The following is a 51,405-nucleotide window of genomic DNA, read 5'->3' as shown; positions in this document are numbered from 1 at the left end:
GGCCGATCGGCTGGTCAAGCCAAGCCTGTGTAGCCGATTCCAGCGGCCGTATGAGCTCCATCACCTTGGCATCCGCCTCCACGGCGGCATCGGGAACGAGCAGCTCGGCCGTTTTCTCGCGGATGCTCCAATGACCGTCAGTTCCGCGCTTGAAGCGAACGGTGATTTGGCCCAACGCTTGTCCGCCCGTTCCTGGCTGGATCACCGTGACTCCGCCGACCTCGCCCGTGAGCATGCGATGCTGATGGCCCGTGATCAAGACGTCGATGCCCGGCACCCCCAGGCACATGGCATAGCCTTGGTTTTCACCCGTTAACCGTTCCGTCGGTACGCCGGTCGCCAAATCCCGCTCGAACCCGCCGTGATAGCTGACCACCAGCAAATCCGGCTGCTCTATTTCTCGGATGCGGGGAACCCAGGTTTTCACCGTCTCAAGCGCATCCCGAAACGCCCAACCCTCGATATGCCGGGGATGCTCCCAATGCGGGATATAGTGAGTCGTAACACCCAAGATAGCGATCCGTACGCCTTCCGGGGTTGTTTTTACCACATAAGGCTTGCCAAACGCCGGCTCCCCCGACTCCTCAGCCAAAATCCCCGCCGACAGCCACGGAAAGCGGGCATCCTTCATCGCCTTACCCAGAAGTGCTTGCCCGTAATTAAACTCGTGGTTCCCCGGTACTGCGGCGTCATATTCCAATAGATTCATCACCGCGATGGACGGATGAACCCCGTGGGGGTGATTTTTGACGTGATAGGTGCACAGTGGTGTCCCCTGAATCGCATCTCCGTTATCAATCAGCAGCAAGTCGGGTGTATGCGTGCGTTCTCGTCGAATAAGCGTAGCCAGCTTGGCCAGCCCCAGCGAACGTTCCGCCGTCGAACGATAATCTGTTGGATAAATAAAGCCGTGGATGTCGCTGGTGACCAGGATTTTGCAGAGAACTTCCTCCTGTCCCGATGGGATCGCCCCGGTTCCACGTTCCATATGTTGCTCCATCACCTTCACCTCGGATTCCTATTTATTCCCCTCCTCATTCTAGCAACGAAGATCGCAAAGTTTGTAAACTCCTGAAAGAAAAGGAATTTTACATACTTCCGCTTTTCCTCTGACGGCGTGTTAATAAATCTCTTTTATAGTAGTCTCGAACCTAAAAAAATGAGAATAGTGGAGGTCATACGCTTGAAGAAGATTAGTAAGTTGGTTTTACCTTTATTATTAACATTCTCCGTGATCCTGAGCGCCTGTGGTAACAACGCTCCGGCGAACACCAGCGGGAATGCATCGGCCGAGTCCAGTCAATCGAATGCCGCGTCTTCCGGTGCCGGATCCAACGCATCCGCAAATGCGGCTGACACGTCTGCAGATACCGGCTACGTTCCAGAAACGTTAACCGTCCAATTCGTACCTTCGCAAAACGCCGACACGCTGGAAGCCAAAGCAAAACCGCTGGAGCAGCTGCTGTCCGATCGCCTGGGCATTCCGGTTAAAGTCAGCGTGTCGACTGACTACAATACGATTATTGAAGCGATGGCTTCCAAGCAAGTGGATGTCGGCTTCTTGCCTCCAACCGCTTACGTGCTGGCCAAAGATAAAGGCGCGGCCGAGGTGATTTTACAAGCACAACGTTACGGAGTACAAGATGAGACCGGTGCGCCTACGGATAAACTGGTAGATTTCTACAAGGCGATGATTATCGTCAAAACAGATTCCGACATCCAGTCCGTGGCAGACCTGAAAGGCAAAAAAATCGCCTACCAAAACGTCACATCTTCTGCCGGTTATGTCTGGCCGGCTGCCAAGCTTCAAGAAGCTGGTTTGGATCCGCTGTCTGACGTCGAGCCGATCACGGTAAAAGGTCACGACCAAGGCGTAATCGCAGTCCTGAACGGTGATGTCGATGCCGCCGCGATCTTCCAGGATGCACGGAACACTGTGGTGAAGGATTATCCTACCGTATTCGAAGACACCCGCGTCCTGACGTACACGGAACCGATTCCAAACGACACGATCTCCGTTCGTTCCGATATGAACGCCGAATGGGTGCAGAAGCTAAAGGATGCCTTCATCGAAATCGGCAAAGATCCGGAAGGACATCAAATCATCGCGGATATCTACACGCATGAAGGCTATGTCGAATCCAACGACAGCGTGTTCGACATCGTCCGCGAGTATAACGAGAAAGTGAAGACAGAATAGGCGATGATGCGAAATTTGACGAATCCTCCTTCAAGCCAGTCGGAGCGCGGTGTGCTCCCGGCTGGCTGTGCACTTTTCCTGATTATTTTTTGTGAAAAAGGAGCCTAAACGTGATAGAACTGCGCAATGTTACCAAAACGTATCCGAACGGCACCAAAGGTCTGGATCAAATTAACCTAAAGATTGATCCCGGTGAATTTGTGGCGATCGTGGGCTTGTCCGGTGCGGGCAAATCGACGCTGCTACGGTCCATTAACCGGCTGCACGACATCTCGGAAGGCGACATTCTCATCGACGGCAAATCGATCACGCAAGCCGCTGGCAAATCGCTCCGGATGATTCGCCGCGACATCGGCATGATCTTTCAGAGCTTTAATCTCGTGAAACGCTCCTCCGTACTGCGCAACGTGCTGGCTGGCCGGGTCGGCTACCATTCCACGCTTCGTACGTTGTTTGGCCGTTTTCCGGAGGCCGATGTAGAGTTAGCCTTTCAAGCGCTGGAACGCGTAAACATCGTGGAAAAAGCCTACGCCCGGGCCGACCAGCTCTCCGGCGGGCAGCAGCAGCGGGTGGCCATCGCTCGCGTGTTGGCGCAGGAGGCTAAAATCATCCTCGCCGACGAGCCCGTGGCTTCCCTGGATCCTTTGACGACCAAGCAGGTTATGGATGATTTGAAGCGTATCAACGTCGAGCTGGGCATTACGACGATCGTTAACCTGCATTTTATCGACTTGGCGCGCAGCTATGCGACGCGCATCATCGGGCTCCGTGCCGGGCAAGTCGTCTTCGACGGTCCTGTGGGGGAAGCCACGGACGAGCGGTTTGCCGAAATTTACGGTCGCGCAATCGACCGCGAAGAGCTGTTGGCCAGTCGACTTCCGGGGCCGCAGGTGCTGGAGGCGCAGGCTTGATGAACATGAACCCTCGTCCTAGCTTCGATGCAGATGCTAAGGCTAATACCAATGCCAACGCCGTAACCGACGCCGACGCCAACGTGGGTGCTAACATTAACATCAACAGCAACGCCGATGCTAATTTTAACGCCAATCCAAGCACTAGCCCGTCCGGCCATGCTGGTCTAAAGCAGCATCGCCCTGCAGCCCCCAGCAAGCTGAAGCATTATTTAACCGCCGCGATCATCTTGCTCCTGCTGTGGGGCAGCGCCGTGGATACGGACACTTCGTGGGGCAAGCTGATCCAGGGCTCGCCAAACATGCTCGATCTGCTGCGGGAGATGTTCCCGCCGAAGTGGAGCTACTTCGACAATATCGTTCCGGCGATGCTGGAGACGATCCGCATGGCGCTGATCGGCACGACGTTTGGCGCAATCCTTGCTGTACCAGTAGCGCTGCTCTGCGCCTCCAATCTCAGCCGCAGCGCCTGGATCTATCAGCCTGTCCGCTTCTTGCTGAACCTGGTGCGGACGATTCCGGACCTGCTGCTGGCGGCCATTTTCGTCGCCATCTTTGGACTCGGCCCGCTGCCCGGCATCATGGCGCTAAGCGTCTTCTCGTTTGGTCTAATCGCCAAACTGACGTACGAAGCGTTGGAGACGATTGACCGCGGGCCGCTGGAAGCGATGACGGCCGTCGGGGCTGCGCCCGTGCAACGGATCGCCTTTGGCGTTGTGCCTCAGATTCAGGCCCATTTTATCTCGTACGTGTTGTACACGTTCGAAATTAACGTTCGCGCCGCGGCGGTATTAGGTCTCGTCGGGGCCGGGGGGATCGGCCATTATTACGAAGTGACCTTAGGCTTCCTAGAGTATGACAAGACGTGCATGATTATCTTGTTCACGCTCGTGGTCGTCCTGTTGATCGATTATGTAAGCACCAAATTGCGGGAGAAATGGTTATGACAACAAACACAACGACTTGGCGGCACAAAGTGCCAAAGCCCAAAAAGAACCGTTACCGCTTGCTGATCTATATCTTGCTCCTGCTTCTCTATGTATGGGCTTTTGCCGGGATTCCTTTTGACGGAATAAAGGAAACGGCGGGGCAAATCACGAAGTCGATCCTCTCGGGCTTGTTCTCGCCGGATTGGGATTACGTGTATTTGCCAGACGGGGAGGATTTGCTGCGCGGTTTGCTGGAGACTCTGACTATCTCGATCCTGGGCACGTTCGTTTCTACGCTCGTCTGCCTGCCGTTCACCTTCTGGGCGGCGGGCAATCGGGGCAAGTCTCGTTTCGTCTCTGGATCCGGCAAAATCCTGCTCAGCTTCGTCCGCACCTTCCCGGAAATCGTGATGGCGTTGCTGTTCATCAAAGCGGTGGGGCCGAACGCTTTTGCCGGAGTACTGGCGCTGGGGCTGCACTCGGTCGGTATGCTTGGCAAGCTGTTCGCCGACGAGATCGAGAACATGGACCACGGTCCCACCGAAGCGCTGATCGCTGCTGGAGCGAACCGCCTGCAAATTCTGTGGTACGCCGTGCTGCCCCAAGTGCTGCCGGGCTTCCTGTCGTACACGCTGTACCGGTTCGAGATCAACCTGCGCTCCGCAACAATCCTCGGCGTCATCGGCGCCGGCGGCATCGGTACCCCGCTGATCTTCGCTCTCAGCTCGCGGGATTGGGACCGCGTGGGCATCATTCTGCTCGGCATCATCGTGATGATCACGCTCGTAGACTGGATGTCCGGTTATCTGCGGAAGAAATTGGTTTGAGGCCGTGCATCTCGGAACCGATTCCCGCCTATATTGACCGGTTTCACGAGTCGAGGCCCAAATGTACACGATTTTTCGTGTACATTTCCCCCAAACCCTCGCCACACGGCGCATTCTATATGAAATTTCGTGTACATTCTGCCACTTCGCCATCAATTCGGCCCATTCTATATGATTTTTCATATATATCGGGCCGTTTTCCCCTCCCGAGGACCAAATGTACACGATTTTTCATGTACGTTCCCCTAAGTCCGCCGCGCTCACACCAAATCCGGGCTCAGCAGCGAACCCACATACTCATATGAAGTGATGCGTCCGGAGCTCCCTTTGGCGATGGCGCGGAATTTCCCTTTTGCCGTGAGAATCCGGCAGTACTTTATGACTGTCATCGGGTGCAGCTCCAACTCCCTCGCCACCTCGGTCGGGCGAATGACCCGATCATGGCGAACCGCGGCACGCATCAGATCCCTCTCAATCTTCGAAAAGGCCCGCAGGGCTCCCCCCTCAACCACAGACAAATACGGCGCCAGAATACTCCGCAAGGAGGAGAGGATAAACGAAGGGCTCTCCTTTATTTCGTCCAGTGCAATATAGTAGATTAGAAAGCCTTGGGACTGCAAAAACAATCCCCTGTTCAAATCCATCCGATATTTCGTCCGGTCTGTGCCATGTGAACCGTAATCCATAATCTCAAACACGATCCGTACCGTCCCCACCTCCCACATGAAATCAGCATAATAAGACCTCCCCCGCCAATCCTTCACTTCGTATTCGGGATGCAATCCGTCAAAGTGTCCCACCAACGGCCACCAAATGCGCTCGACAAACAACCGATTCCCATAACCATGCCCTCGCCGAAGTGCATCCAGACGCTCCCCCGTTCTTCGTTTCATATGCTCCTGCAGCCAAATCTCATGTTCCGCTTCGAATCCCATAAGAAAGCCCCTCACATCCTTAGTAAAAAAACAAAAAGCCCCGCTCCTCTCCATTCAGGATAGGAAACGGGGCAGGCTTTGCCTCACGTCAGTTACTTGTATTAATACTAGTGTGACATAGCAGAGAAAGTTACGCAATAGGATCTGAGGCGTTTCCGCACTTCGCGCGACAGTCGTTGCCCTAAACCCCAAGCAGCTTGCGAATCTCCCCTTCAATGCTCGCAGGTTCATCGGTTGGTGCGAAACGCTTAACCACCTTGCCGTCCCGATCCACAAGGAACTTCGTAAAGTTCCATTTAATCGACTTGGAGCCCAGCAATCCCGGAGCTTCCTTGGTCAAGTGCTTGAACAGCGGATGAGCATTCTTTCCATTCACATCGATCTTCGAAAATAACGGGAACGACACGCCAAAATTCAGCTCGCAAGCCTGCGCCACTTCTTCATCCGTCCCGAGCTCCTGGTTGGCGAACTGGCCTGAAGGAAAACCTAATACCGTGAAGCCTTGGTCCTTGTAGGTGTCATGCAGCTTCTGCAGCCCTTTAAATTGCGGAGCAAACCCGCATTTGGTCGCCGTATTCACAATCAGCATGACTTGGCCCCGATAAGGCTCCAGCGTTTGCACTTGGCCTTGAATGGTTTTGACTTCAATATCGAATAATGACATCTATGGCACCTCCGCCAACAAATTAATTAAGTGTAATTTAATTGTATACAATCTATATAATCGTGTCAATTTGTAGATCTAAACAGAGCGCCCCCCTCAACTTTACCGGCAATCCCGAATCTCCGTCTCCTCAAGTGTTTGTGATTACGTCCCAGTCCCGCTCCAGCCCCTTTACGCCAAAGAACAAGCAATGCTATAATGGCTCAACAGCAATTACATTGCATGCAATTAAATGGCAGGTGAATATAGATGAATACTGATGAAATGTTGAAGCTGGAGAATCAGCTTTGCTTTGCTTTTTATACTTGCTCCCGGGAGATTATGAAGCTGTACCGGCCTTTGCTGTCGGAACTAGGCTTAACCTATACGCAATACATTACGTTGCTCGCATTGTGGGAGCGGGACGGGATCACGGTGAAGGAGCTGGGTTCGATGCTGTTCCTTGACTCAGGCACATTAACGCCGCTGCTCAAAAAGCTGGAGCAGATGAACCTGGTTACCCGAACGCGGGACAAAGCCGATGAACGCAACGTCATCATCGCATTAACCGAGGAGGGGAAAGCGCTGAAGAACAAAGCCTGCACCGTCCCGATGCGGCTGTTTGAAGGTACGCATGCCGAGGTGGAGGACATCATTTCCATGCATCAACACATCAACGAGTTTCTTCGCAAAATCGGCGGCGACTCCGTTCAACCGGAGCAATCTGAATAAGCCCAACCTTAATCCTCCATAATAGGAAAGAATCACGGAGTAACCAATGGAGGAGATCAGCATGCTGGAAAATCTCGAAAGCGATTATAACTGCGCCAACGCAGGTGAGGACCTGCACCGATTGAAGCAAGAACTCGCCGAGATGCGAGGCTTGGGTCACGCTGACCCGGAAACGCAGGAGAAAATCAACCGGCTCGAAAATCAAATCAGATTTATCATGAACAAATGCGATATTAACCATTAAGAGGGTGAAGCACCCGTTTACGCCGCTGAACAAGCGTGTGGTAGGCGGGTGTTTTTTTGCCCGGGGATAGATTGAAGCCCAAAAGTGTGTTACGATTTGCCTGTTCGACCTTTTTTACATTTACGATTGATGGACATCAGGAGGGCTTCCCTTGAAAGCGCAAACACAACTTGATGCGGAGAAGACGACGGCGGCTTCCGTCGACGCCACCCCCCGCGCCGCTTCTTCCAAACGAAATTATGTATTCCAACTGCTAACGGTCTTTATCGGTTTCTTAGTCTTTGGCTTCTCGGAAAATATTAAAGGCCCCGCGATCCCGCGTATTCAAACGGACTTCGGCCTGGACGAGATGCAAATCGGTACGCTCCTGTCGCTCAACTCGTTGGGGTATCTGCTGGCCTGTTCCTTTACGGCCTACCTAACCCGCAAATGGGGCGCAAAAACGGTGACAATGCTCGCCTTTGGTTCCATGGTTGCTTCCGGGGTCTTTATCTTTACATCACGCACCTACCCGGCATTATCAGGCTCCTATTTCCTGATGTACATCGGCAACGGGATGCTGGAAATCGCGCTGGCGATCTTGGCCGCCCGGATTTTTGTCGGCAACACCGGTACGATGATGAACCTGTCTCACTTCTTCTACGGGCTGAGTTCTACGGTAGCACCATTAATCGCCTCGGGGCTGATGACCGTCTCAATTGGCGGGCATACGCTGGATTGGAGAGGCATGTATTTGGTCATGCTGTCCCTCTCGGTCATCCCGATGATCCCTACGCTGCTAAGCCGGTTCCCCGGCGAGGAAGAACAGGGCGGCGAGCGGGTTCCGTTCACCCAGCTAATGCGTGATCCCGCAATCTGGTTGATCGTGCTGGTGCTTTCGTTTGGCGTCGTGTCAGAGCTAGCGGTAGGCGGCTGGCTGGTGAACTTTCTGGAAAAAGCCTATCACTGGAACACCACCAGCGCATCCGGGATGCTGTCTGCCTTCTTCCTTTGCTTTACATTCGCACGGCTGGCACTCGGGCCGGTTACCGATAAAATAGGGTTTACGCTCTCCTTGATTTTGTTTTCGGCTTTCTCGGGAATCTGTACTTTGGTTGCCATCGGGGCAGGCGAACCCGGAGCTTTCCTGTTCGCAGCGGCCGGCATCGGCATCGCTCCGATCTATCCGACCGTCATGGCGCTGATCGCCAAGAAGTATCGCTCTTCCAGCGATTCAGCGATTACTTTCATCGTTACGCTGATGGGGGTGGGCAGTGTCATCGGCAACTATCTGATCGGTTGGATCACGGACGGGATCAAAGAGCTCTTCTCCGGCGGCACGGACACAGGACTTGGCCTCTTGCGCGGCCTGCAAGCTGGGTATGCTTTTATCGGCGTGTGCGCCTTGTTATGCGCAGTATGCAGCCTGATCTTATACGGCTATCTACGTAAACGGCAAGAGTTAATGTAACCGACCCTCCACACATACAAAAAAACACCCCCGCATTCCACCAGGCTCGAATTCATCGGCGGAATACGGGGGTTCTTGTTTATTTGCCCTGCGTTAGATAATGAGGCTGCTCACTGCAAACGCCATCCCGATAAACACCAAGCACAGCAAGGTGCCGACCGCAACATTTCCCTGCTTCAGTTGGTCGGAAATCTTAAATCCCGGGGTAACCAATTCAAAAATCCAATAAGATGCCACGAGACACACATAACCTACGGCAAACCACAGGACCATATGTAAGATGGAGGTGTTCGTGAAGGCGGACACCCCTAAGATGATTGCGGTGCCCAGGAATTTGCCGCCCAGCGCCAGGGCTACGGCGACATTACCTTTCTTCAACTCCTCCATATCGCGGTAAGGGGTCATCCAATTGAAGACCACCATCCCCAGCAACTGCAGCAAAATCATCACGATGACACTAACTACAATATTGATCACGATCGTCAATTCGCCCACCCCCGAAATTTCGCAAACGCCAAATCATAATCGGCAAAATCATGCACTTCCTCCAGCACAACCGGCACCGTCTTCGCTTTCTCCAGCGCAGCATACCGTTCCTCGTCGATAGGCTGCTTGATCCGGTTCCCAGTTGGCAGCTCTAGCACGGCAAAGCACCGTATTTTGCCTTGGTATTCCGTTTTATACACGCCAACTAGGTTGACGTCGGTCGTCACCGACACCTTCAGCTCGGCCAGATCTTTCTCGGCAGACGCCTGATCCGGATAGGATTTCAATGTCGTCCAGGAGGATAGGCGTACTTCGTTTTTCTGGTTCTCGTCCGTGGTCAGCTCGGCGTCCATAAACTGCAGGATCCAAATTTTATCCCCGGTGGCGTAATTGTTATCGTTCGGCAGCAGATCGTTATCGGGCAAAATCGTCATATCACTGCCCACCAGATCGCCAACCGTTGCTTCCACGATTTTATAGTCCCAAGGTACGCGGGCGGTTGTTAACTCCGCTTCCGAACCGCTCTCGGTCGAGAAGACGCTGGTCGTATCTCCGCAGGCTCCAAGGAAGCCCACCGACAACACCAGCATCAACGTAATGAGGAAACGCCGCGTCCAAGGCTGCTTCGAACTATGCATCTATTTCACTCCTAACGCGATAAAATGACTGGTATTGCCCGTAATCGGTCCGCCAGCTCGACCCAACAAGCCGCAAGGCGTCCCGTTCAGGACGAACAGGCCGGTCAACAAATGGCGCTCGCCGAAGACGGTATTGATTCGTGCCAGCTCGGCTCTTTTTTGATATACCGTGGGGAACAAGACGCTGCTGTCAAAGCCCTCTTGATCCTCCAGCTCCAGACGGCCCTCCTCATCAAACAAGCGGACCGAACCGCCTTCACGTCCAAACATCGACTTGGATACGAAGCCGCCGGCGAAGACCGGCTTGTTGTAGGTGGGCAGCATGTACTTCGCAATCGCCTGGCGTTCCTCGGTATCAAACAGCAAGCCCAGCTCGTAAAGCCCCCAGACAGCGGCAAGCAAGCCTTTGGATTGCAGCAAAATGCTGTGCGGCCCGTTGAAAATGGTCAGGCGACCGGTTTCGATCGCGTAACTTAACGCCTCGCCGGCATCGTCCACTGCCATCCATTCCTTCGGGTACAACGCGAAGAGGCGCTCAATGGTACGGCCGTCTTTATTTTTCAGGATGCCTTCGTCAATCCACAGCTCCAGGCAATCTTCATAGTGCAAATCCAGCCCGCTGTGCCGGCCCAGCGCTTCAATCGTTCCGGAATCCTCCAGATGCCAGCCGTAATCCACGCATGCGACGGTATCCGGCTGCTCAATGGCCCAAGCTTCCGCGACCAGGTCCTTCATCCGGGCATTTGGCGAATCGTATCCCGCCTGCTCCATCAACCACGGGGTGGCGATCGAAGCTTCCACGTAGCCGGTTGGCGTATCCGCATTGAGCTCCAGCAGCTTGATCGTGCCGTCATTCGCCACGGCAAAATCAAACCGCGCATAGCGGCTAATCAATCCCGGCTCCGGGATCGGCAGCTCATTGAGCATCGTCCACAGAATCGGTGGAATCCCAATCAGCTCATAAAGATCCGGCCGACGATGGACGTAGCGTGCGGCCTTGTCGAGAATGCGCCACAGCGCGGCCGCAGCTTGCTCGAGCTCCGCATAGGTTTCCTTCGGCATCAACACCAGCTGATCGATCCAATACTCCTCTTCCTCGAGATCCGCCCAGGTAAAGCCCAGCTCGGCCAGCTTCTCCACCCGCTCGCTCCGGTTGGGATGCGGCTGGCCCACAACTTCAAAAATATTGTTCTCGTCCGTCATCCGCCAAAGAACCCCTTACCGGTGCCGCTGGATCTCGAACCGGAAATCGAGCTCTTGGATGAGCCGGACGAGGAGCTCGACGACGAGCCCAGAGAGCTGGATTTCCCGCCGATGCCGCCCGCCTTCGAGGAGGTCGAACGCCGAACGATGGAGCCGGTTGACGAGGTCGAAGTCTTCGGACGAACGACGGAGCCGGCCATCTGTTTGTTTTGGAACGTTTCGCTGGAGTACGTTTTCGGCTTGTACGGCGTCGACGTTCCGGCATAATACCCGCGGTGATTGTCATACCAGCGGCTGGATGAATAGCTGGACCCGCTGTTGAACAGCAGGTGATACAGCAGCATATCGTCCCAACCGAATCCCCCGCCGTAATGGTTGATGACGGTGGTTCCTCCGGAGCCGTTCGAGGCGTCTATGCCGTTTGAGCTACCGGTCCCCGCGGCCTCCCCGGATGCTTCTTCTTCCTCCACCGGAACTGGGATGTTCCAGTCTACGTTTTTATCGAAATATTGCTTCACTTCCTCTGTCGACCAAGCCACCAGCTTCGGTTCGTCAGCCGACGTCCCGCTCCCTGTTGCCGTAGCCCCGGCCCCTGGAATCAGGAACGCATTCGCCAACAGCGCAATGCCCAGTGAGGTAGACAAGACGCGGATCGGCTTGCCTTCCGGGGTCAAAAATTTAGATACCAACGGCTCCTTCGCCGTTGTCTCTGATGCAGCAGTATTTTCCGTTCGTGTGGCTTCCTCTTCTTTGGCCAAGACCTATTCCCTCCTTACGAAAAAAACAGCTTACTCATGCACAACCGGTACGAGCAGCAGCTCCAGCTTCCCCTCGTCGACGTTCAGCCGGCCTTCTACCGTTTCAAACTCCCGGTTGCCCACGACTAGATAGTTGACATGCTCCAACGCAGCGACCATATTCGCGTTCCAGACACGCTCTTCCAGTTCCCGCAGCTCGCCATCCGGTAATTTTTCATACAACTTCACGTTCATGCCGTTCTCCAATGCCCCTCACCCTTTCGTTATACACACTAAATATTGTTACGCGCACATCCCCGCTTCGTTTCATCCTTTATGCAGGGAGAAGGTGGGAAATGAACCGGGAAGTGGACTTGTTAAGCGCTAAGGTTCGGCTCCAAGCGTCTGTCAGCAGCCTGCTAAAGCGACCGGTAGTGACTCCTAACTGGAAAACCCTTCCGTTAGCTTACGACCGTTGCTTAAGAAATGCAATGTAAAAATGGATGTGAGGTCAGATGAGTTTGCCTCCCTGCCCCCCAGCATATGCCCTCAACTAACACTCCCATGCTGGACGGAGCCCTCCGCCGGCACTATACTAAAAGCTAAGACGAAGCACGTTCCGTTTAGCTCAAGTTTGAACCATATTTAAGGGCTGGTACCATGACCTTTGGGTTGATGGCGCTCCTGGCGATTAAGGATCAAACTTCAAGAGCTAATGCGGGGCGTTTTTTATTTTGTTTAGAGGAGGCGATTGGCTGATGAGTTCTATGAGTTTTGAGGAAAATTACACAGCATTTCTCGAGCACCATTTAACCCGGAGATCCGGGGAACGCCGAGGCCGACTCGAACGTGGACATGCCCATGCGGAGTCATTGTTTCTGAGGAATGTGTGGTGGCCGTTGCGCGGCAACTTTGATGATCTTCATCCGGAGTACGAAGTCACCGATTGGCGGGGGCGCTCGTACTTCGCTGATTTTGCCTGGTTGCCTGGGAACGGAGAGTTGAAGCTGTTGTTTGAGATTAAGGGTTACGCTGCACATGTTCGCGACATGGACCGACAAAAGTACTGCCATGAGCTTAACCGCGAAACGTTTTTGCACGCCATGGGCTATCAGGTGATCTCCTTCGCTTACGACGACGTGGAGCAACGTCCAGAGCTCTGCATCAACCTGCTGCGTATGGTGCTCAGTCGATACCATCCGGAACAGGTGCCTATAACGCGCGGCCTGCTGGCGGAAAAGGAGCTCATCCGACTTGCCGTGCAACTCGCGCGCCCGATTCGCCCGGTGGATGTTGAACGTCATTTCGAGCTAAACCATAAAACGGCGGTCCAAATGCTGCATAAGGTGACAGCTAAAGGGTGGATGAGGCCCGTTTATCGTGGAAAGGGGGAACGCATCGTCAAATATGAACTGGTACGCGGAGTGGCGAACTATTTGTGATAGTGAATGCTGTAGCTGAACGGTGGGGGTGGTCGGAGTGTGAGACAGTGAGGGGGGGCGGAGTTTTAATGAGTAATTAGGGAGTCGTACGACGGGACAAAGCTGGTGTTGTGAAGAAGTCAGACGGTCTAACGGTAAATGCTACTGTTAATTTAGGCAGATCATGGGGTTTTGTTACGATTAACGGTAAATCCTACTGTAAATTTGGTCAAAAACCGCGATTCGGGGCAAATGTACCGAAAATAACGGTAGGTTTTACATGTAAATTGCGCTAAAAGCTCAAACTTGCGAAATTAACGGTAGGTTTTGGAGCTAATTAGTTCAAGGGATGCATTCGCGGCAAAAATCAAAGAAGGAGGCGGCCACACCGCCTCCTTCTTTGCAAGTGCAAGTACAACCCATTCCCTCCCTGGTGTTACACCAGGAACATCGCCACCACGGTGGTCACGGCAAGGCCGATGAGCACCGGCTTGAGGTTCCGGCGGGCAAGCTCGAACGGACTCACGCCGCAGATGGCGGCGGCAGGAATGAGCGCCCACGGGATCAGCGTACCGCCGCCGACCCAAATGGCGGCGACCTGCCCCAGCGCCGTCAACACGGCCGTGCCGGAGCCGATGGCGGTGCCAAACAGCTGGGCGATCGAGCCGGCCAGCGATATGCCCGAGAAGCCGGAGCCGTCCAGGCCGGTGATCGCTCCGGTCACGGCAAGGGTCACGGCGCCGATGATGCCGTTCAGCGGAACGACGTCGGCCAGCGCTACACCGAGGTCGTTCACGATCCCGTGCGATGTTTCGGGCAGCACCTGCCCGAACAGCTCCTGAAACGCCGCGTCGCCTAGATAGAAGAAGGCGGCGATCGGGATCACGGGGCCAAACACCTTAAAGCCAAAGGTCAACCCTTCGATCAAATACGAGGTGATCTTCTCCAGGCCCCGGTTCCGGTGCGCCAGCAGCGTCACGCCAATCAGGATCAGCACCGCTGTGCCGCCAACCAGAGCCGTCGCATCGCCGCCCTGCAAATTGAGCAGGAACATAGCGACAACGTCGGCGGCGAACAGCAGCGGGATCAGGATGGCCAACCATTTTTGGGCCAGAGGGGTAATGGCTGCGCGATCCTCTTTGCTCGTTGGACGATCCTCGCTAAGCACGCCTCCCGCGTCTTTTCCGGCGATCAGGCCATCGCGCCACGTGCCGTTCCGCTGATCACGGCGCATCAGCCAGAAAGCAGTCACCGTGCTCACCAGACCCATGACGAGAACCAGCGGCACGCTGGCCGACATGACGCTAGAGACGGGCAAGCCCGCGGCGTCTGCCGTCAGCTTTGGCGCCCCCTGAATGATATAGTCGCCGGACAAAGCGATGCCGTGCCCAAACAAGTTCATCGCCACCGCCGCCCCAAGCGCCGGCAGTCCCACGCGGACTGCCACGGGCAACAGAACAGCGCCGATCAGCGCCACCGCAGGTGAGGGCCAGAAGAACATCGAGGTTACCATCATAATAATCCCGATGCCCCAATATGCCATCGTTGGTGTGCGAATAAACCGCGTCAAGGGGGAGACCATCGTTTCGTTGATGCCCGTGCGAATCAGCACCCGACTCATCGCCACGATGATCGAGATGATCATAATCGTCCCCATTAGTTCTTTGGTTGCATAAATAAACGAATTAAAAATACCCGAAACCGAGCCGCTGAGTGTTTGCGTCGCAAGCAACCCCAGCGTAAAAATCCCCGCCACACAAATCATCGTCGTATCGCGCCGCTTGATCAACAACGCCATGATAAAGACGATGAACGCTAGATACACATAATGAATTGCCGACAACTCTATGCCTATCATGGAGTCACGCCCCTCTTCCTGCAAGTGTGCTATATGCTATGCAGGAGCCCAAGCAAGGGTTCGGCCCATGTCGAGGTTCAGAGCAGGCGATTCATTGCTACTTTACATTTTACTTTATTGTGATACTCAGTTTATTCGAATCATCCGATTTCAAGCTCGCCCCAAGCCCTTTAACAAGGCTTTGTAATGGTACATAAGTAACTCCTTTGACGACCAGGGGCGCCACATTCATCGATTCAGCTTCCCCGTTGTAGTACACTTTCTTGCTTCCTATTGTAAATGTGACCGTATTCGAATTTTTACTTACAGTAATGACACCACTTTTGGCATCATAACTAAAGGTTGCACCTAGTAAATCTGCAATTTCGCGGAGAGGAACCAGGTTTGTATTTTGATAAATGATTAAACCACTATCGAAACTTGCTTTCTGCCCATTAATGAATACAGTCAGTTTAGATTTCTTATAGGTTGGCTCTGTCGATTTTGGAGCAGAAGAACCTTTGGTTGATGGTTTGGTAGAACTTTTGGAAGATGAAGAAGAGGATTTCTTACTAGAACTAGAAGAAGAGCTTCCCCCATTATGGTAGTGATATTCGCCTTGTTCTAATCCCCATTTGGCGCAATTGGTCCGACACGTGTGGCCACCTTTCGCATCCGTTCGACCTGGATGGGCACTAGCCACAGTACTAGACAAGACAAACATCAGTAAAAAAGAACTGAGCAGCAATTTCTTTTTCATTGATCCAATCCCCCATTTAGTATAATATTCCTAGGTAATATTACCATGTACAGAGTATTGAGGGAATGTTTACTAAACGAGGAATACCTTTTTGGAGGAACATTAGTCACTAAAAGCAACAGGGTCTTTGTGATAAAACACAAAGGCCCCGCCTTTTCCTAAAAATGGACTATACTAAATTATAATCCCGAATCTTTTTATAAAGCGTACCCCGGGAAATACCCAGCAGCTTGGCGGCATTACTCTTGTTCCCCGCTGTCCGCTCCAGCGCTTCCTTCATCAGCTCCATTTCCTCTTCGGGGGTGATGCGTGGACGCAGCATTTTGTCCAGCCGATCGGACTGCTCCACAGAGGACAGCCTTGTTCCCCGCCCGAACTCAGAACCGGCAACGGCTCCGCTTCCAACCGCTATACCCGCCGCAGAATCCGCCGCTGCGAACTCCAGCTGAGCTTGCCGCTGCTGCAACGCCTCCGGCAAGTGCTCCAGCGTGATTTGCTCATTTTCGCTTAAAATTACACACCGCTCGATCACCGCCCGCAGTTCGCTAACGTTTCCCGGCCAGTCGTAATTTGCAAACGCCAGCATCACCTCCGGCGAAACGGTCGGCAGCGGCCTCTGATACTGCAACGAATACACGCGCAAATACATTTGCACCAACGGCCCCAGATCCTCCTGACGCTCACGCAGCGGCGGTACCTTCAGCGATACCACGTTCAGCGCGTAGTACAAATCCGCCCGGAATTTGCCTTCCCGCACGAGTTGGCCCAGATCCTGGGTGGTGCCGGCGAAAATGCGCACCGATACCGGCACGGCTTCCGAAGACCCCATTCGCGTGATCGTCCGGTGCTTGATGTAATGAGCTAGCTTCTCCTGTACGTCTAACGGCAAACACTCAATCTCATTCAAAAAAATCGAGCCGCCGTCCGCCGCCTCCAGCCGACCGGCCTGGCCCGACGGCTGTCCCGAGAAAGCGCCGCCTTGATAGCCAAACAGCTCCGCTTCCGCCAGTCCTGCCGGAACGGCCCCGCAACTCAGCGCCAAGAACGGGCCCTCCGACCGCGCACTGGCGCGATGGATCACTCTGGCCAACTGCTCCTTGCCCGCTCCGGTTTCCCCGATCAAGAGCACAGTGGAGTCGGTTTCGGCCAGTTTTTTGGCCAGCTTAATTACTTTGCCCATGCTCTCCCCGCGTCCGCTGATTAAGGCAAACGGATCCTCATCGCCAATCCGCTGGGTTAACAGACGGGATGTCGCTACGGTCAATTCATCATTCAGCTTCACGAGGTGCGTGATATCCTGCTCGGTCGCCACGCCGCCGATGATCCCTCCACCCGGCTCAACGATCGGTGATGCATTGATCAGCACATGCGTGCCTTCCCGCGGACGATGGTAGGCCCCGCGCAGCCGCCGGCCCTCATCCAAGATCCCCAGCACGACCAGCGCGTCTGGATCAAAATGCTCCCCGATCGTGCGGCCCACGATGTCCGCTTTCGCGATCTCGTACACTTCTTCCGCCACCGTGTTCCAGCCGATTACCGTACCGTTCCGGTCCACAACCGTTACCGCATCACTGACCGTCTCCAGCAGGGCGTCAAAATACGCCTCCGCCCGCTGCTGCCGATCCGCTGCTATTTTGAGCAGGTCGATCATCGGTAGATAACCAACAGGCTCCTGTCGATCATTAACCACCAACGCCAGCCGCCCGTTTGGATCTGCGCTGGACCAGCGGGTCGCCAGTTCGCTGACCGGAAGCGCCAGCTCCGACTCTTGGAACACGACCGAAACGATGAACCTCGTCCCGTCAAGCCGCAGTCCTCCCCCGATGCTCCCTTCGCCCCAAGCTTCAAGCCGCTCGGCACCATCCGGCGTCAACAGATACCAAGCCCCGTCGAACTCGACTGCCGCCGCTTGGCCATCCTGTAGTGCCGTAAGCAATGCCCTTATTTTTTCTTCCGGTTTCAACCGGGTCAAATCCTGCCGGAAGGATATCCGTTCATGATTGAACATAGGTACCTCACACGTAATGAAATTTTACTTGTAAATCTAACACGAATACAGGCGAGGTTCAATATTCCATCGCGAAGATTAGGCTTTCATCCAGTATAGATATGTTCAATATTGAACACTTTTGCTTTAATTTAAAATTTTTTTGTTTATTTTTTCAACTTATATTGTTCAAAAATCTAAAATATTGTATATTTTGTGTACAATGAGAAATGGAAAAGGATGGATGCCTATGGAAGCGTTGCTCCGCACCCTGTTTCAATCCTTCGCCAAAAGCCAATCCGTGGGACGAATGGCCCGCCGTTACGGGCTGCGCTTTGGTGCCAGCCGGTTTGTCGCCGGAGAAACGATTGATGGTGCAATTGAAGCTGTACGCGCATTAAATGCGACGGGTCGGGTAGCCACCCTCGATCACCTCGGTGAGTTTGTGTCCACAGAAGCCGAAGCTGAACTGTCCATGCGGATGTGCCTCAAGACCCTGGATGCCATCAATGAAGCTGGAGTCGAAGCCAATCTCTCGCTAAAGCTCACTTCACTGGGGCTGGGGATTAGCGACGAACTCTGCATGCGCAATCTGACCACGATCCTGAACCGAGCCCGTCTGTACGGGTTGTTTGTGCGCATCGATATGGAGGATTTTACTTATTGTGAAAAAACGATCTCGATCTACAAGCAACTGCGCGAACAAATCGACAACGTTGGCATCGTCATCCAAGCTTACTTGTATCGCTCCATAGACGACATCGAGAACTTGAAGGCCCTGAAGCCGAACCTTCGCCTTGTGAAGGGAGCCTACAAGGAATCACCGAAGGTCGCATACCCGTCCAAGTCGGACGTCGACGAAAATTTCAAACGCCTCATTTCTACCCACCTGATGAACGGCGGTTATGCCGCCATAGCAACCCATGACTCCCAGATGATCGACTACGCGAAGAAACTAATTCAGGATTTATCCATTCCACCGGATCGTTACGAATTTCAAATGCTATACGGCATTCGCGAAGATTTACAGCTTGCGCTCGTTCGCGAGGGTTACAAGGTTCGCGTGTACGTCCCGTTTGGCAGCGATTGGTTTGGCTACTTTATGCGCCGCCTCGCGGAACGTCCCGCCAACGTATGGTTTGTCTTAAAGAACTTATTTAAGTAATAACCAAAAATCTTATTCATAAAGGAGTACTCCCTATGAGCACAACAGCAAAACTGGAAGCATTCCGTAATGAACCGTTTACCGACTTTCGTCAAGAGCCGGCCCGCCAGGCCATGGAAGCCGCGATTGCCCAAGTAAAGTCAGAGCTGGGGCGAGAGATTCCGCTGCAGATCGGCGGCGAGAAGATTTTTACGGAGGCCAAAATCCGCTCGATCAACCCCGGCAATCTTAATGAAACGATTGGTCATGTCAGCAAAGCCGATCAGAAGCTGGCTGAGAAAGCGATGCAGACTGCCCTCACGGCGTTTGAATCGTGGAAAAAGGTACCGCCCTACGAACGCGCACAGTATCTGTTGAAGGCCGCCAAACTCATGACTGAACGGAAGCATGAGTTCTCTGCTCTGATGGTGCTCGAATCCGGCAAGAACTACGCGGAAGCGGACGCTGATACCGCGGAGGCGATCGACTTCCTGAATTTCTACGCACGGGAAATGATCCGCTTGAGCGAGATCAACGAAACGATGCCGCTGACACCGGTCCCCGGAGAGCAAAACCGGCTGACCTACATCCCGCTTGGCGTAGGCGTCATCATTCCGCCATGGAACTTCCCGCTGGCGATTTGCGTGGGCATGACCTCAGCAGCGATTGTGGCTGGCAACACCGTACTGCTCAAGCCCGCTTCCAACACACCGGTTATCGCCTATAAGTTCGCTGCACTGATGGAGGAGGTTGGCTTGCCGGCCGGAGTGTTGAACTTCATCCCCGGCAGCGGCTCCGAGGTTGGCGATTATCTGACTACCCATCCGAAAACCCGGTTTATCAGCTTCACCGGCTCGAAGGAGGTCGGACTGCGCATCAGCAAGCTGGCAGCCGATACGGCTCCCGGGCAAATCTGGATCAAGCGGGTCGTCGCCGAAATGGGCGGCAAGGACGGCATCGTCGTGGATGAAACGGCAGATCTGGATGCAGCCGCACAGGCCATCGTGACCTCGGCTTTTGGGTTCCAGGGACAGAAATGCTCCGCCGGCTCCCGTGCGTTCATTGTAGCGTCCGTCTACGACGAGGTGGTGGAGAAAGTCGTATCATTGACGAAACAGCTGGAAATTGGCCTCCCCGAGCACAATAAAGCGGTTGGACCGGTGATCGACGAGGCTTCTTACCGCAAAATCCTCGATTACATCGAGATCGGGAAGCAAGAGGGGCAGCTTCTCACCGGCGGAGGGAAAGCCGAAGGCAACGGCTACTATATTCAACCTACCGTGTTCGCTGGCGTGGACGGGAAGGCCCGGATTATGCAGGAGGAAATCTTTGGGCCGGTACTGGCGATCGGCAAAGCGAAGGATTGGCGCGAAGCGATTGCGTTGTACAACAATACCGAGTTTGGGCTGACGGGGTCGTTCTTTTCCCGGGATGAGGATCGCATCAGCGAAGCGTTAGAAACGATGCACTGTGGCAACCTGTACGTGAACCGCAAATGTACCGGAGCGTTGGTCGGGGCCCATCCTTTTGGCGGCTTTAATATGTCGGGAACCGATTCGAAAGCCGGCGGCTACGACTACCTGCTGCTGTTCACCCAAGCCAAGCTGACTTCCCGGAAGCTGTAGGCGATCGATCGCTTCCAGGATACTTCTTGATCTTGTGCGCTTTGCTCTATTAATCTGTTGCTCTTTTGCCTTTTAGCTCTTTTGCTTTACTGCTCTTTTTGCTCGTTTCGTCATTTGCTAGCTTACTCTTTGCTCGTTGTTCGCTAGGACGGCGCTCCCTGCTCTAACGCTGATACAGAGCGCTATTGCAGCAAAATTAGCTTCTCACAAATTCTAACGACGCTGAGACACGCTATTTGGATGGAAATCCCCCTTTATGCCCGAATTATGACGCAATAAGCTTCGTGGTAAGCGTTAGAATTGCAGAACAGCAATTTTGGCGGCAATAAGGTTTGTGACAAGCGTTAGAGCTGCGGGAAGCCAGTTGCAGACGCAACATTAGAGCTACTGAAGCGGCGTTAAAGTTACTTAAGTAACATTAGAGTTTCTAAAACAGCCCTAGAGTTACCGAACTAGCATGAGTGTCTCCAAAGCAACATTAGAGTTACTGAAGTAACATTAGCGTCTCCGAATGCAATACTAGAGCTGTCGAAGCAATGTTAAAGCAGCTGAAGCAACCTAGAGCTTTAACGACGACGAGCTTAGCAGGCTTCAAATCTATCTCCAATACGGACGGAAGAAGGGTAACCCATGATTATGAACGGGAAACGAACACTTTCGGAAAATATGGACGTTTTGACCAGCACCCAACAGGTCATTCGCATGGCGCTCCAGACGATGAACGAGCCGCCGGCGATGTTTGACCTGCTCAAGGAGCCGCTGCGGATGCTGACCGTGCGGATTCCGGCGAAGATGGACGACGGCTCGGTCCAGGTCTTTACCGGTTACCGCGCTCAGCACAATGACGCGGTCGGGCCGACCAAAGGCGGCGTGCGGTTCCACCCCGACGTGACGGCGGAGGAAGTGAAGGCCTTGTCGATGTGGATGAGCATCAAATGCGGCATCGTGTCGCTGCCCTACGGCGGCGGAAAAGGCGGAATCGCCTGCGACCCGCGGACGATGTCGATGCGGGAGCTGGAAGCCTTAAGCCGCGGATATGTGCGGGCAATCAGCCAGTTGGTCGGACCGACCAAGGATATCCCGGCGCCTGACGTGTACACCAACTCCCAGGTGATGGCCTGGATGATGGACGAGTACAGCCGAATCCGCGAATTCGACTCGCCGAGCTTCATCACTGGCAAACCGCTGGTGCTCGGCGGCTCCTACGGGCGGGAATCGTCGACGGCCCTCGGCGTCACGATCGTGCTGAAGGAGGCCGCTAAGATGGCCGGCATGGCGGTGGAAGGCGCGCGAGTCATCATCCAGGGCTTTGGCAACGCCGGAAGTTACCTGGCCAAGTTCTTACACGACGCCGGGGCTATCATCGTTGGTATTGCCGATGCGCGCGGCGCGCTGTACGATCCGAACGGGCTTGATATCCTCGAGCTGTTGGATCGGCGGGATTCTTTTGGCGCGGTGACCCATCTCTATTCCAACCGGATCACAAATCAGGAACTGCTGGTGAAGGAATGCGACATCCTCGTGCCGGCTGCGATCGAGAACCAGCTCACCGAGGAAAACGCGCCGCACATCCAGGCCAAGCTGATCGTCGAAGCGGCCAACGGTCCAACGACGTATGCAGCGACAGAAATTTTGTCCAAGCGCGGGGTTCTGATTGTGCCGGATGTCCTAGCGAGTGCGGGCGGCGTGGTCGTATCCTATTTTGAGTGGGTCCAAAATAATCAGGGTTACTACTGGCCGCTGGAGGAAGTGAACGCGAAGCTGGAGCAGCTGTTGGTGGACGCTTTTCACAAGGTCTATCAGACTTCGGTGACACGCCGGGTGAACATGCGTCTTGCCGCGTATATCGTAGGGCTGAAGCGAATGACCGAGGCGGTAAAATGGCGGGGGTGGATTTAAGTTATGGCACGTACGTTAATTATTATCCGATTGGAGCTCGACCATAAGAAGGCCAGCTTCGGCGATGTCGCCGCTGCGGTGAGTGGTGCCGGAGGCGACATTACGTCGATCGACGTGATCTCCTCGGCTAAAGGATCTTCGGTACGCGACATTACCGTCGATACGGGCGACCAAGACGAAACGGCGTTCGTCAAGGCGCTTCGCAAGCTGCATGGTGTCCGGCTGATCAACGTCTCCGATCGCACGTTTCTCATGCATCTCGGCGGTAAAATCGCCATCGAGCCAACGATGCCAATTCGCAACCGCGACGATCTGTCGCAGGTATATACGCCAGGGGTCGCCAAAATCTGCACGGCGATCCACGAAAGTCGAAACAAGGCGTTTTCGCTGACGATTAAACGCAACACTGTGGCGGTCATCACGGACGGAACCGCCGTGTTGGGGCTTGGCAATATCGGTCCGTACGCCGCGGCGCCGGTGATGGAAGGCAAGGCGATGCTGTTTAAGCAGCTGGCCGGGGTTGATGCTTTTCCGCTCTGCCTGGATACCAGCGATACGGAAGAAATCATTCGTACCGTTAAAGCGATCAGTCCGATTTTTGGCGGCATCAATCTGGAGGACATCAGCTCCCCCCGGTGCTTCGAAATTGAGCAGCGGCTGGCGGAGGAACTGGACATCCCGGTCTTCCATGACGATCAGCACGGAACGGCGGTGGTCGTGATCGCGGGGTTAATCAACGCGCTGAAGGTCGTTGGCAAATCGATGTCCGAGGTGCGGGTCGTGGTAAGCGGCGTGGGGGCCGCGGGTGTCTCCATATGCAAAATGCTGCTGGCTGCAGGTGTAACGAAGCTTGTGCCGGTGGACAAGGAGGGGGCGATTGTCCGCGGGGGAACATACGGCTATCCGATGTGGCAGTGGCTCGCAGAGCAGCCGCAGGTGGAAAGCCAGCCCGGTTCGCTGCATGAGGTCTTGCCTGGTGCTGATGTGTTTATCGGCGTTTCTGCGGGGAATCTGCTGACCGGTGAGCATCTGCGGACGATGAACGAGCAGCCAATCGTATTTGCCCTCGCCAACCCGAACCCGGAGGTAGATCCAGAGGTTGGGCTGGCTCACGCAGCGGTCTTCGCAACCGGTCGAAGCGATTATCCGAACCAGATCAACAACGTGCTGGTGTTCCCCGGTGTGTTCCGAGGAGCGCTTGATTGCCGAGCCCGCGTGGTCAACGAAGCGATGAAGCTGGCTGCAGCACAAGCCATCGCCTCTGCCGTTACCGATGAGGAACGAAACGAGCAGTATATCATCCCGAGTATTTTTAATGATCAGGTCGTTCCGCTTGTGCGCAAAGCCGTCATCGAAGCGGCCATTGCCACCGGTGTTTCCCGGCGTATTCCACCGGATTTCCGGTGACACCACGCAAGTGGATACCCCATCTCGCTATACTTCCTTTCTTGCCCTTTTGCCTTGTGCAGTAAGGGCTTTTTTATGTTTCTAAATCAAATAGCCTCAAATTGGATTGCGCAAATCCGAAATTAAGATATATTAATTTTAGACAAATATCGAGGCATCTTGGTAAATTTTTCGGTTTTATATGAAAGGGGAATGTAAATGAGGAGAAAGCTTTACCTCATTCCGTCCAACGTTACACCGAGTACGAAGTCGCAACTAGACTTTCTCTCATCAGAACAATATAAAGTCAAAAATGCAACTGCACCCAACTCCAACGTAGAGATTCCTACGTTTGGACTTGAACCCGATGAATACTGGATTGTTGCGGTGGATGCTGCAGGAAATGTGTCACGCCCATCAAGCAAAATCACTCTTGTCGAAGGACCCGCTGAATGGGGGATATCCCTGAAATCTGATGCGCAGTTCTCAATCGACAAGAGTCTTACGGATCTCAGATTCCTTCTGTCCAGCATGCCTCCTGAGGGTGAGTCTGATTACAACTTCTTAGATATTAATAGCCTGATTGAGATTACTAACGGTTTAGAGACCTTGCGCGTCGGTAATTATGTGGAAGGACAATATTGCTTTGATGTCATTGATATGGCTGGTCGCCATGTTGCAAACGTTGTAATTAGCATGACAGGAGATGCGGTAGATTGGATGGATGGATCAACCAGCCAAGGAATCGTAATATCTCCGAAAGATGACCTTCACGGTGATGTATATCTTAATTTTTCGTTGTGGAGTGGTTCAGAGGAAATCGTTGAGCATCTCCCAGTTACATTCACCAATTAGCAAGCACCAATTAGCAAGCCCTATCATAGCCTCTGATTTTTAGAACGGCCTCCCCGGCCGTTCTTTTTTTCACCCAATAACTTCCCGCCGCCGAATTTGTCCAAAATATGATATAACAATATTAATGTGTTTTTTGAAATTCACCTTCAGGATGTGACCCTGTGAGCATAGAGAAGAAACCGGGAAAAATCGCGCAGCGACTTGTATTGTCCGCTCTACGCGCATTTCTCCAAAGCCGCTCCCAGATCAAGGTGGTACGCAACGATACCGTGGGCTTGAAGCCGCCGTATCTGATTTTGGCGAACCATGTAACCAACTGGGATCCGTTCTACATTAATTGTTACGTGGACGAGCCAATCAGCTTCGTGACCGGAGCTTCCCTGTTCCGAAACCCGTGGCTGGCCAAGCTGCTGAATTACACCGGAGCGATTCCCAAAATGAAAAATAAAAACGATACGCGCACCATCCGCAGCATGATCAAAGCCAAACAGAGCGGACGCGTCATCGGCCTCTTCCCCGAAGGGAACCGGAACTGGGACGGGACAACCGAGCCGTTGTTCTATTCCACGGCCAAACTCGTGAAATTGCTGGATGTCCCGGTGGTCATCGCCACCATTTCCGGCGGTCACCTGTCCTCTCCCCGTTGGGCGGAGAACCCTCGCAGGGGGCCCATTCACCTCTCCTTCGAGAAAAAATGGGACGTCGCCGCATTGGCCAACCATACGCCGGATGAGATCCATCGCCTGCTGACGGAGGCGTTGGCGCATGACGATGCAGAGTGGCAATCCCAGACTGGCGCAGCCTATTATGGTAAAGCTCCGGCGCATTACCTGGAGCGCTTGCTGTTCATCTGCCCGCACTGTGAAGTCCCAGGCCGTCTCCGCTCCGAACAGGACTTGTTCGGCTGCACGGCCTGCGGCTACACCGTTCGCTACACGCCACAGGGCAAGTTCGCCCCGTTTACCCATCCCCTGCGCTTCTCGACAACGCGGGACTGGAATCGCTGGCAGCTGGAACGGCTGAATCAAGTCATGCAAGAACCCGAACAGCTCGCCTCCTGGGAACCCGTCATGCAGGATCCCGTGCATATGTACGTTTCGGAGGGAGAGAAGCCTTTTCAATCGCTGGGAACAGGACGATTGCACTGGAACGCGGATCAAGCAGATTCTCTTACGTTTCAAGGGGATCACGGACAGGCGTATTCCTTCCCATTTGGCGAGTTGGAAGGGATCAACGTCCAACTTCACCACAAGTTTGAGTTTTACGTGGGAGATAAGCTGTATCGGTTCCTGTTTTACCAACCACGCACTTCAGCTTACAAATGGCTCAAATTTATTACCGCGCTGGAAAAACATTTCACCCGGCACTAGGAGGGTCTCTCTTTGGATAATTCATGGTCTTTCGTGATTGACTTTACGCTGCTGTCTTTGCTGATGGTCGTATCGGCCATCCTGAAGGCACGTATTCCGCTGTTACGCAAAATCATCGTCCCCACCTCCATGGTAGCCGGCATCCTTGGCTTAATCGTGGGTCCGGAGCTGCTCGGATGGCTTAAATTCGATCTCGATCGTATGGGGCAACTGGTCTACCATCTGATGGCGATCGGATTCATTGCCCTCTCCCTGAAGGAGCGGGAGGTGTCCAACAGCCCGGCGGTCATGAAATCCGGGATGCTTATCGTATCGACATACCTGATCCAAGGACTCGTGGGATTTGGTCTACTCTTGATCCTAACGGAGCTGTTCTATCCCGGAATGTTCCCAGGTATCGGTTTACTGCTTCCTCTCGGCTATGGACAAGGCCCAGGGCAAGCCTATTCGATCGGCAGCCGTTGGGAGGCTTTGGGGCTGGAAGGCGGCGCCAACCTTGGTTTGACCATCGCCGGGTTTGGTTTCATCTGGGCCGTAATTCCCGGAATCATTCTGATGAACATCCTGATCCGCCATCCGAAATTTAAACAGACGACATCCCGGCCACACAAAGAACGCACCGAGGTTACGGAAAAATCAGAAGAAGGCGAAATTCCGCTCAGTGACGCGATCGACAAGCTGACTTACCAAATCGCGCTGATCGGCTTTATATACCTGGTGACTTACTTGACGTTACGCGGACTGGAGACAGTGCTGACTCCGCTCGGGACCTATGGGGAAACACTGGCCCAATTGCTGATAGGCTTCCACTTCCTCATCGGCAGCCTGTACGCGATGGTGTTCCGGTGGATTCTCAACCGTTGGAAGCAAGCGGGCTTTCAGTTGGAGCACTCTCCGAACAACTACCTGCTGCAGCGGATATCCGGATTTTCCTTTGATTACATGATCGCCGCCTCAATTGCAGCGATCTCGATCTACGCACTGAAGCAATACTTAACGCCGGTGCTCATCCTAACGACAGTTGGCGGGTTAGTCACGGTATGGTTTATGGTTTGGTTAGTGCCGCGGGTGTTGCCGGAGGATAAGTTGCCGAACGTCCTCGGTTTCTACGGGATGCTGACCGGAACGATTTCCACCGGACTTGCGCTGGTCAAAGCCGTCGATCCGAAATTCCAATCGAATACGACAGACAACTTGGTTATGGGCAGTGCCTCCGCAATCATGTTCGGTTTCCCGCTGCTGTTGATCTTAAACATCCCAATCGTTGGGTATTTGCAAAATCAACCGGTGATGTACCTGTACACCTTTGGCGCCCTATTCTTGTATTTCGCAATTCTCATGGGCTTGCTGCTGTACCGGTCCCGAAAAGCAACGGCTTAAGCGAGCTTCCAAATGATAGGCCCCGCTCTCTTTCACCCAGAGAACGGGGCTTTTTCGGATGGTGTTTATTTTGCCATATGAGGAAGGTTCGCTTTGCGGAACCCTAGATAACTGTCCAGAGCTGCGAACAACATGTAGATGAACAACAGCAGCCACATAATCCAGCCAGAGTTAAAACCGGATACGCTCGATCCGAAAATATCCTCCAGCTTCGCGATAAACCCGGGGGACAACAGCTCTCCCTTGCTGATGACCGTGCCGAATACCACCAACGAAAGGACGTGGTTGGCCACGTTCAGGAACGCGATCTTCACATTCCATTGGGCCACGATCCATTTGTAGATCGCCAGAGCCGCATCCAGCGCAAGAATTACTGCGATAAACGGCCAATACGACAGCAACACGTCTTGATTAAAAATGGGTGTTGTCATTTCTATGCCGTTTCGACCTTTCTCATATACACCAATTAACCGATCTGCATTGAAATACACGCTCCCCCAAATCGCCGTCCACATGAGGCTGGCAAAAACCTCACTTTTCTTAATCACTTTCTGCACTGGGATATACCGGGTGTCCTTCAAATCATCCGGCGTCCAGGCCTTGAACTTGCTGTTCAGCGGCAGTTCGTTGCCAGTTCCCGTGCGCTCCAGAATGACAAACGCCAAGGTAATCCAAAATACGGTCTGCACCCCCGCGCTGAACACTGTCCCTATCGCTTTGCTGAGCAGGACAGCCGCAGCCTCAGCGGGAACCACATCACCGGAATACGTAATGATTTGATTGGCAATCAGCGACAAGAGAGTAATTACAACCACAATGGGGACAATCATTTTCAAGACCTGAACATAAGTCTCATAGAAGCGCGGCCCGATCAAAAATGCGGGTTGATCGCGATACTGCGCGGCCAATACGGCCGGATCCCCCAATTGCGTCAGCGCCTCCTTCACTTCCGCCTCGCTGGGTTCCTCCGGCAGCATATCCTCAATTGTGGAGCGGAGTTCCAGCGCGATGTCCTCTCGGGTCTTATCCGGCAGGCGACGAGTTACCTCGTAAACATAAAGCTCAATCAGATCCGATGGTTTCATCATTATTCTCCCCCTTCAACAACGTGTACAGCTCCTGGGAGGTCTTCTCCCATTCCACCTTCAACTGCTCAAAAATCTCCAAGCCAAATTCACTCAACACGTAGTAACGGCGCGGACGGCTCTCCGTTGTATCCCAGCTGCTTGTCACAAGTTCCTGCTTCTCCAGCCGGCGCAGCAGCGGATACAGCGTGCTTTGATCAATGGTGATCCCGGACTTCTCCAGCCGTTGAACGAGCGAATACCCGTATTGCGGCGTCCGCAACTGGCTGAGCACCGCCAAGGTTAACGTTCCGCGACGGAGCTCCGTGATCAAGGAATTTAATAGGCCGTTCATCCTTCCACCTCGTTGTCTCATCCTGTTTTTTATTTACTGCAATCTTATACTGTTTTTCGCATACTGTGCGTCATACAATATATCTTATACTATGCATCATACACTATTAGTTATCACCAAGCAATAGGCGATAACTAATATTTCCTGATCATATTGCCGTCAAGCGGTCCTTTTGCGAGCCTCTTTACATAATTATCCCTTTCGTTCAGTGACAAAAAGAAGGTGAGATCAAGGGCATGAGGGAGGTGAGGTATGGTGAGGTGAGGTGAGGTTGGCCTGAGCCTGAGCCAGCACCTGATCTCTAATCACGTCATCGATCCTGTGAATGGTCATGAGATACGCACTCCCTGATGCAACGGGATAATCATCAAAAGAAGCTGGCAGAGGTACCTAACGAACGGCGCGTAAGCGACAAAAAAATCCCGCCTCTCAATGAGGCAGGATCCTTTACTTTATTCGTTCAAAAACGTAGTTACCCGGTTTTGCATTAACTTCGCGGCTTCCTCCGCAGATTTCTGTCCGCTGAAGAAGGCAAGCGATTCTTCCCCGACGATGGAGATCACCTTGGCTTCAAGCGGCGAATATTGGTCCACCGCATCCAGCATTTGACGAAAGCGATCAAATTCCTCGTCCGCGGCCTTAACAGCAGCTCCATCCGGCAGTTTGTAGCTGCCGTCCGCAATTTGCTGCTTTATGTCATCCAGCTGCTGCGAATTGATCGAAGAGAGCAGCGAGAACCCCTCGCGCTCCGGTAACTTCTGCGCTTCCTCCGACAGGAGAAAGCGGATCAGCTTCCAGGCCTCTTCCGGAACCTGGGATTTCGCCCGGATCCCAAACAAACTCGTCGGAATGATTCGCATCGTACCGGATTGAGCGGGGTTATGCGGTTTCTGCATGAGGATCGGGTGTTCAAAATACTGATGAGGCACGTCAATAACATCCTTCGGATCACGTAATACCGCAGAATAAAACAGTTGCTTTCCCGAACCCGCCGACTCTTCGGTCATCACGCCATCATCATACATCTGCTTCACTTGATGCAGCAGCGCGATAAATTCCGGGGAATCGAACTTGGCTTGTTTGTCGCTCGTATCGACATAGGCTTCATAGTTATCCACTGTCATTTCCTGCATGAGCATATCCGGCGGATATTCCGTCATCGCAAAGACCTTCTCATTCCCCTGCGTTAATTTTTTCGCTATTTCTGCAAAGTCCTGCCAAGTCCAGGTTTTCTCCTGAATGTCGGCCTCTTTCAAAGCATCGCCATCGCCGATGAACGCCCTCAGGGAAAAACCTCCTGGGATCGCATATAAACCTCCGTTCTCCCTCGCAGCATCCAAAATATTTTGCTGGAGATCCTCCTTCTTGATGGATCCATCCCCGCTAAGTGACGAATCCATATTCAGCAACAAACCTTTGGCTATATATTCGCTTATTGGCAGGCTCTTCATTTCAATGACGTCCGGTCCTTGTCCTGAGAGCAGTGCGGTGTTGACCGATTTGCGATACTCCTCAATTTCACCCGCCTTCCATTCCTCTCCGGCTTGTTTATAAGCCTGAATAATCAGGTCGATGTCAGGGAATTTGGCCTCAAACTTCCGCTCCAGCGCAGTATAAAACGGGCTTGCCTCCTGAACCGATAAGGTAAGCACGGTTTTGCCCTCTTCTCCAGCCGGGTTCTTCCCTACAGTATCCGTCGCTCTGCTGCACGCAGCCAAAGCAATCGATATAACCAATGCCGCAATAATTGTCTTCCCCATCCGTTTTTTCATGGTTTATTCTCTTCCTCCTCTGCTTCATTTCGATCGCTGATTTTCTATTGCAAACGAACCCGATTGCCATCCTGTAAAGGTTCACTGCTCTCCAGAATGATCCGCTCTCCTTCAAACAGAAGATCTGCCGGGATCATCGTTTCCGCTTCATTCGCTTCACTTTGCTTAATCGTCACCTTTCGGGCGACAAACACATTGCCCAACGCCCCGCGCTGCTCCTCCACCTTAAAAAGAAAGCGCGAATCGCCTTCGCGATGAATCGCTTCATTTGGAACAACCCAGCCCTGCTCGGAGGACGTCTGTTCCAGCCGAACCGTAACTTGCTCCCCTCCTTTCAGGGCAGGATCAGCTACTCGGATACGCAGCCGCCTTTGCGGCAGCGTCGCCGATGTTCCGTCACCTTCCTCCGGTGAACCTGTGATTCGAGAACCTGCGTTAGTGATGTCTTCGACCACGCCCTCCAGTTGACGCGGCGGTTGTTCACTGGCAGCGGCCACCTCAACCTTCACCGCTTCGCCGGTTGCGATCCGAAGACGGTCGATCACCTCGGCATCCCCGATGATATCCACACGGTAGCCTGCACTTGTACTTGACACCACCACGTCCGGGAGGGAGGTGGAAGCCACCCCAACCACCGCGTTGACCTCCGTAACCACCCCGTCAAACGGGGCGACGAGCTCGCTGCAGCTTCTGATCTGCTCACGCAGTCTCTCGATCTTCCGCTCCTGTACCTGGAGGTCAAGCTTGCGAGTTTCGATCTCCCGTTTGGCTTCTCTCAAGCCGGTTTCATCCCCGCTCACCGTGGCCTCGATGAACTGATCCTGAATCGTTTCGAGCGCGATTCGCTGCTTTTTCAATAGCGCCATCTCATCTTCCAACTCCCGCTCGGCATCAGCACGATCGTATAGTACAAGCTTCTGCCCCGCTTGAACATCAGCACCTTCCTTCACCAGTACCTTCTTAACCTTCCAACCGGCCGGGTTGATCAGCTCTGCCTGCTTCTTCGGCTGCAATATCCCGGTTCCCGTTAACCGATAAGTTATTCCGCCGGCTGCTGCTGGGGACGTTCGGACCTTTGGCAAGGTCATCGATTGCAACGTATTACTGAAAAAAGTGAAAAACAACAAACCTCCCATCAAAGCCATAAAGGTGGTAATGATTATTTTTTTGCGTTTACGATCCGTTTGATCTTTCCCAAGTTCCATGACGCGACTTTATCCTCCTTACCCCTTGATGCCAGAAAGCTGCACGCCTTCGATGAAATAGGCCTCGGCATAAAGGAACAGCAGCACCATCGGCGACATATACAACATCGAAGCCGCGAACACAGTTCCCCACTCGCCGCTTAATCTCGATAAGAAGACCGATAACGGCTGCCGAAGCGGATCCAAGAAGATCAGCGGCTGCTCGACCATATTCCAGTAATCGACGAACAGGAGCACCACCAGCGCAGCAAGTCCCGGCTTAACCATCGGGAGAATGATTGTCAGGAATATCCTCAGATGACCGGCACCGTCGATCTTGGCCGCCTCGATGTAGGCGTACGGGATATGCAGCATAAATTGACGCAGCATGAAGACCCCAAACGCAGCAAAAATACCCGGCAGAATCACCGCCGTCGGACGGTGGATTAACCCCAGCCAATCGGCCATGAGATAATTCGGGACCAGCGTCACCTGAAAGGGCATCAGCATCGACAGCAAGAAGATCAGAAAAATCGCATCTCGACCCCGAAACCGCAGTTTGGACAGCGCATAGGCCGCCATCGCAGCGACCGCGGTTTGTCCAACGATAATCGGTAAGACCAGCTCCACGGAACGCCAAAACATCAGCAAATAATTAGGGGTATATACCAACAGCCTGCCGTATTGCGCCAAGGTCACCTGATCCGGTACCCATTTGAGATTGATGAAGGTATCAGCTTCGGTCGAAGCCGCCTCCGTCAGCTCCCCCATTGGACCATAATTGATTTCAAGCTCCTGCTCGCTCATCAGCGAGTTCGTGAATGTAATGATGACGGGAAAGAGGAGCAGCACGGCGAATAAGCCTAACATTCCCGTCAGCACAGCTTTTTGTATCCATTGAATTGCCTGCACGCCCGGCCTCTCCTCTCTATGAGCTATATCCTCACGTCCTGTCTTACTATTCCATGAATTGCCGGTATCGGCGTTCCAACCCAAACAATCCGAGAACAATCGCAAGGATCGCGCAGACCATCAGTACTGCAGCAGCCGTCAGCTTCTGGATATCCATCGTTGCAAACATGTTGTTCATGTAATGCTGAAGCATATAAATGCTGTCATGCGGATAATCACCCGCCAGCAAATACGTCTCCCGGAAAACCTTAAATGAATTGATAATCGACATGATCACTACGAAGAACGTGGTCGTCGTTAAGTAGACGAGCGTGATTCCAAAAAACTGACGAACCGGTCCAGCCCCTTCAACCTGTGCCGTCTCGTAGTAGTCCCGAGGAATTTGCTGCAAACCCGCCAAGAACAAAATGACGTTGTAGCCGAGGTTCTTCCACAAATACACCATGAGGACAACGTAGCGGGCGGCATCGGTCTTCATCCAATCCACGCGCTGGATGCCGAAATGGCCAAGCAGGTAGTTTAATGCTCCGTTCCAATCAAACACCATCTGCCAAATGAGAATTACCGACGCCACCGGCACAACCAGAGGAAGCACATAAGCGGTGCGCAGCCACTTCCGCAGGTAAACATGCCGGTTCAGGAGCAGGGCCACCCCCAGCGATAATCCCAACAGCAGCGGGACACCCAACGCACTGAAATACAGCGTGTTGACTGCGGCCTTGCGAAACGAAGCGCTGTCCAGCAGGTCGCGGTAATTCGCCAAGCCTACAAAGCTTCCGCCAGAGGTGCCGCTCTGAAAGGAGTAAAATAAACTCATGCCAAACGGAATCAAATAAAAGAGCGCGAACCCTGCTACGCTTGGTGCCAGAAACAACCCCGCCGTTGCTGCATCGCTGCGCCCCCACCTAGCGAATCCCGATAGAGCTTGGCTTATGGGCGCACGCCAAAAACCCCACTTTCTCATTTCCCAATCCTCCTGCCGTTCTTGCTCTTTCAGCTTAAGGCGGATTGATAAAATCAAAAGTGGGGTAAAACTAAAATTTTCCTTAAGTTTTGTTCGATTCACTTATCTAAGCTTCGGTAACCGCACCTCAAACTCCGTGCGAATCAGATCGCTTTGCACCGAGATGGTGCCTTCGTGTTGCTCTACGATATTTTTGGCTATAAACAGGCCGAGTCCGGTGCTGCCTTCCTGATGCGTACGCGCTCGATCACCGGTGAAAAACATATCAAACAAATGGGGCAGCTCGTCCGGCGGGATGGAATCGCCATAGTTGGTCACCCGCACGACTGCCTCATCCCCGTCTAGCTTTCCATGAACGTCGACGTATTCCCCGTCTTTGCCGTAACGAACGGCATTGGACAATAAATTCTCAAAGACGCGGGCCAGCAGATCGCCGTCGCCGGAAATCATCAGCTGCGGTTCGGTGTTGAGACGAACGGTCAGCTCATTTTTTTCAAATACAGGGTACATCTCTTCGGTTAATTGACTCAGCAACTCGCTCAAATCCAACGGCCGGCGGTGGATGTTCAGCTTGCCATAATTCATTCGCGTCACTTCAAATAACTCATCGATCAGCTTCTCCAGACGCTGTGATTTGGTGTAGGCGATGGTGGTGTAATGCTTCATCTGATCGGCAGTCAGGTCTTTCCCCTGCAGGATGAAATCGAGATAGCCAATGACTGAGGTGAGCGGGGTTCGGAGATCATGGGCCAGGTTCAGCACAAGCTGCTCCTTGCTGTTCTCGGCAAAATCGCCCCGTTCCACCGCCTGCTGCAGCTTCTCGCTGGCCAAATTGATGTCCCGCGCAATCTCTCCGAACTCATCCCCGGAAGGAATATGAACCCGATGGGTGAAGTCTCCTCCCGCCAGCTGATTGATTCCCCGGGAAATCTCCCGGAAATACGCGACATAACGTCGAGTTAACAAGTAGAAGTATAAGAACGAGAGCGGGATAAAAATCAGCAAAAACACGTTGATGTCACCGATCTGGCGCATCATTAGCCGCACGTTATACAATGGGTCTTCACGCAGCAGGGTATGATAATACTCGCGCAGCGCTAAATAAATGAGAAAGGTTGTCCCTGCGGACAATATCATGCTCAGTCCAAATAATCGGATCATTTGGAAGCGAAAACTGCGAAATTTCGGTTTATCCGTATGGTTATCCATTGAATGTATACCCTACTCCCCAGACGGTTTTGATCAGCTTGTTCTTGTGCCGGTCTTCCCCCAGCTTCTTACGCAAGCTTCGGATATGCACCATAACCGTATTTCCGCCTTCATAATAAGCCTCCCCCCAGACCTTCTCGAAAATATGCTCTGAGCTGAACACCTTCTTCGGATGGCTGGCCAGCAGGACTAAGATATCAAACTCTTTGGGCGTCAGCTCCACCGGCTCGCCGTAGAGGAACACGGTCCGGTGCTCGGGGTGAATCACAAGCCCTCCGGCCTCCAACACGGTCTCATTCGGAGGCGCAGCTACCGACGGGTTCAGGTGGATAAAGCGGCGCAGTTGGGCGTTCACCCGGGCCACCAGCTCCATCGGGTTAAACGGCTTGGTCATATAATCATCCGCCCCACGTACCAGACCGGTGATTTTATCTAAATCGGTTGCTTTCGCACTTAAAAAAATGATCGGCAAATGGTGCTTCTCCCGAATTTGCCGAGTCACCTCATAGCCATCAATCTTCGGCATCATTATATCCAAGATTGCAAGATCCACGGATTGCGTCTGAATCACATCCAGCGCCTCCTGCCCGTTGGAAGCTTTGATGCAGCGGTATCCTTCCCGGGCCAGATGCAGCTCGATCAAGTCGGCGATTTCCGGCTCATCGTCCGCAATCAATACCGTGATAGGTTTCATCGATCATCGCTCCTTTTCATGCACAGCATAACCGAAGAGACCTTACGATTTCAAATGTTCATTCAGCACGTTCTCTTCCAAAACATCATAGCTGCCATACACCTTGCGGATATGCTGCTCTCCCCAGGAGCACAGCGCATCCAAGATTCCTCGCAAGCTCTCCCCGTATTCACTTAACTCATATTCGACCCGAGGCGGGACCTCCTGGTAAACGATCCGGCGAATGACGCCGTCGGCCTCCAGCTCGCGCAGCTGTTGGGTCAACATTTTTTGGGTGATGTCGGGCATCAGACGTTTTAATTCACTGGTCCGTTTCCGGCCGTGCGTTAAGTGGCACAGGATCACGCATTTCCACTTCCCGCCGATCACCTCCAGCGTCGCTTCTACCGAAATATTGTATTTTTTCTCTTTCATTAAGATGGCTCCCTCTTTTCATAGGCACTGAAAAGTACCTACATTACTTTTCGGTTCCTATATCACTTCAAAGTGCGTACTTCTCAAAAACTACCCTATCTCCCATAATAGCATTTGTCGCTCGATTCTGCATCATTCCCCGGCAGATCAGCGGCGACCTTCAAACCATCATCTTTTGGGAGGTAGATTGGCTCATGAATCATCAAAGAAGCACCTTGGCGCTGCTCGCCTTGGCCATTAGTGCCTTCGCTATCGGGACTACCGAATTTATCAGCGTCGGTCTGCTGCCTTTGATCGCCGAAGACCTGCATATTTCCACGACGACTGCAGGACTGACGGTTTCCTTATATGCGTTAGGCGTCACTTTTGGAGCGCCGGTACTCACGTCGCTAACCGCAAGAATGTCACGTAAAACGCTGCTGCTATGGATCATGGTCGTGTTCATGCTTGGCAATGCCTTGGCTGCGGCTGCAACCAGTATCGCCATACTGCTCGTGGCAAGGGTGATCTCGGCTTTTTCCCACGGCGTGTTTATGTCGATCGGTTCAACGATCGCCGCTGACTTAGTGCCGGAACACCGGCGGGCCAGCGCGATTTCCATCATGTTCACCGGCTTGACTGTGGCGACGGTCACCGGCGTGCCGCTTGGCACCTTCATTGGTCAGCAGCTCGGCTGGCGCGCCGCTTTTATCCTGATCGTCATCGTGGGGCTCATTGGCTTTATCTCCAACAGCCTGCTGGTGCCAGCAGACCTGCGGAAAGGAGTGCGAACGGCGTTCCGCGACCAGGTGAAATTGGTGACGAACGGACGGTTGTTGCTGTTGTTCCTGATCACGGCCCTTGGGTATGGCGGCACCTTTGTCGTGTATACCTACTTATCGCCGATCCTTCTTGAAATTACAGGCTTTAAGGAAAGTGCGGTTGCCGTAATTTTGCTGATCTACGGTATCGCGATTGCTATCGGCAACATGGTGGGCGGCAAGCTGTCCAATCGTCAGCCGGTTCGCGCCTTGTTCTATATGTTTATCGTACAGGCGCTGATCCTGCTGGCCCTGCTGTTCACAGCTCCGTTTAAAATCGCCGGCTTGGTGACCATCTTCCTCATGGGCCTGCTGGCCTTCATGAACGTGCCGGGGCTCCAAGTCTATGTCGTGATGCTGGCGGAGCGGTTTGTTCCGTCCGCCGTCGACGTGGCCTCTGCAATCAACATCGCAGCCTTTAACGCCGGGATTGCCTTGGGCTCGTACCTAGGCGGGGTTGTCACCGACTCTTTGGGTCTGATCCATACTTCGTGGATCGGCGCTCTGATGGTCGCAGCTGCTGTACTTCTTACCGGCTGGAGCCGCGCTTTAGAAAGAAAAGACCGGCAAAATACGGTCATTTCACAACCATCGTTTCAGCATAACTAATGATCTTTTTTCATCACCAAATTGAACTTCAGAAATAAATAGGAGGCTATTTTGATATGATCACCAATTTGCAAGATACCACTACTCTGTACAACGGAGTGAAGATGCCTTGGTTGGGTCTGGGCGTATTTAAAGTTGAGGAAGGACAGGAACTGGTAGACGCAGTCAAGTTCGCCATTACCCATGGCTACCGCAGCATCGATACCGCAGCAATCTACGCGAATGAAACGGGCGTTGGACAAGGTATCCGTGAAGGCTTGCATGAAGCCGGCATCCCGCGTGAAGCCCTGTTTGTCACTTCCAAGGTGTGGAACGCTGACCTCGGCTATGAAGAGACGCTCGCTGCTTATGAAACCAGTCTGCAGAAGCTGGGACTCGACTATTTGGATCTGTATCTGATCCACTGGCCTGTTGCCGGCAAATATAAAGAAGCTTGGCGAGCGCTGGAGACGCTCTATAAAGCTGGAAAGGTTAAAGCGATTGGCGTCAGCAACTTCCAAGTTCACCATCTGCAGGACTTGATGGAAGATGCCGAAATTGTACCGATGGTCAACCAGGTTGAATACCATCCCCGCCTGACACAACAGGAAGTTCAAGCCTTCTGCCGCGAGCACAACATCCAAATGGAAGCATGGTCCCCGCTCATGCAAGGGCAGCTGCTGGATCATCCAGTGTTACAAGAGCTTGCTCGCAAATATGGAAAATCGGTTGCCCAAATCATCCTGCGCTGGGATTTGCAGAACGGCGTAGTGACGATTCCGAAATCAACCAAGCCGCATCGGATTACCGAGAACGCCGACGTATTTAATTTCACGTTGACGGATGAGGATATGGCACGGATCAGCGCGCTTAACGAGAACCTTCGCGTGGGTCCGGACCCTGACAATTTTGATTTCTAAGCCTACCAAAAAAGAGCAGATACCGTGGGTCCGCTGGATCCTTCGGTTCTGCTCTTTATTAGCTGTTGGGACCAATTTCGATGAAATGATGTTCGGTCTCATAGGTGAGGTCCTTGTACTTCCCATCCTCCTTGATCGAAAATTCCGCTACCGCATAAATTTCATAGGTTCCGATTCGATCAATCCGAGTCTCGAAAAACTCGTTAATATCCGTTTCTCCCCTCATACTGCGAACCACCGCACTATCGACCTGGGTGATCGTGTTCACCCGGTTGCCCAAGCTGTCCACGATCAGGTAATGGAACACCCGCGGGCGACTCATCAGTTCATATCGGGTCTTGGACAAATTATGCAAGCTGGCAATCAGCGTAAATTTCTCATCGATTCCGGCACGCTTCGGTACGGACAACTCTACAGTAAAAGGACCTTCCGTATCCTGCGCTGAATCTTCGGGTGCAGTTGGTCTCAGCTTAGTGATCGCTTTGTCAACCGGATCGAAGGTGCCGCATCCGGCAAGCAGAAGCGCGAGCAGCATCACGGTCAGACCTAGCGCGTATTTCCTCAATTCGTATCACCCCAAAAATATAAGACGGCATCCCTCCTGTGATGTTGCAGTAGGACGTGCCAAAATCATAAAGAAAGGGTACCCTAAGGGCGCCCCTTAAATCAAGGCTGATTGGCCGAGGCGGCCGCTGCATCCGAGTCGGAGACCACTGGCAGCTCCTGGCGTTTGTCCACCCGCCCCGCACTGCCCGAGCCGCTTCGGTTCGCCAAGTATACCCCGCCGAGGATGAACACCAGTCCAGCCAGGAGACGCCAGCTCACCGGCTCATTCAGCAGCGTGAATCCCCAAATAATCGCGCTGGCCGGAACGAGATAAGTGACGGTGGTGGCGAATTGCGGGGAACCCTTTTGGATCATAAAATAGAACAAAATATACGCCACCCCCGAGCCAAACACGCCCAGTCCAACGACTGCGCCAAGCGTAGGGAGCTTCGCCAACGGAGCCAGCGAATCCCGCTCGGCGATCAATGCCATCAGGCCGCTGCCGACCAGCGCGCTGATCAAGGTGCCGAAGGTCACCTGATACATCGACAGCCCGTTGGACAGCCGCTTGGACAGGTGCGAGCCCACGGCATAACTCAACGTAGCCCCCAGCATGCAGGCGAACCCAAGCAGGTCCACCGAAGCAAGGGAGGTTGGGCTGACACCTACCAGCACGAGCAAGCCGAGGAAGGCGATCTCCATCCCCGCCCATTGCATGCGATTCGTGGCAACGCGGAAGAACAGGACGCCCACCACCAGCGTCCAAAGCGGAGTCGTGGCGTTAAGCACCGACGCCAGGCTGCTCGTCAGCCGCGTCTCGCTGAAGCCGATCAACGCCCACGGAATCGCCGTGTTGATCAGCGCCATGATGATCATCGCCAGCCAAGGTATCGAGCGGAACCCAAACGGCTTGCGCAAGATGAGCATCACTCCGGTAATCGTCGCCAGCCCGAAGGCGGAACGCAGGAACGCTACGGTCCAAGGGCCGAAGGCGGAACGCAGGAACGCTACGGTCCAAGGGCCGAAGTCAGGCAGCAGGATTTTGATGAAGAAAAACGAACCGCCCCAAATCAAACTAAGCAAGATTAATGCAAAATACAGCGTACGTCCCACTCTTATCCCTTCTTTCTCGGGTCACTTGGGCATATCTAATAACGTAACCCGGATCTCTGAAACCTGATTTATCATGATCCTGATTGTATCACGGCGATGCTTCAATGTTCATCGAAGTATGCCGAAAAAGCTGAGGAAGTGGTTGAGGAGGTATCAATGAAAGTCGAGGAAGCTCGAAAGACTGCCGCCAAATGGGTAACTCAACATGCTAGCCGGGAAGCTGGATTCCTAGGTGCTTATTTCAGCGGCTCCACGGTGGGATTACCGGGAGAAGCAGATCTGCCTGAAAGCTCCGATATCGATCTCATCGTCGTAACGCAGACGACAGAGCCTCCGCCAAAACTAGGAAAATTCCGTTACGAGCAGGCGCTGCTCGAAGTTACTTACCTGCCCTGGAGCCAGCTGGCATCAGCGGATAAGGTACTGTCAGATTACCATCTGGCCGGGAGCTTCCGGACGGATACGATCATCGCCGACCCCACAGGCAGGCTGCGCCGGCTGCAAACGGAAGTGGCCCCCCGCTTCGCCGAGAAGCCTTGGGTGTTGCTTCGCTGCAAGCATGCCCATGACCGGATCGAACGCGGGCTTCGCAACCTCGATCCCAAAGCGCCGTTGCAGAATCAGGTGTTGGGCTGGTTGTTCCCAACCGGGGTGACCACCCATGTTCTGCTGACCGCGGCCCTGCGCAATCCAACCATACGGCTTCGTTATCTGAGGGCCCGTGAAGTGCTTGAGGCATATGGGCATCGCGAAGTCTATGCCGAACTGCTGCAGCTCCTGGGCTGCACCCGGCTCACCGTCCAAAGGATGGAGGCGCATCTGAAGGCCCTGGAGCGCACGTTTGATACGGCGACAGCGCGGGCGGCCACGCCGTTCCCGTTCTCGAGCGACATCACTCCCGTCGCGCGTTCGGTTGCCATTGACGGCAGCCGCGAGCTAATTTCGCGCGGCCGCCATCAAGAGGCGGTGTTCTGGATCACCGCCACCTTTGCGCGCTGCCACCAAATGCTGGCAGCGGATGCCCCGGAGGAAGGAGAGCGGCTCGCTCCAGATTTCCACGCCTTGCTGTCGGATCTGGGTGTCGGAACCCCAGAGGCATTGTTTCAACGAGCCGACAAAGTACTGCGCTATTTGCCTCGCCTCATGACCGTTGCCCATTCCATTGTGGATGCCAACCCCGATATCCAGCCCAGCTCGGCTCATCTTTAGCTTGCCGAACCTGCCACATCCGCACAAAGCCCCCAATCACAAAGCGCTGTGCAATTGGGGGCTATTTCATCTAGTGTTGCTTATGCAGTTTTAGTCGATGCGAAGCTCACCGTCATAAGAGGTGATAATTTTGTAGAGGTCCGGCCGGCGGTCACGGAAGATCCCCCACTCAATACGCTGGATTTCCAGCTGATCGAGGTCGAATTCCGCTACCAGCACCGTTTCCTCCGTCCGGTTGGCTTCGGCAATTTTATTGCCCTGCGGCCCGGCGATGAAGGACGAGCCGTAGAACGTGATGCTCGAATCTTCGTCGGATTCCAAGCCAACGCGGTTCGAGGCGATCACCGGCACCAGATTGGAAGCTGCATGTCCAAGCATGCACATCTGCCAATGATCTTTGGAGTCGATCGAACTGTCTTGCGGCTCCGAACCGATCGCCGTTGGATAGAACAGCAGCTCGGCGCCCATCAGCGCCATGCAGCGGGCTGCTTCCGGATACCACTGATCCCAGCAGACGCCCACGCCGATTTTGGCATAACGCGTCTTCCACACTTTAAACCCGGTGTCCCCCGGATTAAAATAAAACTTCTCCTCATATCCCGGACCATCCGGGATATGACTTTTGCGATATAGACCCAGCACTTCACCATCTGCGTCAATCACCGCCAGCGAGTTGTAGCGGGCGTTATTTTTTTTCTCATAGAAGCTGATCGGCAGCACCACTTCCAGCTCCTTCGCGACCTTGCGAAAATGCTGAATCGCAGCATTCTGCTCCAGCTCGGTAGCATAGACGTAGTAGTCGGACTTTTCCTTTTGGCAAAAATAAGGCGTTTCAAACAGCTCCTGCAACAAAATAATTTGTGCTCCTTGCCGAGCCGCTTCCCGAACCAGTCGATCCGCCTTGGCGATATTTTCTTCTTTATTGGATGAACAGCTCATTTGTGTCGCTGCGACTTTTACCATTCTCATGTTGTTGGTCGTACCTCCTTCATTTTCATTTATGCGCGTCTTGCCGGCATTTGCTGGGTGGTGCAGTGGACGTTGCCGCCTTCGCGGATGATCGCCATCCCGTCAACGGTGCGGATCTTGCGATCCGGGAAGGTCTCGCTCAGCACTTGAATGGCTTTGCGGTCGGTTTCCTCCGCGGCGCCGCCAAAGATCGGCAAGATGATGCCGCCATTGACGAAATAGAAATTCAAATAGCTCAGCGTCAAGCGGCTATCCTCATAAAAGGCCTTCGGCGGCTGCGGGATCGGGATGATCTCCAGCTGGCGACCTTGGGCGTCCGTTGCGGCGCTGAGAATCGCGATATTTTCCTGGGTGATGGCATAGTTCTCATCGCTTGGATCGTCGCAGACCTGCAAAATCACCTTCCCCGGTGCGGCAAAGCAAGCCACGTTATCGATATGACCGTCCGTTTCGTCCCCGTCCAGGCCGCGTTTCAGCCAGATAATTTGGTCAACGTTGACGTAGTTTTTCACAGCTGCCTCGATTTCTTCCCGGCTAAGCTGCGGATTCCGGTTCTCGTTGAGCAAGCACTCCTCGGTCGTCAGCAATGTACCTTCCCCGTCCGTATGGATGGAGCCGCCCTCCAGCACCAACGGGGCGTCAAACCGCTTGACGTTCAGAGCTTCCAAAATTTGCGGTGCCACCGCATCGTCCAGATCCCACGGCGAATATTTGCCGCCCCATGCGTTAAAACGCCAGTTGACCCCGGCCAGTTCACCTTCCGGATTCACCAGAAACGTCGGGCCGTTGTCGCGCAGCCAGGCATCGTTATGCTCGATCGGCAGAAAAGCGATACGCTCTATGTTCGGATCCTGCCCAAAGCGGGCTTGCACCTTAGACAGATCGTCCGAATTCACCACCACGGTAATTGGTTCGAACTCGGCGATCGCTGTAATAAATTCGGCATATCCGTCGCATACCTCGGCATACCGGTCCGGATAAACCATCGATGCCTGCACCGGCCAGGAGATGAAAGTACGTTCATGCGGCGCCCATTCGGCCGGCATTCTATAGTTCAAATCTTTTGGATACATCGTTTCCTCCACTACCAAAGAATTTATCGTTTCAAGCTAGATCCGGGGCCATCCTTATCGCGGCTTCTCCACAAGTCCTCATGGATGCTTCTTCTCATGCTCTAACGCAGAGGAGAAACGCTGTTGGACGTTTTTTCGCCATGTTCAATTTCTAACGATGCTGTGGATCGCGATTTGCATCAAACTGCTTGATTTCGGCTCGAAAAATCCAAATTAAGCACGCTGAGCCGCGTTAACATGCAATCTCGGCGATTGGAGCCGACTTAAGCGCTGTTACAAGCGTTAGGCTTGCGGATTCCCCAAAATTCTAGCGCGATTCACCCAATTTACCATGATATCATATAACAAATTTTCCGCGCCTACAAATGGAAGTGTTCCCCGAAAAATCAATGCCTGAATTTCAGCTACATCGCCTTGCCGTAACCCCTATAACGCGGGCTTTCATCAACACATTAACGAGGCTAATGAATCAGCCTGATTTACGCCTCCCCGTGGCTTCGCCCTTGCCGATCTCCGAACTTGGCATAAGGTAGTTTAAAAGGAGAGGGTTCCATGTCATCTCGCAAGGACCAATTAATGGTCATCCTGAAAAAAGGCAAGCAACGTTTGATTGCCAAAACGCCCCTTCCAGGGGTGAGTCGGGTGATCGTCGTCGTGAACCGCCAGTACACCAACGCGCCGAGCACGACGCAGATCGCCAGCGGCGCAGGTCATAGCAGCGCCGCTGGCAGCAACGCGGCCATCCGTTCACCGTATGTGCGGCAGCAACAGAGCGTTGGCGCAGGCGGCAAAGCGTTTAATAAGGACGGCAAGGGCGGTCTGATGGGGGGGCGGTGGAGCAGCAGAAATCACCGCGATACGCGCGGCTTGCTCCAACGCGGCAAGGAGGTCGTGATCGTAGTGAACGACCAGGTGGTGAAGCTGCCCCGGGGCCAGCAAACTGCTGGCGCCACGCAAGTAGCCAGCGGCGGCGGACGATATAGCACGGGGGGCACCAACTCTGCCATCAGCAGCCCCGGCACACGTCAGCAGCACGCCGTTGGCGGCGGCAGCGGTAGCGTCGCTGCGAACAAGTACGCCCGCCGTCGCCATAAGAAACACAGTCATAAGCGCAGACGCTGATCTAAACGTTATTCTCCCAGGACCTCGATCCCTCGCTCCAAACCGGTGACCAACTGGTCCAGCGTCATGCTGGGGGCGCCGGAGTGTCGATCTGCCTGTTCCGGCAGATAAGGCACATGGATGAACCCGCCGCGAATCGGCTTGCCAGTAACGGCTAGGTGGTGCATCAACCCGTAAAAAAGGTGGTTGCACACAAAGGTCCCGGCGGAAAGCGATATCGACGCGGGAATGCCTTCATTCCGCAGACGGTCGACCATGCGTTTGACCGGCAGCGTGGTCCAATAAGCCGCCGGGCCTTCCGGCACGACCGGCTCGTCTACCGGCTGGTTGCCGGCGTTATCGGCGATATTGGCATCGTTTAAGTTGACGGCGATCCGCTCGAACGAGATTCCTTCGCGGCCGCCGGCTTGTCCCAACGCGATCACCACCGCGGGTTCGTGTTGCTGGACGGCGGCGAGCAGGCGCTCGGTGGATTGTCCGAACACCGTCGGCAGCTCCAAGCCGACAATCTCAAAGGAGCCGATCACCCGGCCCTGCAGCCGGCGCATCGCTTCAACCGCCGGATTGATCGGTTCCCCGCCAAAGGGTTCAAAGCCGGTAAGCAATAATTTTTTCATGGGATCATCCCCTCCCTCTTGATAACTGTTGGTCGCTTACGTTATACTGCTAATCAAATCAAATCTCGGAATCATGCCTATGAAGAGCATCCAACTCAGAGGCGTTTTCGTCAAGGGGAACATCGTATTAAATGCATACACCATTCCCCCTAAGCTAACCGGGTCCGCCCGTTATCGCGGACGAAAGGGGATTGAACCGGACCTGCCGGTTTGATCAATTTGGGTGGCACCGCGAGTCGATAAGCGCTCCTCGTCCCAATGGACGAAGAGCGCTTTTTGTATTTCTATCGAAAAAGGAGCGGATCACCCATGTTAGACATCAAATGGATTCGGGAGCATCAAGAACAAGTTCAAACCGTGGCGGAGGAAAAGGGCATCGCGTTTTCGGTTCCCGAGCTTTTGCGCTGGGATGACCAACGCCGGGCGTTGCTGCAGGAGACGGAACGGTTACGCCAGGAGCGCAACCGACTGACACCGCAGATTGAGGCACTGATTCGGGAGCAAGGGCCGGAGGCGGCTGACGCGTTGAAAAACGAGGTCAAGCAGTTGAATCGGCGGCTGAATGGGTTGGAGAAAGAGCGGGATGAAGCCGAACAAGAGTATCGACGCTTGATGTTGCTCGTCCCCAACCCCGTCTCGCCCGACACGCCAAAAGGTCGGTCGGATCTCGATAATGTGGAAGTGAAGCGGGTCGGCGAACCTCCAACATTTGAATTTACACCGCGGGATCACGTCGCTTTAGGCGAGCTCCACCGGATGATTGACATCCCGCGCGGAGTCAAAACAGCAGGCGCGCGCAATTACTATCTGAGCGGCGCGGGCGTCTTGCTCCACCGGGCGGTACAGCAGCTGGCGATGGATCTCCTCGCCGCGAAGGGCTTCACCCTGCTGGAGGTTCCGCTAATGGTGCGCGCGGAAGCGCTCGTGAATACCGGATTCTTCCCGTTGGGTTCAGATCAGACGTACCAGATGGCCGAAGACGATCGCTGGCTGGTTGGCACCGCCGAGGTTCCACTTGTCGCGTATTACGACCGCGAGATTGTCGACCTCACCCAGCCGATCAAGCTGGCAGCGGCCTCGTTGTGCTTCCGCAGCGAAGTCGGCTCGGCCGGGCGAGATGTGCATGGCTTATACCGCGTGCACCAGTTCTCGAAGGTCGAGCAAGTGGTGCTCTGCGAGAACAGTCTGGAGCTGTCGGAGCAGCTGTTTCAGGAAATCACCCAGAACGCCGAGGAATTGCTTCAGCTGCTGGAGCTGCCTTACCGGGTGATGACAGTATGTACCGGCGACATGTCGCAAAAGACGTATAAGCAATACGACATTGAAACGTGGATGCCCAGCCGCAGCGCTTACGGGGAGACCCATTCGTCGTCGCAGCTGTTGGACTTTCAAGCCCGGCGTTCGAACATCCGCTTTAAGGCCCGAGACGGCAAGCTGCAATACTGCTACACGTTGAATAACACCATGGTAGCCTCGCCGCGAATCCTGATCCCTCTGCTGGAAAATCATCAGGAAGAAGACGGCAGCATCCGGATTCCACAGGCGCTGCGCAAATATATGAACGGACTCGAACGCCTGACCCCATTGGACTTGCGGGAATAGGTAACATTTTCCACACAACCATTTAGCTTGGGTTTCGTCCAACTATATAAATCCATCCAGAAACTAGGTGATTTATGATGACGAAACCATTCAATACAGGTTCACGCAAACTCAGCTGGCTGCTGGCGGCCTCCCTCGTGCTGACCGCCCAAGCGGGAACTGGGGTCGCGGAGGCTGCGGGCAGCACGGCTTCAGACGCCGTAACCGTAGGGACTGCTCTCTCGGCAAGCCAAACCGCCTCCGCCAGCGGTATCACCATTGAACTCGACGGGCGGCCGCTGCAGACAGAAGTGGCGCCCGTCCTGGTGAATGGCAGTGTTCTGCTGCCGATTCGCGACGTTTTTGAAGCGCTGGGGGCCAAGCTGACTTGGGACAACAGCAGCAAGACCGTCACAGCCACGCGAGACCAGATGACCTTGGTTTATCGCATCGGCGACCCTACGGCACAGCTGAACGGCCAAACCTTAACACTGCCGGTCCCCGGGCAGGTTACAGACGGTTATGCATTGGTCCCCCTGCGGTTCGTCAGTGAAGCGCTCGGCAGCGAGGTGGCTTGGGACGGGGAGAGCCGTACGGTGCGGATCACTTCGAAATTTACATACGAAACCACCGTCACCTGGGGGCTCAATCTGCGCAGTGCACCTGATGTGAGCAGCGCGACGGTCAGTGAGGAACTGCTTCCTGCCGGCAGCAAGCTGCATGTCGTGCGTGAGGCAAGTGCGCTCTGGCTGGAGGTACGCACTCCCGATGGCCGCTCCGGTTATGTATCCGCCAAGCCGAAATACACCAATTATCGCAGCGATACTTTGGCGGACAAGCAGGCTGACGAGTTGATCGCCTACGGCAAAACGTTTGAAGGCACACCCTACGAGTTTGGGGCGTCCCCTGACCAGACGAAGACGTTTGACTGTTCTTCTTTTGTGAAAAGGGTGTATGAGGATGTTCTCTCAATCGAACTGCCGCGGGTTTCTTACAACCAAGCCAAGGAGGGCACGGAAGTCAGTCTGGACGAGCTCCGTAAAGGGGATCTGCTGTTCTTCAGCGCGCGCGGGCTGGACATCGGCCACGTTGCCATCTACATCGGGGACAATCAAATTTTGCACACCTACTCGAAAGAGAAGGGCGTCCATATTGAGGCGTTTAACGGCCAATGGACCAAGCGGTTTGTGACCGCACGGCGATTGTTCTAGGCGCTTGCCAGTTCCTATTCGAGTACATTCAGTTTTCCTCTGAATTTGCCGACATAATAAGTATAGATGTTGGCGAAGGAGGTGAATCCGTGCGGTTTTGCCGGCGACGTTCAAACGGATTGATAAAGCCGGAAAAAGTGCATGGGACGCAATGTGGAAATGGCTCAAAGGCTTGAAAGCAACTCCCGATCCTGCCCGCAGTGAAACCGCTGCGACAAGCCAGGCGGATGCGCTCCTGACGGATGATCTTCCCCCGCAACCCAAGGTCATCATCATTACCGGTACCAGCGGCTCCGGCCGCAAGAGCATCGCCAAGCAGCTAAGCGCTGATCTGGGCCTTCCTTATGTGCTGCCTTATACAACCCGTGCTATACGTGCGGGAGAACGGGACGGCGAGCACTACCGTTTTATTACGGAGGCCGACTTTCAGGCGATGGTGAGTAGGCAGGAATTCAGCGAAAGCGTCCGCCTGGAGCGAGGCAGCTACGGCATTGCGGAGCGCGATCTGAACGAAGCGCTGGAACAGTATGGTGGAGCGGTCGTCGTCGTGAATCATGAAGGCATGCAGACGCTGCGGAAACGGTTTGGTCCGCAGGCGATTCGGATCTTCCTCTACGTGACGAAGGAGGACATCCGGCTGCGTGAGGAACGCGAAGGGGCGCCCGCCGAGGTCGTTGAGGAGTATTTACGGAACTACTCCGAGCAGGTGATTTACAAGAAGGAATCCGACTATTTGCTGCAAAACCTCGATCCCGCCGAGACGCTGGCGAAGATTAAGGCTTTTTTGCAGGACAAAATCTAAATGAAAACGGGTTGTCCCGGCCGAAATCGGCTGGGCGGCCCCTTTTTTATGCATGGAACCGAGTTGGGCGGATGCCTCAAATTAAAATAAACGGACACCTATGTGAGGCTAGAACAACTAAGCCGGTACTCCCCGTACCGGCACGTCCTCTTGGGCACTCGGGGACCATCTTGTCCTAGGCATCGGGTTAAGCGACCAAGCCGCAGAAAACCTGCAACGCTACCCAGAATGCCTAATCATTCTCTCCTCACACCTCCGCAACGGAACGACCTGCCCAGCGGAGCGCCAAGGCCGAAGTCATGGAGGAAGTTGTAGAGAAGCGGGCTTCAATGTCACTGAAGATCCCCGCCCTCAGCCTCCCAGCGCGCAACCTCCTCACGGACGCGTGGCGCAACCTCCGTGCCAAGAAGCTCGATGGCCCGCATCACATCTTCATGCGGCATGGTGCCAAGCGGGCAATGCAGGAAGAAGCGAGTGATACCAACATTTTTGCGCAAGTAGATAATCTTATTGGCCACAGTTTCCGGGTCGCCCACATACAGCGCACCTTCCAGGCTGCGGGCCGCATCGTAGGTGGCCCGGCTGTAATGGCCCCAACCACGTTCGCGCCCGATGATGTTCATCACCGCCTGCGTCGAAGGGAAGAACTTCTCTACAGCCACATCATTCCGATCGGCGACAAAGCCGTGCGAATGGGAAGCCACGGTAAGCTTCGAGACATCATGCCCGGCTTGGGCGGCAGCACGCTTGTAAATCTTCACGAGCGGCGCAAATTGAGTTGGCCGTCCGCCAATGATCGCCAGCACCAGCGGCAAGCCTAACACACCGGCGCGAATGACGGATTCGGTATTACCGCCGCTGCCGATCCAGACCGGAAGCGGATTTTGCACAGGACGCGGATAGACGCCTAGATTGTGGATCGCCGGACGGTGCTTGCCTTGCCAGGTGACTTTTTCCGACTCGCGCAGCTTAAGAAGCAGATCCAGCTTCTCTTCAAACAACTCCTCGTAATCGTTCAAATCGTAACCGAACAGTGGGAACGACTCAATAAAAGAACCCCGCCCGGCCATAATCTCCGCACGCCCGTTTGAGAGGCCGTCCAACGTCGCGAAGTCCTGGAACACGCGGACCGGATCATCGGAAGACAGCACGGTGACGGCGCTTGTCAACCGGATACGCTTCGTCTGCGGAGCAGCTGCTGCTAAAACCACCGCAGGCGAGGACGCCGCATAATCCTGGCGGTGATGCTCCCCAACGCCAAACACGTCCAATCCGACTTTGTCGGCCAGGACGATCTCCTCTACAACCTCGCGCAGCCGCTGCGCATGACTAATCGTTTCACCCGTGACCACATCCGGCGTCGTCTCCACAAACGTGCTGATCCCGATTTCCATATCTCGTTCCTCCGCTTCGTCTTCGCTAATTTACTATATTTTTGTATTTTACTATACTTTTCTCATTAGAGCAAAAAAACTGTTCATCTCGTCCCGCTAGTTGGCTGAGCTGTATTTGTAGAAGCCTTTAGGTGGGGAACGTGGGGGATGCCCTTCAAACACATCTTTGCATGATTATCCCTTTTGCTCCTCCTTTACACTATTATCCCTTTCATTCAGAAGTGGGTAATGAACTTTTCCCTAGCCTGATGCAAAGGGATAATCGTCAAGAGGTGTGAATCGTAGTAGTCCCCCCTTGACCTAGAAATATAAAAAGAGAGAAATGTTGTAGGTTGGTCATACAACATTCCTCCCCTTTTAGCCAACGTAGGACCGGCAGTATGAAGGCGCTCCCCGTACCCCTTTGCACCATTATCCCTTTCACTCAGAAGCGGAAGACGAATCCCCCCATCTCCTGATGCAACGGGATAATGGTTAAAAAGGAGTAGAGCGCATAGGTACTCTCATCCGAGGATATCCTTTTCGCGCTGCTTTTCACCATTATCCCTTTCATTCAGAAGCGGGAGGCGAATCCCCTCCATCCCCTGATGCAACGGGATAATCGCCAAAAAGAGCATGGTCGCATATGTCTCCCCAGGACCAACGCGACGCCACAGCGTGAGCAAAACCCATCAGCTAAGCCGCAGCAGGCGGCCGATGTTCTCGCAGGTGCGCTGCACGTTGCGCGGCCCGGCGGCGAGCAGCTGCGGCAGGGCGGCGGCGCCGGGGGTGATGCCGAAGATCGCATCGATCCCTTCGGCGTAGAGCGCGTCCGCGCCTTCACCGATCGTCCCTGCGATCGCGATCACGCGCTTGCCGGCGGCCTTGGCGATTCGGGCGACACCGTAGGGCACCTTCCCAAACTTCGTTTGGAAGTCGATGCCGCCCTCGCCGGTGAACACCACGTCCGCCGCCGCCACCTTCTCCCGCAGGCCGGTAAAGTCGAGCACGATCTCGACGCCCCTGCGCATTTCGGCCTGCGTAAAGAGCAACAGCCCGGCGCCCAGCCCGCCGGCTGCCCCAGCGCCCGGGACGTCACGCACGTCCCGGCCTAGCTGCCGCCGCGCCACCTCCGCGTAATGCGCGAGCGCGGCGTCCAGCTGCTCCGCCATTGCGGCGGTGGCGCCCTTCTGCGGCCCGAATACCCGGGACGCGCCACGATCGCCGCAGAGCGGGTTGTCGACGTCGCAGGCGACGATTAGGTGCGCCTGCTGTAAGCGGGGATCCAGCGCGGACACATCGATCCGCGCCAGA

At 54.1% G+C, this 51,405-nt stretch carries 49 protein-coding genes; 22 read left to right on the top strand and 27 right to left on the bottom strand.

Going from position 1 to position 51,405, the window contains the following annotated elements; all coding sequences use genetic code 11:
• Nucleotides 1-1,000 (bottom strand): metallophosphoesterase (locus tag PBA01S_RS02180; protein ID WP_174844450.1); only part of this gene is annotated, 1,000 nt, incomplete at its 3' end.
• A 183-nt stretch (nucleotides 1,001-1,183) separates the two neighbouring features.
• Here PBA01S_RS02180 and PBA01S_RS02175 point away from each other — a divergent pair.
• From PBA01S_RS02175 to phnE (PBA01S_RS02160), 4 genes are all read left to right on the top strand, one after another.
• Nucleotides 1,184-2,200 (top strand): phosphate/phosphite/phosphonate ABC transporter substrate-binding protein, encoded by a 1,017-nt coding sequence (locus PBA01S_RS02175; RefSeq protein WP_028540362.1) that lies wholly within the window; start codon nucleotides 1,184-1,186, stop codon nucleotides 2,198-2,200.
• 110 nt (nucleotides 2,201-2,310) lie between these two features.
• The gene (phnC, locus tag PBA01S_RS02170; protein WP_028540363.1) at nucleotides 2,311-3,111 is read left to right on the top strand and encodes a phosphonate ABC transporter ATP-binding protein; all 801 of its coding nucleotides are present in this window, start codon (nucleotides 2,311-2,313) and stop codon (nucleotides 3,109-3,111) included.
• Nucleotides 3,111-4,058: a phosphonate ABC transporter, permease protein PhnE gene (gene phnE, locus PBA01S_RS02165; RefSeq protein WP_255315269.1), complete on the top strand. Its 948-nt coding sequence runs from the start codon at nucleotides 3,111-3,113 to the stop codon at nucleotides 4,056-4,058. Before phnC ends, phnE (PBA01S_RS02165) begins: the two co-directional genes overlap by 1 nt.
• Nucleotides 4,055-4,867 carry a phosphonate ABC transporter, permease protein PhnE gene (gene phnE, locus PBA01S_RS02160; protein ID WP_085169914.1) on the top strand — a complete coding sequence of 271 codons (813 nt, stop codon included), beginning with the start codon at nucleotides 4,055-4,057 and terminating at the stop codon, nucleotides 4,865-4,867. Before phnE (PBA01S_RS02165) ends, phnE (PBA01S_RS02160) begins: the two co-directional genes overlap by 4 nt.
• 260 nt (nucleotides 4,868-5,127) lie before the next feature.
• Here phnE (PBA01S_RS02160) and PBA01S_RS02155 read toward each other — a convergent pair whose 3' ends face one another.
• Together PBA01S_RS02155 and PBA01S_RS02150 are read right to left on the bottom strand one after the other, a co-directional pair.
• Nucleotides 5,128-5,802 (bottom strand): hypothetical protein, encoded by a 675-nt coding sequence (locus PBA01S_RS02155; RefSeq protein ID WP_127575204.1) that lies wholly within the window; start codon nucleotides 5,800-5,802, stop codon nucleotides 5,128-5,130.
• A 181-nt stretch (nucleotides 5,803-5,983) separates the two neighbouring features.
• The gene (locus PBA01S_RS02150) at nucleotides 5,984-6,466 is read right to left on the bottom strand and encodes a glutathione peroxidase (protein ID WP_028540366.1); all 483 of its coding nucleotides are present in this window, start codon (nucleotides 6,464-6,466) and stop codon (nucleotides 5,984-5,986) included.
• Nucleotides 6,467-6,715: 249 nt separating this feature from the next.
• Between PBA01S_RS02150 and PBA01S_RS02145 the strand changes: the two genes are divergently transcribed.
• The 3 genes from PBA01S_RS02145 to PBA01S_RS02135 all read left to right on the top strand — a co-directional run bounded on the left by PBA01S_RS02145 (nucleotide 6,716) and on the right by PBA01S_RS02135 (nucleotide 8,871).
• On the top strand, nucleotides 6,716-7,177 hold the full coding sequence (locus tag PBA01S_RS02145) for a MarR family winged helix-turn-helix transcriptional regulator (RefSeq protein WP_085278704.1): 462 nt from the start codon (nucleotides 6,716-6,718) through the stop codon (nucleotides 7,175-7,177).
• A 61-nt stretch (nucleotides 7,178-7,238) separates the two neighbouring features.
• Nucleotides 7,239-7,421 (top strand): hypothetical protein, encoded by a 183-nt coding sequence (locus tag PBA01S_RS02140; protein ID WP_016314349.1) that lies wholly within the window; start codon nucleotides 7,239-7,241, stop codon nucleotides 7,419-7,421.
• A gap of 250 nt (nucleotides 7,422-7,671) precedes the next feature.
• On the top strand, nucleotides 7,672-8,871 hold the full coding sequence (locus tag PBA01S_RS02135; RefSeq protein WP_127575207.1) for an MFS transporter: 1,200 nt from the start codon (nucleotides 7,672-7,674) through the stop codon (nucleotides 8,869-8,871).
• A 93-nt stretch (nucleotides 8,872-8,964) separates the two neighbouring features.
• On the opposite strand, the gene PBA01S_RS02130 is transcribed toward PBA01S_RS02135, so the two are convergent.
• From PBA01S_RS02130 to PBA01S_RS02110, 5 genes are read right to left on the bottom strand one after another with little or no spacing between them, the layout of a single operon-like run.
• Nucleotides 8,965-9,357, bottom strand: a complete 393-nt coding sequence (locus PBA01S_RS02130) for a DUF350 domain-containing protein (protein WP_127575203.1) — start codon at nucleotides 9,355-9,357, stop codon at nucleotides 8,965-8,967.
• Complete coding sequence (locus PBA01S_RS02125; protein ID WP_028540369.1) at nucleotides 9,354-9,995, bottom strand: hypothetical protein; 642 nt, start codon at nucleotides 9,993-9,995, stop codon at nucleotides 9,354-9,356. Before PBA01S_RS02125 ends, PBA01S_RS02130 begins: the two co-directional genes overlap by 4 nt.
• Nucleotides 9,996-11,198: a glutathionylspermidine synthase family protein gene (locus tag PBA01S_RS02120; RefSeq protein WP_127575202.1), complete on the bottom strand. Its 1,203-nt coding sequence runs from the start codon at nucleotides 11,196-11,198 to the stop codon at nucleotides 9,996-9,998. It abuts the gene before it with no gap.
• Nucleotides 11,195-11,956, bottom strand: coding sequence for a hypothetical protein (locus PBA01S_RS02115; RefSeq protein ID WP_255315268.1), 762 nt, complete (start codon nucleotides 11,954-11,956; stop codon nucleotides 11,195-11,197). Before PBA01S_RS02115 ends, PBA01S_RS02120 begins: the two co-directional genes overlap by 4 nt.
• 30 nt (nucleotides 11,957-11,986) lie before the next feature.
• A complete protein-coding gene (locus PBA01S_RS02110; RefSeq protein WP_036701668.1) occupies nucleotides 11,987-12,190 on the bottom strand; it encodes a hypothetical protein in 204 nt (67 codons plus the stop codon).
• Between the two features lie 512 nt (nucleotides 12,191-12,702).
• On the opposite strand from PBA01S_RS02110, the gene PBA01S_RS02105 reads away from it, so the two are divergent.
• On the top strand, nucleotides 12,703-13,377 hold the full coding sequence (locus tag PBA01S_RS02105) for a PDDEXK family nuclease (RefSeq protein WP_164744067.1): 675 nt from the start codon (nucleotides 12,703-12,705) through the stop codon (nucleotides 13,375-13,377).
• A gap of 415 nt (nucleotides 13,378-13,792) precedes the next feature.
• Here PBA01S_RS02105 and PBA01S_RS02100 read toward each other — a convergent pair whose 3' ends face one another.
• The 3 genes from PBA01S_RS02100 to PBA01S_RS02090 all read right to left on the bottom strand — a co-directional run bounded on the left by PBA01S_RS02100 (nucleotide 13,793) and on the right by PBA01S_RS02090 (nucleotide 17,961).
• Entirely contained in the window at nucleotides 13,793-15,211 is a 1,419-nt protein-coding gene (locus PBA01S_RS02100; RefSeq protein WP_028540373.1) for a hypothetical protein, read from the bottom strand.
• A gap of 112 nt (nucleotides 15,212-15,323) precedes the next feature.
• Nucleotides 15,324-15,953 (bottom strand): copper amine oxidase N-terminal domain-containing protein, encoded by a 630-nt coding sequence (locus PBA01S_RS02095; RefSeq protein ID WP_127575201.1) that lies wholly within the window; start codon nucleotides 15,951-15,953, stop codon nucleotides 15,324-15,326.
• Nucleotides 15,954-16,122: 169 nt separating this feature from the next.
• Nucleotides 16,123-17,961, bottom strand: a complete 1,839-nt coding sequence (locus PBA01S_RS02090) for a sigma-54 interaction domain-containing protein (RefSeq protein ID WP_127575200.1) — start codon at nucleotides 17,959-17,961, stop codon at nucleotides 16,123-16,125.
• A 229-nt stretch (nucleotides 17,962-18,190) separates the two neighbouring features.
• Between PBA01S_RS02090 and PBA01S_RS02085 the strand changes: the two genes are divergently transcribed.
• The 7 genes from PBA01S_RS02085 to PBA01S_RS02055 all read left to right on the top strand — a co-directional run bounded on the left by PBA01S_RS02085 (nucleotide 18,191) and on the right by PBA01S_RS02055 (nucleotide 27,599).
• Entirely contained in the window at nucleotides 18,191-19,105 is a 915-nt protein-coding gene (locus PBA01S_RS02085; protein WP_028540375.1) for a proline dehydrogenase family protein, read from the top strand.
• 35 nt (nucleotides 19,106-19,140) lie between these two features.
• The gene (gene pruA / locus PBA01S_RS02080) at nucleotides 19,141-20,709 is read left to right on the top strand and encodes an L-glutamate gamma-semialdehyde dehydrogenase (protein ID WP_127575199.1); all 1,569 of its coding nucleotides are present in this window, start codon (nucleotides 19,141-19,143) and stop codon (nucleotides 20,707-20,709) included.
• 630 nt (nucleotides 20,710-21,339) lie between these two features.
• Nucleotides 21,340-22,608: a Glu/Leu/Phe/Val family dehydrogenase gene (locus PBA01S_RS02075; protein WP_127575198.1), complete on the top strand. Its 1,269-nt coding sequence runs from the start codon at nucleotides 21,340-21,342 to the stop codon at nucleotides 22,606-22,608.
• Between the two features lie 3 nt (nucleotides 22,609-22,611).
• Complete coding sequence (locus PBA01S_RS02070; protein ID WP_127575197.1) at nucleotides 22,612-24,015, top strand: NAD-dependent malic enzyme; 1,404 nt, start codon at nucleotides 22,612-22,614, stop codon at nucleotides 24,013-24,015.
• A gap of 198 nt (nucleotides 24,016-24,213) precedes the next feature.
• A complete protein-coding gene (locus PBA01S_RS02065) occupies nucleotides 24,214-24,849 on the top strand; it encodes a hypothetical protein (protein ID WP_127575196.1) in 636 nt (211 codons plus the stop codon).
• 161 nt (nucleotides 24,850-25,010) lie between these two features.
• Nucleotides 25,011-26,219: a lysophospholipid acyltransferase family protein gene (locus PBA01S_RS02060; protein ID WP_127575195.1), complete on the top strand. Its 1,209-nt coding sequence runs from the start codon at nucleotides 25,011-25,013 to the stop codon at nucleotides 26,217-26,219.
• A 12-nt stretch (nucleotides 26,220-26,231) separates the two neighbouring features.
• Nucleotides 26,232-27,599, top strand: a complete 1,368-nt coding sequence (locus PBA01S_RS02055; protein WP_127575194.1) for a sodium/glutamate symporter family protein — start codon at nucleotides 26,232-26,234, stop codon at nucleotides 27,597-27,599.
• Nucleotides 27,600-27,664: 65 nt separating this feature from the next.
• Here PBA01S_RS02055 and PBA01S_RS02050 read toward each other — a convergent pair whose 3' ends face one another.
• The 9 genes from PBA01S_RS02050 to PBA01S_RS02010 form a co-directional block, all read right to left on the bottom strand.
• Nucleotides 27,665-28,684 (bottom strand): HAAS signaling domain-containing protein, encoded by a 1,020-nt coding sequence (locus tag PBA01S_RS02050; RefSeq protein WP_085169997.1) that lies wholly within the window; start codon nucleotides 28,682-28,684, stop codon nucleotides 27,665-27,667.
• Nucleotides 28,662-29,018, bottom strand: a complete 357-nt coding sequence (locus tag PBA01S_RS02045) for a PadR family transcriptional regulator (RefSeq protein WP_127575193.1) — start codon at nucleotides 29,016-29,018, stop codon at nucleotides 28,662-28,664. Before PBA01S_RS02045 ends, PBA01S_RS02050 begins: the two co-directional genes overlap by 23 nt.
• A 452-nt stretch (nucleotides 29,019-29,470) precedes the next feature.
• On the bottom strand, nucleotides 29,471-30,790 hold the full coding sequence (locus PBA01S_RS02040) for an ABC transporter substrate-binding protein (RefSeq protein WP_028540384.1): 1,320 nt from the start codon (nucleotides 30,788-30,790) through the stop codon (nucleotides 29,471-29,473).
• A 44-nt stretch (nucleotides 30,791-30,834) separates the two neighbouring features.
• Entirely contained in the window at nucleotides 30,835-31,995 is a 1,161-nt protein-coding gene (locus PBA01S_RS02035; protein ID WP_127575192.1) for an efflux RND transporter periplasmic adaptor subunit, read from the bottom strand.
• Nucleotides 31,996-32,013: 18 nt separating this feature from the next.
• Nucleotides 32,014-32,886 (bottom strand): carbohydrate ABC transporter permease, encoded by an 873-nt coding sequence (locus tag PBA01S_RS02030; protein ID WP_028540385.1) that lies wholly within the window; start codon nucleotides 32,884-32,886, stop codon nucleotides 32,014-32,016.
• A gap of 46 nt (nucleotides 32,887-32,932) precedes the next feature.
• Nucleotides 32,933-33,850, bottom strand: a complete 918-nt coding sequence (locus tag PBA01S_RS02025; protein WP_016314374.1) for a carbohydrate ABC transporter permease — start codon at nucleotides 33,848-33,850, stop codon at nucleotides 32,933-32,935.
• Nucleotides 33,851-33,952: 102 nt separating this feature from the next.
• Nucleotides 33,953-35,059 carry a sensor histidine kinase gene (locus PBA01S_RS02020; RefSeq protein WP_028540387.1) on the bottom strand — a complete coding sequence of 369 codons (1,107 nt, stop codon included), beginning with the start codon at nucleotides 35,057-35,059 and terminating at the stop codon, nucleotides 33,953-33,955.
• On the bottom strand, nucleotides 35,052-35,753 hold the full coding sequence (locus PBA01S_RS02015) for a response regulator transcription factor (protein WP_016314376.1): 702 nt from the start codon (nucleotides 35,751-35,753) through the stop codon (nucleotides 35,052-35,054). The genes PBA01S_RS02020 and PBA01S_RS02015 overlap by 8 nt, the downstream gene beginning before the upstream one ends.
• Before the next feature lie 42 nt (nucleotides 35,754-35,795).
• On the bottom strand, nucleotides 35,796-36,167 hold the full coding sequence (locus PBA01S_RS02010; RefSeq protein ID WP_016314377.1) for a winged helix-turn-helix transcriptional regulator: 372 nt from the start codon (nucleotides 36,165-36,167) through the stop codon (nucleotides 35,796-35,798).
• A gap of 194 nt (nucleotides 36,168-36,361) precedes the next feature.
• Here PBA01S_RS02010 and PBA01S_RS02005 point away from each other — a divergent pair, with 194 nt between their 5' ends.
• Both PBA01S_RS02005 and PBA01S_RS02000 read left to right on the top strand, forming a co-directional pair.
• Entirely contained in the window at nucleotides 36,362-37,576 is a 1,215-nt protein-coding gene (locus PBA01S_RS02005; RefSeq protein WP_028540388.1) for an MFS transporter, read from the top strand.
• Nucleotides 37,577-37,632: 56 nt separating this feature from the next.
• Entirely contained in the window at nucleotides 37,633-38,475 is an 843-nt protein-coding gene (locus PBA01S_RS02000) for an aldo/keto reductase (protein ID WP_127575191.1), read from the top strand.
• Nucleotides 38,476-38,533: 58 nt separating this feature from the next.
• On the opposite strand, the gene PBA01S_RS01995 is transcribed toward PBA01S_RS02000, so the two are convergent.
• Nucleotides 38,534-39,040, bottom strand: coding sequence for a hypothetical protein (locus PBA01S_RS01995; protein WP_028540389.1), 507 nt, complete (start codon nucleotides 39,038-39,040; stop codon nucleotides 38,534-38,536).
• A gap of 101 nt (nucleotides 39,041-39,141) precedes the next feature.
• Entirely contained in the window at nucleotides 39,142-40,134 is a 993-nt protein-coding gene (locus tag PBA01S_RS01990) for a DMT family transporter (protein ID WP_127575190.1), read from the bottom strand.
• A gap of 156 nt (nucleotides 40,135-40,290) precedes the next feature.
• On the opposite strand from PBA01S_RS01990, the gene PBA01S_RS01985 reads away from it, so the two are divergent.
• A complete protein-coding gene (locus PBA01S_RS01985) occupies nucleotides 40,291-41,343 on the top strand; it encodes a hypothetical protein (protein ID WP_127575189.1) in 1,053 nt (350 codons plus the stop codon).
• Between the two features lie 90 nt (nucleotides 41,344-41,433).
• Here PBA01S_RS01985 and aguB read toward each other — a convergent pair whose 3' ends face one another.
• Together aguB and PBA01S_RS01975 are read right to left on the bottom strand one after the other, a co-directional pair.
• Entirely contained in the window at nucleotides 41,434-42,312 is an 879-nt protein-coding gene (aguB, locus tag PBA01S_RS01980) for an N-carbamoylputrescine amidase (RefSeq protein ID WP_016314382.1), read from the bottom strand.
• Between the two features lie 29 nt (nucleotides 42,313-42,341).
• A complete protein-coding gene (locus tag PBA01S_RS01975) occupies nucleotides 42,342-43,385 on the bottom strand; it encodes an agmatine deiminase family protein (protein WP_085169993.1) in 1,044 nt (347 codons plus the stop codon).
• Between the two features lie 552 nt (nucleotides 43,386-43,937).
• Between PBA01S_RS01975 and PBA01S_RS01970 the strand changes: the two genes are divergently transcribed.
• The gene (locus PBA01S_RS01970; protein WP_127575188.1) at nucleotides 43,938-44,507 is read left to right on the top strand and encodes a hypothetical protein; all 570 of its coding nucleotides are present in this window, start codon (nucleotides 43,938-43,940) and stop codon (nucleotides 44,505-44,507) included.
• A gap of 8 nt (nucleotides 44,508-44,515) precedes the next feature.
• Here the strand turns inward: PBA01S_RS01970 and pcp are convergent, their stop codons facing one another.
• Nucleotides 44,516-45,124, bottom strand: coding sequence for a pyroglutamyl-peptidase I (pcp, locus tag PBA01S_RS01965; RefSeq protein WP_127575187.1), 609 nt, complete (start codon nucleotides 45,122-45,124; stop codon nucleotides 44,516-44,518).
• 309 nt (nucleotides 45,125-45,433) lie between these two features.
• Between pcp and serS the strand changes: the two genes are divergently transcribed.
• From serS to PBA01S_RS01950, 3 genes are all read left to right on the top strand, one after another.
• Nucleotides 45,434-46,726 (top strand): serine--tRNA ligase, encoded by a 1,293-nt coding sequence (gene serS / locus PBA01S_RS01960; RefSeq protein ID WP_127575186.1) that lies wholly within the window; start codon nucleotides 45,434-45,436, stop codon nucleotides 46,724-46,726.
• Nucleotides 46,727-46,803: 77 nt separating this feature from the next.
• The gene (locus PBA01S_RS01955) at nucleotides 46,804-47,916 is read left to right on the top strand and encodes a stalk domain-containing protein (RefSeq protein ID WP_127575185.1); all 1,113 of its coding nucleotides are present in this window, start codon (nucleotides 46,804-46,806) and stop codon (nucleotides 47,914-47,916) included.
• Nucleotides 47,917-48,013: 97 nt separating this feature from the next.
• Nucleotides 48,014-48,718: a guanylate kinase gene (locus tag PBA01S_RS01950; protein ID WP_255315267.1), complete on the top strand. Its 705-nt coding sequence runs from the start codon at nucleotides 48,014-48,016 to the stop codon at nucleotides 48,716-48,718.
• Nucleotides 48,719-49,050: 332 nt separating this feature from the next.
• On the opposite strand, the gene PBA01S_RS01945 is transcribed toward PBA01S_RS01950, so the two are convergent.
• Both PBA01S_RS01945 and PBA01S_RS01940 read right to left on the bottom strand, forming a co-directional pair.
• A complete protein-coding gene (locus PBA01S_RS01945; RefSeq protein WP_016314389.1) occupies nucleotides 49,051-50,112 on the bottom strand; it encodes an LLM class flavin-dependent oxidoreductase in 1,062 nt (353 codons plus the stop codon).
• Nucleotides 50,113-50,783: 671 nt separating this feature from the next.
• Nucleotides 50,784-51,405 (bottom strand): glycerate kinase family protein (locus tag PBA01S_RS01940; protein ID WP_164744066.1); only part of this gene is annotated, 622 nt, incomplete at its 5' end.

It is taken from the genome of Paenibacillus barengoltzii NBRC 101215 (assembly GCF_004000745.1).
GTDB lineage: Bacteria > Bacillota > Bacilli > Paenibacillales > Paenibacillaceae > Fontibacillus > Fontibacillus barengoltzii.
Note: the sequence above shows the minus strand (reverse complement) of the source record. Positions and strands in the feature narration are given on the sequence as shown.

Coding starts and splice junctions, on each gene's coding strand:
- PBA01S_RS02085 (WP_028540375.1), top strand. CDS start 18,191: ATGGAAGCGTTGCTCCGCACCCTGTTTCAATCCTTCGCCAAAAGCCAA.
- phnE (WP_085169914.1), top strand. CDS start 4,055: ATGACAACAAACACAACGACTTGGCGGCACAAAGTGCCAAAGCCCAAA.
- PBA01S_RS02125 (WP_028540369.1), bottom strand. CDS start 9,995: ATGCATAGTTCGAAGCAGCCTTGGACGCGGCGTTTCCTCATTACGTTG.
- PBA01S_RS02075 (WP_127575198.1), top strand. CDS start 21,340: ATGATTATGAACGGGAAACGAACACTTTCGGAAAATATGGACGTTTTG.
- PBA01S_RS02035 (WP_127575192.1), bottom strand. CDS start 31,995: ATGGAACTTGGGAAAGATCAAACGGATCGTAAACGCAAAAAAATAATC.
- PBA01S_RS02045 (WP_127575193.1), bottom strand. CDS start 29,018: ATGAACGGCCTATTAAATTCCTTGATCACGGAGCTCCGTCGCGGAACG.
- PBA01S_RS02090 (WP_127575200.1), bottom strand. CDS start 17,961: ATGTTCAATCATGAACGGATATCCTTCCGGCAGGATTTGACCCGGTTG.
- PBA01S_RS02140 (WP_016314349.1), top strand. CDS start 7,239: ATGCTGGAAAATCTCGAAAGCGATTATAACTGCGCCAACGCAGGTGAG.
- PBA01S_RS01970 (WP_127575188.1), top strand. CDS start 43,938: ATGTCATCTCGCAAGGACCAATTAATGGTCATCCTGAAAAAAGGCAAG.
- PBA01S_RS02040 (WP_028540384.1), bottom strand. CDS start 30,790: ATGAAAAAACGGATGGGGAAGACAATTATTGCGGCATTGGTTATATCG.
- PBA01S_RS01975 (WP_085169993.1), bottom strand. CDS start 43,385: ATGTATCCAAAAGATTTGAACTATAGAATGCCGGCCGAATGGGCGCCG.
- aguB (WP_016314382.1), bottom strand. CDS start 42,312: ATGAGAATGGTAAAAGTCGCAGCGACACAAATGAGCTGTTCATCCAAT.
- PBA01S_RS02065 (WP_127575196.1), top strand. CDS start 24,214: ATGAGGAGAAAGCTTTACCTCATTCCGTCCAACGTTACACCGAGTACG.
- PBA01S_RS02050 (WP_085169997.1), bottom strand. CDS start 28,684: ATGAAACCATCGGATCTGATTGAGCTTTATGTTTACGAGGTAACTCGT.
- PBA01S_RS01955 (WP_127575185.1), top strand. CDS start 46,804: ATGACGAAACCATTCAATACAGGTTCACGCAAACTCAGCTGGCTGCTG.
- phnE (WP_255315269.1), top strand. CDS start 3,111: ATGAACATGAACCCTCGTCCTAGCTTCGATGCAGATGCTAAGGCTAAT.
- PBA01S_RS02155 (WP_127575204.1), bottom strand. CDS start 5,802: ATGGGATTCGAAGCGGAACATGAGATTTGGCTGCAGGAGCATATGAAA.
- serS (WP_127575186.1), top strand. CDS start 45,434: ATGTTAGACATCAAATGGATTCGGGAGCATCAAGAACAAGTTCAAACC.
- PBA01S_RS01985 (WP_127575189.1), top strand. CDS start 40,291: ATGAAAGTCGAGGAAGCTCGAAAGACTGCCGCCAAATGGGTAACTCAA.
- PBA01S_RS02010 (WP_016314377.1), bottom strand. CDS start 36,167: ATGAAAGAGAAAAAATACAATATTTCGGTAGAAGCGACGCTGGAGGTG.
- PBA01S_RS02015 (WP_016314376.1), bottom strand. CDS start 35,753: ATGAAACCTATCACGGTATTGATTGCGGACGATGAGCCGGAAATCGCC.
- PBA01S_RS02000 (WP_127575191.1), top strand. CDS start 37,633: ATGATCACCAATTTGCAAGATACCACTACTCTGTACAACGGAGTGAAG.
- pcp (WP_127575187.1), bottom strand. CDS start 45,124: ATGAAAAAATTATTGCTTACCGGCTTTGAACCCTTTGGCGGGGAACCG.
- PBA01S_RS01945 (WP_016314389.1), bottom strand. CDS start 50,112: ATGGAAATCGGGATCAGCACGTTTGTGGAGACGACGCCGGATGTGGTC.
- PBA01S_RS02150 (WP_028540366.1), bottom strand. CDS start 6,466: ATGTCATTATTCGATATTGAAGTCAAAACCATTCAAGGCCAAGTGCAA.
- pruA (WP_127575199.1), top strand. CDS start 19,141: ATGAGCACAACAGCAAAACTGGAAGCATTCCGTAATGAACCGTTTACC.
- PBA01S_RS02145 (WP_085278704.1), top strand. CDS start 6,716: ATGAATACTGATGAAATGTTGAAGCTGGAGAATCAGCTTTGCTTTGCT.
- PBA01S_RS02070 (WP_127575197.1), top strand. CDS start 22,612: ATGGCACGTACGTTAATTATTATCCGATTGGAGCTCGACCATAAGAAG.
- PBA01S_RS02020 (WP_028540387.1), bottom strand. CDS start 35,059: ATGGATAACCATACGGATAAACCGAAATTTCGCAGTTTTCGCTTCCAA.
- PBA01S_RS02025 (WP_016314374.1), bottom strand. CDS start 33,850: ATGAGAAAGTGGGGTTTTTGGCGTGCGCCCATAAGCCAAGCTCTATCG.
- PBA01S_RS02005 (WP_028540388.1), top strand. CDS start 36,362: ATGAATCATCAAAGAAGCACCTTGGCGCTGCTCGCCTTGGCCATTAGT.
- PBA01S_RS02110 (WP_036701668.1), bottom strand. CDS start 12,190: ATGAACGTGAAGTTGTATGAAAAATTACCGGATGGCGAGCTGCGGGAA.
- PBA01S_RS02105 (WP_164744067.1), top strand. CDS start 12,703: ATGAGTTTTGAGGAAAATTACACAGCATTTCTCGAGCACCATTTAACC.
- PBA01S_RS02120 (WP_127575202.1), bottom strand. CDS start 11,198: ATGACGGACGAGAACAATATTTTTGAAGTTGTGGGCCAGCCGCATCCC.
- PBA01S_RS02095 (WP_127575201.1), bottom strand. CDS start 15,953: ATGAAAAAGAAATTGCTGCTCAGTTCTTTTTTACTGATGTTTGTCTTG.